The 44129-nt window shown below is 70.1% G+C and carries 32 protein-coding genes and 2 pseudogenes; 20 read left to right on the top strand and 14 right to left on the bottom strand.

Annotation, left to right across the window (positions count from 1 at the left end):
- Positions 1-114: 114 nt before the first annotated feature.
- Positions 115-951 (bottom strand): SDR family oxidoreductase, encoded by an 837-nt coding sequence (locus tag ACFV9O_RS25790; RefSeq protein ID WP_385421615.1) that lies wholly within the window; start codon positions 949-951, stop codon positions 115-117.
- A gap of 243 nt (positions 952-1194) precedes the next feature.
- Between ACFV9O_RS25790 and ACFV9O_RS25795 the strand changes: the two genes are divergently transcribed.
- Positions 1195-1392 (top strand): RICIN domain-containing protein, encoded by a 198-nt coding sequence (locus ACFV9O_RS25795; RefSeq protein ID WP_385421616.1) that lies wholly within the window; start codon positions 1195-1197, stop codon positions 1390-1392.
- A 177-nt stretch (positions 1393-1569) separates the two neighbouring features.
- Here the strand turns inward: ACFV9O_RS25795 and ACFV9O_RS25800 are convergent, their stop codons facing one another.
- Entirely contained in the window at positions 1570-1917 is a 348-nt protein-coding gene (locus ACFV9O_RS25800; protein ID WP_385421617.1) for a DoxX family protein, read from the bottom strand.
- A gap of 96 nt (positions 1918-2013) precedes the next feature.
- Between ACFV9O_RS25800 and ACFV9O_RS25805 the strand changes: the two genes are divergently transcribed.
- A complete protein-coding gene (locus ACFV9O_RS25805; protein ID WP_385421619.1) occupies positions 2014-2484 on the top strand; it encodes a MarR family winged helix-turn-helix transcriptional regulator in 471 nt (156 codons plus the stop codon).
- Between the two features lie 60 nt (positions 2485-2544).
- On the opposite strand, the pseudogene ACFV9O_RS25810 reads toward ACFV9O_RS25805, so the two are convergent.
- The 4 genes and pseudogenes from ACFV9O_RS25810 to ACFV9O_RS25825 form a co-directional block, all read right to left on the bottom strand.
- Positions 2545-3384: pseudogene (locus tag ACFV9O_RS25810) on the bottom strand (arginine deiminase family protein); the annotation flags it as partial.
- A gap of 1 nt (position 3385) precedes the next feature.
- Positions 3386-4393: pseudogene (locus ACFV9O_RS25815) on the bottom strand (amino acid permease); the annotation flags it as partial.
- A gap of 285 nt (positions 4394-4678) precedes the next feature.
- Positions 4679-5458 (bottom strand): crotonase/enoyl-CoA hydratase family protein, encoded by a 780-nt coding sequence (locus ACFV9O_RS25820; protein ID WP_385421620.1) that lies wholly within the window; start codon positions 5456-5458, stop codon positions 4679-4681.
- 132 nt (positions 5459-5590) lie between these two features.
- Positions 5591-6613 carry an alcohol dehydrogenase catalytic domain-containing protein gene (locus tag ACFV9O_RS25825; RefSeq protein WP_385421622.1) on the bottom strand — a complete coding sequence of 341 codons (1023 nt, stop codon included), beginning with the start codon at positions 6611-6613 and terminating at the stop codon, positions 5591-5593.
- Positions 6614-6782: 169 nt separating this feature from the next.
- Between ACFV9O_RS25825 and ACFV9O_RS25830 the strand changes: the two genes are divergently transcribed.
- Entirely contained in the window at positions 6783-7481 is a 699-nt protein-coding gene (locus tag ACFV9O_RS25830; protein ID WP_385421624.1) for an NADPH-dependent F420 reductase, read from the top strand.
- A gap of 138 nt (positions 7482-7619) precedes the next feature.
- On the opposite strand, the gene ACFV9O_RS25835 is transcribed toward ACFV9O_RS25830, so the two are convergent.
- Positions 7620-11486: a GH92 family glycosyl hydrolase gene (locus ACFV9O_RS25835; protein WP_385421625.1), complete on the bottom strand. Its 3867-nt coding sequence runs from the start codon at positions 11484-11486 to the stop codon at positions 7620-7622.
- A 507-nt stretch (positions 11487-11993) separates the two neighbouring features.
- Here ACFV9O_RS25835 and ngcE point away from each other — a divergent pair.
- The 10 genes from ngcE to ACFV9O_RS25885 all read left to right on the top strand — a co-directional run bounded on the left by ngcE (position 11994) and on the right by ACFV9O_RS25885 (position 25607).
- Positions 11994-13427 carry an N-acetylglucosamine/diacetylchitobiose ABC transporter substrate-binding protein gene (gene ngcE / locus ACFV9O_RS25840; protein WP_385421626.1) on the top strand — a complete coding sequence of 478 codons (1434 nt, stop codon included), beginning with the start codon at positions 11994-11996 and terminating at the stop codon, positions 13425-13427.
- Positions 13428-13458: 31 nt separating this feature from the next.
- Positions 13459-14391 (top strand): carbohydrate ABC transporter permease, encoded by a 933-nt coding sequence (locus ACFV9O_RS25845; RefSeq protein WP_385421628.1) that lies wholly within the window; start codon positions 13459-13461, stop codon positions 14389-14391.
- 15 nt (positions 14392-14406) lie between these two features.
- Positions 14407-15345, top strand: a complete 939-nt coding sequence (locus tag ACFV9O_RS25850; RefSeq protein WP_385421629.1) for a carbohydrate ABC transporter permease — start codon at positions 14407-14409, stop codon at positions 15343-15345.
- A gap of 167 nt (positions 15346-15512) precedes the next feature.
- The gene (locus tag ACFV9O_RS25855; protein WP_385421631.1) at positions 15513-16712 is read left to right on the top strand and encodes an ROK family protein; all 1200 of its coding nucleotides are present in this window, start codon (positions 15513-15515) and stop codon (positions 16710-16712) included.
- A 120-nt stretch (positions 16713-16832) separates the two neighbouring features.
- Positions 16833-17945: a substrate-binding domain-containing protein gene (locus ACFV9O_RS25860; protein ID WP_385421633.1), complete on the top strand. Its 1113-nt coding sequence runs from the start codon at positions 16833-16835 to the stop codon at positions 17943-17945.
- A 217-nt stretch (positions 17946-18162) separates the two neighbouring features.
- Positions 18163-18951, top strand: coding sequence for an ATP-binding cassette domain-containing protein (locus ACFV9O_RS25865; protein ID WP_385421634.1), 789 nt, complete (start codon positions 18163-18165; stop codon positions 18949-18951).
- Complete coding sequence (locus ACFV9O_RS25870) at positions 18948-20243, top strand: sugar ABC transporter permease (RefSeq protein WP_385421636.1); 1296 nt, start codon at positions 18948-18950, stop codon at positions 20241-20243. Before ACFV9O_RS25865 ends, ACFV9O_RS25870 begins: the two co-directional genes overlap by 4 nt.
- Before the next feature lie 180 nt (positions 20244-20423).
- Positions 20424-22346, top strand: a complete 1923-nt coding sequence (dxs, locus tag ACFV9O_RS25875; RefSeq protein ID WP_385421638.1) for a 1-deoxy-D-xylulose-5-phosphate synthase — start codon at positions 20424-20426, stop codon at positions 22344-22346.
- 186 nt (positions 22347-22532) lie between these two features.
- Entirely contained in the window at positions 22533-24041 is a 1509-nt protein-coding gene (locus ACFV9O_RS25880) for an amino acid permease (RefSeq protein ID WP_385421640.1), read from the top strand.
- An 81-nt stretch (positions 24042-24122) separates the two neighbouring features.
- A complete protein-coding gene (locus ACFV9O_RS25885) occupies positions 24123-25607 on the top strand; it encodes an ArnT family glycosyltransferase (protein ID WP_385421642.1) in 1485 nt (494 codons plus the stop codon).
- On the opposite strand, the gene ACFV9O_RS25890 is transcribed toward ACFV9O_RS25885, so the two are convergent.
- Entirely contained in the window at positions 25583-25969 is a 387-nt protein-coding gene (locus ACFV9O_RS25890) for an NTP pyrophosphohydrolase (protein ID WP_385421644.1), read from the bottom strand. The genes ACFV9O_RS25885 and ACFV9O_RS25890 overlap by 25 nt on opposite strands.
- Before the next feature lie 114 nt (positions 25970-26083).
- Between ACFV9O_RS25890 and ACFV9O_RS25895 the strand changes: the two genes are divergently transcribed.
- Positions 26084-27241 carry a hypothetical protein gene (locus ACFV9O_RS25895; RefSeq protein WP_385421645.1) on the top strand — a complete coding sequence of 386 codons (1158 nt, stop codon included), beginning with the start codon at positions 26084-26086 and terminating at the stop codon, positions 27239-27241.
- Between the two features lie 53 nt (positions 27242-27294).
- On the opposite strand, the gene ACFV9O_RS25900 is transcribed toward ACFV9O_RS25895, so the two are convergent.
- Positions 27295-28290: a hypothetical protein gene (locus ACFV9O_RS25900; RefSeq protein WP_385421646.1), complete on the bottom strand. Its 996-nt coding sequence runs from the start codon at positions 28288-28290 to the stop codon at positions 27295-27297.
- A gap of 24 nt (positions 28291-28314) precedes the next feature.
- Here ACFV9O_RS25900 and ACFV9O_RS25905 point away from each other — a divergent pair, with 24 nt between their 5' ends.
- The 5 genes from ACFV9O_RS25905 (at position 28315) to ACFV9O_RS25925 (ending at position 35088) form a co-directional block, all read left to right on the top strand.
- Positions 28315-29523: a CapA family protein gene (locus tag ACFV9O_RS25905; RefSeq protein ID WP_385421648.1), complete on the top strand. Its 1209-nt coding sequence runs from the start codon at positions 28315-28317 to the stop codon at positions 29521-29523.
- 189 nt (positions 29524-29712) lie between these two features.
- The gene (locus ACFV9O_RS25910) at positions 29713-31944 is read left to right on the top strand and encodes a HAMP domain-containing protein (protein ID WP_385421650.1); all 2232 of its coding nucleotides are present in this window, start codon (positions 29713-29715) and stop codon (positions 31942-31944) included.
- A 6-nt stretch (positions 31945-31950) separates the two neighbouring features.
- The gene (gene pgsB, locus ACFV9O_RS25915; protein ID WP_385421652.1) at positions 31951-33513 is read left to right on the top strand and encodes a poly-gamma-glutamate synthase PgsB; all 1563 of its coding nucleotides are present in this window, start codon (positions 31951-31953) and stop codon (positions 33511-33513) included.
- The gene (locus ACFV9O_RS25920) at positions 33510-33992 is read left to right on the top strand and encodes a poly-gamma-glutamate biosynthesis protein PgsC/CapC (protein WP_385421654.1); all 483 of its coding nucleotides are present in this window, start codon (positions 33510-33512) and stop codon (positions 33990-33992) included. The genes pgsB and ACFV9O_RS25920 overlap by 4 nt, the downstream gene beginning before the upstream one ends.
- 22 nt (positions 33993-34014) lie before the next feature.
- Positions 34015-35088 (top strand): C40 family peptidase, encoded by a 1074-nt coding sequence (locus ACFV9O_RS25925; protein WP_385421655.1) that lies wholly within the window; start codon positions 34015-34017, stop codon positions 35086-35088.
- A 486-nt stretch (positions 35089-35574) separates the two neighbouring features.
- Here the strand turns inward: ACFV9O_RS25925 and ACFV9O_RS25930 are convergent, their stop codons facing one another.
- The 5 genes from ACFV9O_RS25930 to ACFV9O_RS25950 form a co-directional block, all read right to left on the bottom strand.
- Positions 35575-37704 (bottom strand): 3-hydroxyacyl-CoA dehydrogenase NAD-binding domain-containing protein, encoded by a 2130-nt coding sequence (locus ACFV9O_RS25930; RefSeq protein WP_385421656.1) that lies wholly within the window; start codon positions 37702-37704, stop codon positions 35575-35577.
- Positions 37701-38927, bottom strand: a complete 1227-nt coding sequence (locus tag ACFV9O_RS25935) for a thiolase family protein (RefSeq protein WP_385421658.1) — start codon at positions 38925-38927, stop codon at positions 37701-37703. Before ACFV9O_RS25935 ends, ACFV9O_RS25930 begins: the two co-directional genes overlap by 4 nt.
- A gap of 591 nt (positions 38928-39518) precedes the next feature.
- The gene (locus ACFV9O_RS25940; protein ID WP_385421660.1) at positions 39519-40793 is read right to left on the bottom strand and encodes an HRDC domain-containing protein; all 1275 of its coding nucleotides are present in this window, start codon (positions 40791-40793) and stop codon (positions 39519-39521) included.
- 78 nt (positions 40794-40871) lie between these two features.
- The gene (locus tag ACFV9O_RS25945) at positions 40872-41534 is read right to left on the bottom strand and encodes a LuxR C-terminal-related transcriptional regulator (RefSeq protein WP_385421662.1); all 663 of its coding nucleotides are present in this window, start codon (positions 41532-41534) and stop codon (positions 40872-40874) included.
- A 624-nt stretch (positions 41535-42158) separates the two neighbouring features.
- Positions 42159-42833 (bottom strand): DUF3000 domain-containing protein, encoded by a 675-nt coding sequence (locus ACFV9O_RS25950; RefSeq protein ID WP_385421663.1) that lies wholly within the window; start codon positions 42831-42833, stop codon positions 42159-42161.
- Between the two features lie 91 nt (positions 42834-42924).
- Between ACFV9O_RS25950 and hemE the strand changes: the two genes are divergently transcribed.
- Positions 42925-43998, top strand: a complete 1074-nt coding sequence (hemE, locus tag ACFV9O_RS25955) for a uroporphyrinogen decarboxylase (RefSeq protein WP_385421665.1) — start codon at positions 42925-42927, stop codon at positions 43996-43998.
- The last annotated feature ends 131 nt before the right edge of the window (positions 43999-44129 follow it).

The raw sequence follows: 44129 nt of genomic DNA on the forward strand, positions 1-44129 counted from the left end.
TTCTCTTGTACTTCGTGACTCGACATCTCGAAGCGTGGAGAACGGCCGCCACCGCTGTCTCGGAAAGAACCGCAGATCAGCAGGTCGGGTGACCGACGACGTTAAACGCCAAGCTCAGATGGCGTCAGGTTTGCCGGCGTTCGCCAGGGCGTCGTGCACGGCATACGAGGTGACCCCTGCGTCTGCGCCGCCGGCCGCGCGCACCCTCGTACCGCCGTCCACGACCAGGTCCGCACCGGTGACCCACTCCGCCTCGTCGGAGACCAGCCACAGCACCGCCCGCGCCACGTCCCCCGGCTCGCCGATGCGGGCCAGGGGCAGGCTCTGTGCGATCCGCTCCTCGGCCCGCTCCCAGACGAATCGGGCCATCTCGGTGCGCACCAGCCCCGGTGAGACCGCGTTCACCCGTACTCCGGGCGCCAGTTCACCCGCGAGCTGGCGGGTCAGGTGCAGCAGGGCCGCCTTGCTCGTGCCGTACGCGCCGACGTTGGGGCCAACGCCGTGCGTGCCCTCGGTGCAGATGTTGACGACCGCGCCGCCGTGCTCGTGCATCCAGACTCGCCAGGCGAGCTGGGTCAGGCGCAGGGGCGCCTCCACATTCACCGTGAAGGCGTCCCGCCAGAGGTCGGGGTCGGCACCCATCAGCGGGCCGAACGGGGCGTTGGTCGCGGCGTTGTTGACGAGGATGTCGAGGCGGCCGAACTCCCGCAGCGCACGCTCCGTGCACGCCTGAAGGTGTGCGGGGTCCGCGACCGAGCCGGCGCAGCCGACCGCGCGGACACCGGCGTCGGCGAGCCGGTCCACGGCCGCGGCCACTCCCCCCGGATCACGCGCGGTGACGCAGACCATCGCTCCCGCCTCGCCCAGGGCCTGCGCCGTGGCGAGACCGATCCCCCGGGAGGCTCCGGTGACCAGGGCCGCCCGGCCGTCGAGTGCCGGTGATGACGTCATCCCCGTACGGTCGTAACTTTCTGACACACCGTCAAGTCGGCCCGCAAAGAGTCCATCTGCCCGCGCGGTAAGTCCATGCCTCCCCGGCCGCGCCTGGCCCCACCCTTCCGCTGTGGACATGTCATCCAGGTTCCCTTCGAGGAGGAGGCACACATGCTCCGTGCCAGAGCGCTCTGCGTGGGCGCGATCCTTTCGACGAGACCGGATCACCACCCCCGGCGGCAAGTGCGTCGACATACGGCGGTGAGCGGCAGCGACGTACAGCTGAGGACCTGCAACGGCTCGGCGGCACAGAAGTGGCAACGCACCGGTGAGGCCCTGGTCAACACGCAGACGGGCAAGTGCCTGGACGCCGCGGACGGCGGTACCGCGGACGGTACGAAGCTGATCGTCCGGGACTGGCACGGCGGGGCGAACCAGCGCTGGGCGACTCCGGCCTGACCGGCTCACAGATCCCGGATCCACGATTTCGTTCGTTGCCCAGGTCCCCGATCCCGGCCGTTCTCGTCGGCCCCGTCGTGGGGCATCGCCTCCGGTTCCGGCACGGCCCGCCCCCTGCTGTGCGCGATTCGGGGGCGTGGCCACCAGGCCCGGAGGCACCTGAACGCAGTCGTCCGCTCAGGCCGAGGCGATCCGGAGCACCAGCGCCGCGGCAGCCATGACGGCCAGGACGACCGGCACCGCCAGCGCGTAGTCCTTGGCCCGCACGTGCATGATGGCCGCGCCGATGAAGTAGAGCACCACGCCGATCGCGGCGGCCACCCCGATGAACGGCACCGCGAGCCCGGCCAGCAGGCCCACCGCCCCGGCGGCCTTGAGGGTGGCGAGCCGCGGGAACCAGGAGTCGGGGACGCCCGCCTTGCCCATGCTGGCCACGACGGCCGGGTTCCGCGTGAAGGTGAACGTGGCCGAGGCGACCAGCACCAGGGCGAGGAGGCTGCCGACGACTGCGTACGCGACGAACATGATGTCTCCAGAGACTCAATGATGGATACCTTAGACCATTGGACACTATCAATCATTGAGATCGCTCCGCAATGGAGGGGCTGCTACGGTACGGGCATGGCAGCGCAGGAAGAAGACGCAGCTCAGGCTGGGGGGCCGCCGGTGGACCGGCTTGGGTTTCTCCTCGCCTGGCACGGCGGCATCACCGACACCTTGATACGCAAAGCCCTCGGCGCCACCGGGCTCACGCCACGGCAAGCGATGACGCTGATGCACCTGGCGGACGGGCCGGTGACCCAGAAGGCCCTGATCGAGTGGCTCGCCGTGGATCCGAGCGTCGTCGTCGGGCTGCTCAACGACCTCGAGACCGACGGCCTCGTCCGGCGCCGCCGCGATCCCGGCGACCGCCGCCGCCACATCGTCGAGATCACCCCCGAGGGCACCGAACGCCTCCGCACGACCGACACGGCGCTCGAGACGATGGAACGCGAGCTCGTCGCCGATCTCACCGACCGCGACGTCGCCACGCTCCGCAGGCTTCTGGGCAGACTCCGGACCTCCGCCGAGGACTTCACCTGCGGGGAATGAGGGAGGAGCCGTGCGCGGGCCGGCCGCCATCGCCGGAACGGGTGCCCGGCCGCCCGGGGGTCAGAAGGTCACGGGCTCGCGGATGAGCGGGCAGGTCATGCAGTGTCCGCCGCCGCGCCCCCGGCCGAGTTCCGCGCCGACGATGGTGATGACCTCGACCCCGGCCTTGCGCAGCAGCGTGTGGGTCCGTGTGTTCCGGTCGTACGTGAAGACCACGCCCGGTTCCAGGGCGACGGCGTTGTTGCCGCTGTCCCACTGCTGCCGTTCGGACTCGTAGACGTCGCCGCCGGTCTCGATGACCCGGAGCTCCGGCAGCCCGAGGGCCTTGGCGACCACGTCCACGAACGGGCGGGAGCCCTCGTCGGTGATGTCGACGCCGGGCGCCTTCTCGCCGGGCCGCAGCGTGAACGTGTGAACACCGTCCATGATCTTCGGGTACAGGGTGACGATGTCACGGTCGACGAACGTGAAGACGGTGTCGAGGTGCATCGCGGACCGCAGCTTGGGCATGCCGGCGACGACGACCTGCTCGGCGGCTCCGTTCTCGAAGAGCGCGGCCGCGACCTGGGTGATCGCCTGCCGGGAGGTGCGTTCGCTCATGCCCATGAGGACGACCTTGTTGCCGACCGGCATGATGTCGCCGCCCTCGAACGTCGCCGGCCCCCAGTCCCGTTCCGGGTCGCCCCACCACACGGTGTCCCCGGCGAAGTCGGGATGGAACCGGTAGACGGCCTGCATCAGCAGCGTCTCGTCGTGACGCGCCGGCCAGTACAGCGGGTTGAGCGTCACACCGCCGTACAGCCAGCACGTCGTGTCACCTGTGTAGAGCGTGTTCGGCAGCGGGGGCATGAGGTACTCGCGGATGCCCGTGGACTCCATGGCGAGGGCGACGTAGCCGGTCGGGAACGTCGGCGGAGCTCACGCGGCCCAGGAAGCGGGGCATGTCGTCGTCCTTCGCCGCCACGAACAACACCTCGGCGGCCATGAGCGTCCATGCGAGGTAGGCGCCGAGTACGGAGATGATCAGACCGGCGCTGACGAAGACGTTGCCCCACGGACCGACCGCGGCCTCCAGGACCCCGGCCATCGACGGCTGGCGCAGCTCGGCGATCTCGCTCATCGGCAGGACGCCGTACGACACGATGGTCACCGACGCGAAGACGGCGAAGACGCTCAGGAAGCCCAGCAGGGTCGCCCGTCCGACGTCCTCGCGCCGCTTGGCGTGGCGCGAGTAGACGCTGGCGCCCTCGACGCCGAGGAAGACGAACACCGTGGCCAGCATGGTGCCGCGGACCTGGTTGAACAGCGAGCCCGCGTAATCGGCACCGCCCCAGTTCTCCGCGAAGACCTGCGTGTCCAGACAGAACAGGGCGATGATGATGAAGATCAGGATGGGGACGACCTTGGCGACCGTGACGATCTTGTTGATCGCCGTGGCTTCCTTGACCCCACGCCGGATCAGCAGGAAGAACGCCCACAGTCCTACGGTCGACAGAGCCGCGGCGAGGAGGGTGTCACCATCCCCGAGTGCCGGCCAGACGGCACCGATCGTCGACATGATCAGCACCCAGTAGGTGACGTTGCCGACGCATGCGCTCGCCCAGTACCCGAACGCGGAGAAGAAGCCGAGGTATTCGCCGAAACCGGCCTTGGCATAGGCGTAGACGCCGGCGTCGAGATCGGGCCTGCGCACCGCGAGACTCTGGAAGACGAACGCGAGCATCAGCATGCCGGTGCCGGCGATCGCCCACGCGATCAGCGCACCGGCGACGCCCGTTTCCTGGGCGAACCGCCGCGGCAGCGAGAACACACCCGCGCCCACCATGGAGCCGACGACCATCGCCGTCAGCGTGATCAGGGTCAGCTCTACAGCCGGCGCTGATTCCTTGGTGGTGTCGGCCTGCGTCATGACGTGTCTGCTCCTGTGGATCGGGGCGCGCGGACAGCGGCCCGCAGGCGCTCGGTCCGGCACGGCCGCGGCCGTGCCGGACCCTTCGATCGTGAGGCAGGTGGTGCCGGAGAGCCCGTTCAGAACGGGCCCGCGCCGGCGAACACGATCAGGAACAGCCCGTTCTTCAGCGTCTCCCGCAGGAGCTGGAGACGCTGAAGAACGGATCCGCCGAACAGGTGATCGGGCCGGCGCCCCGGATGAGGCTCAGCTCTCCAGGGTCGCCTTGGGGGCAGCCTTGTGGGTTCAGTCCGTGAACGAACCGTGCCGGCCCGCACCGCCCGCGAACCGGCCGGCGCCCGACAGGGTCTCCCCCGCGGTCAGCGGGACCATGCCGTGCCGGTGCTCGGCGGCCAGGGCCTCCTGCTCGCTCAGCCCGTGCTGCTCGCGTACGGAGAGGCGGTCATGGCGCAGGCACAGCTGTGGGAACGCCGCGATCTCGCGGGCGAGCCGCTCCGCCGCCGTGCGGGCTTCACCGGTCGGGACGAGGCGGTTGGCGAGGCCGATGTCGTACGCCTCCGCGGCCGGTACGGGCCGGCCGGTGAGGATCATGTCCATCGCGCGGCTCTCCCCGATCAGGCGCGGCAGCCGCACCGTACCGCCGTCCACCAGGGGCACGCCCCAGCGGCGGCAGAACACCCCGAAGACCGCGTCCTCCTCGGCGACCCGCAGATCGCACCAGAGGGCCAGTTCCAGGCCCCCGGCGACCGCGTGCCCCGACACCGCGGCGATGACGGGCTTGCTCAGTCGCATCCGGGTGGGTCCCATCGGGCCGTCGCCATCGGGCAGCACCTGGTTGGCGCGCTCGGTGCCGATGCCCTTGAGGTCGGCTCCGGCACAGAAGGTGCCGCCCTCGCCCCACAGGACGGCCACGGCCGCGTCGTCGTCGCCGTCGAACTCCTGGAATGCATCGGCGAGTTGGGCGGCCATAGGGCCGTCGACGGCGTTGCGCACCTCGGGCCGGCCGAGGACGACCGTGAACACGGGGCCGTCGCGCTCGATCCGCACGGCGGGGTTGTCACTCATCGCTCGCCCTCCCAGACAGGGTCTCGCCGGGCCGGGCGAACGATCTTGCCCGCCCGGGGTACGGCATCGTAGCGACGGGTGCACCGTCGATGAAGTACACGACTGCGGGAGGGGCTCGGCGCACGTGCGAGGTCAGCCGGTGGTGAGCACCATGCGGAACCGGGCGGCGCCGGACATCATCTTCTGGTAGGCCTCGTCCACCTGGTCGAGCGGCCGGGTTTCGGTCATCGCGCGGATCCCGTGGTGGGCACTGAAGGCCATGGTGTCCTGGACGTCCTGCGCGGTGCCGGCCTGGTGTCCGCGGACGATGAGGCCGCTGATGATCAGTTGGATGGGGCTGATTCCCAGTGGCTCGGCGTCCAGGCCGACGACGATCAGCTCGCCGCGGTGGGACAGTCCGTCCACGGTCGCGGTGATGGCGTCGGAGCTGGCGGCGGTGGCCATGATGGCCTTGGCGCCGCCGAGTGCCTTCAGGGCATCGGCGACGGAGGTGTCCGCGGTGCTGTCGACGTAGTGGTGCGCGCCGAGCTTCGCGGCGAAGTCCGCCTTGCCGGTGCCGCGGGCGATGGCCACGGTCTCGAAGCCCATGGCGGCCGCGTACTGCACGCCGAGGTGTCCCAGGCCTCCGATGCCGAGCACGGCGACCAGGTCGCCGGGCCGGGCGGAGCTGCGCCGCAGGCCGTTGTACACGGTCACTCCGGCGCAGGCCAGGGGCGCCGCATCGGCCGCCTCCAGCGCCTCGGGGATACGGGCCAGGGCGTCGACGGGTGCGATCACGTTCTCGGCGAAGCCGCCGTCGTAGGCCCAGCCGGGCACCTTCAGGTTCACGCACATCATGAAGTCGCCCTGTCGGCAAGGTGTGCAGTGCAGGCAGCTGCCGCCGAACCAGCCCACTGCCACCCGGTCGCCCACCTGCCACTGGCTCTGCGTTCCCTCGCCGAGCTCCTCGATGCGGCCGGCGATCTCATGGCCGGGGACCAGCGGGAACCGGACTCCGGGGAACGCGGCGGTGACGAGTCCTGCGTCGCTGTGGCAGATCCCGCAGGCGTCCACGGCGATCCGTACGTGCGCGGGGCCCGGCGTGGGCACCTCACGCTCAACGATCTCGAACGGCTCGGACGCGGCGGCCACCTGCGCGACTTTGTGGGTGCTCATCTGAATCTCCCGGATACCGGCCCTACGGTCTGCCTCTACCAGCACACCAGCTCCGGTCCGATCGCGCGCGCGGGAACGGGTCGTCGCTTGCCGCCACGCCCGTCCCGCCCGGTGTGGACCGGCCGGCGGCCGGGGGAATACCGGCGCAGGACCCCCGGTTCTCGCCTCCATGGCAACCCTTGGACTGATAGGCAGCGGAAACATCGGCAGCACGCTGGCGCGACTCGGCGTGGCCGCAGGTCTGAACGTGGTGCTCAGCAACTCCCGTGGGCCAAAGACCCTGTCCGACCTCGTGGCGGAACTCGGACCCCGGGCCCGCGCCGCCACTCCCGAGGTGGCGGCGGCCGCCGGTGACTGGGTGGTGGTCAGCATCCCGCTGAAGAACTACCGCGCGGTCCCGGTCGCCCCACTGACGGGCAAGATCGTCCTGGACACGAACAACTACTACCCCGAACGCGACGGGCGGATCCCCGAACTGGACGCGGAGGAGACCACCACCAGCGCTCTGCTGCAGCGCCATCTCCCGGAGTCGCGGGTCGTCAAGGTGTTCAACAACATCTACTTCCGCCATCTGGCCGCCCTCGCACGCCCCGCCGGCGCCCCCGACCGCTCGGCCCTGCCCATCGCCGGCGACGACCCGGCGGCGAAGGCCTCCGCCGCCGAACTCCTCGACCGGCTGGGCTACGACGCAGTCGACGCCGGCGAACTCGCCGGCAGCTGGCGCTTCCAGCGCGACGCCCCGGCCTACGTCGTCCCGTACGCGAAGAACCCGCAGGGCCTCGGCGTCTCCGTGGACGACCAGGGCCGGCCCGCCGATGTCGCGACGCTCCGCGCGGCCCTGGCGGCGGCGGTCCGCCCCACCGGCTGACACCGGACGCGATCCCCACGCGGGTCCCCGGCCCCCACGCACAGGGGTGGACCCGGGGGGGGGGGGGGGGGGGGCTTTTCCCCTCCCCGCGCGCCCCCCCCCCACGACTCCTGGATAACCACCGACGGTAATCGGCCGCTAACCACCTGCTCCACGCGTGGCCAGCAGCTCGATCTCGGACAGCTGTGCGGGCGCCTGCGCCGCAGCACCGCTCGGCACAAGCCGGTAGTGCCGGTAGGAGCCGGGCTCGGCGATCGTGAAGACCCGCGTCTGCCGGGCCCACGCGAACGACTCGCCCTTCCGCTCGTCCAGCGCCGTCCACTTCTGCCCGTCGTCCGAGCCCTGGAGTACCCAGCCCGTCGGAGCCCGGTCCCGGGCCGACGAGGTCAGCGTGTACTGGACGGCCCGCACCGCACCCGGCACCGGCAGGTCCAGCGCCGCCGACGCCCCCTCGGGCAACTCCCCTTCCGTGGCGGAGGAGTTGTCGAAGAGCGGCCCCGTGCCGGCGATCACGTCCTGGCGGGGCGAGGGCACCTTGTCGTCCTTGGTGACCGAGACGGGCGCGGCGTCCTTGCCCGTGCCCCAGCTCGACGGCTTCGGCCCCATGGCGAACTCCAGCGTGCCGCCGCGAGCGAGCAGTGCGTGCGGCAGCGCGGTGGAGTTCCAGGACGAGCCGTTCACCTTCAGGCCCTGCACATAGATGTTGCGCGAGCTGTTCTTCGGGGCCTCGACCACCAGCTCCCGGCCGTTCTCCAGATGCACGGTGGCCTTCGTGAAGAGCGGCGAGCCGATCGCGTACTCGCCGCTGCCCATCACGAGCGGATAGAAGCCGAGCGCGGAGAAGAGGTACCAGGCGGACTGCTCGCCGTTGTCCTCGTCGCCGTGGTAGCCCTGCCCGATCTCGCTGCCGGTGTAGAGGCGGGAGAGCACCTCGCGCACCTTCTCCTGGGTCTTCCAGGGTTGCGAGGCCGCGTTGTACATGTAGGTGACATGGTGGGCGACCTGGTTGGAGTGCCCGTACATGCCCATCCGTACGTCCCGGGCCTCCGTCATCTCATGGATGACACTGCCGTACGAGCCGACGAACTCGGGCGACGCCGTCTCCGGGGTGGCGAAGTAGGTGTCCAGCTTCTTGCCGAGCGCCGAGCGGCCGCCGTACAGATTGGCCAGGCCGCGCGAGTCCTGGGGCGCGGTGAAGGCGTAGCCCCAGCCGTTCGTCTCGGTGTAGTCGTAGCCCCAGACGCGGGGGTCGAACTGCCCCGACGGCACCCGCCAGTCGCCCTTCAGGTCCCGGCCCTGGAAGAAGCCGGCCTTGGAGTCGAAGAGTGCGACGTAGTTGCGGGCCCGGTTGAGGAAGTACGCCGACTCCTCCTTGTAGCGCGTCTTCTTGGTCTTGGCGTAGAGGGCGTCGGCCATCTTCGACAGGCCGTAGTCGTTGAGATAGCCCTCCAGCGACCAGGACAGGCCCTCGTGCGTCTCGGTGGACGCATAGCCGAGGAAGGGCGAGGTCTCCATGCCCTTGCGGCCCACGCCCCGGGTCGGCGGTGCGACCGTCGCGTTCTTCAGCGCGGCCTCGTACGCCGCCTCCGCGTCGAAGCCGCGCACGCCCTTGACGTACGCGTCGGCGAAGGCCACGTCCGACGAGGTGCCGGTCATCAGGTCGGCGTAGCCGGGGGACGACCAGCGGGAGATCCAGCCGCCGTCCTTGTACTGCTGCACGAAGCCGTCGACGAGCTCGCCCGCCTTCTTCGGGGTGAGGAAGGAGTACGCGGGCCAGGTCGTCCGGTAGGTGTCCCAGAACCCGTTGTTGACGTACACCCTGCCGTCGACGATCTTCGCGCCGGTGTGGGTCGGGGTGTCGGGTCCGGTCTGTGGCGAGAACGGGCTGGCGTACTTGTCCTTGCCGTCGACCTTCTCGAAGCCCGAGTTCGGGTACAGGTACAGCCGGTAGAGCGACGAGTAGAGGGTGACCAGCTGGTCGTGGGTGGCTCCCTCGACCTCGACCCGGCCGAGGATGTCGTCCCAGGCGTTCTGCGCCCGGTCCTTGATCCCGCCGAAGCCGGCCGACGCCGGGATCTCGGCGGAGAGGTTCTTCTTCGCCTGGTCGATGCTGATCAGTGACGTGGCAATGCGCAATGTCACCGTACGGTCCGAACCGGCGTCGAAGCGCAGATGGCCCTTGACACCCTGCGCGGCGGACGAGGTGACGGGCGCGTCGAAGACGCCGTACACGAAGAGCCGGGTGGCGCCCGTGGAGAGGCCGCTCTTGACGTCGGAGTAGCCCGTGAAGGAGCTGGTCTCCGGGTCGAGGGTGAGCCCGGCCTGGTCGGTGACGTTGTCGAAGAGCACCGCCGCGTTCTCACCGGGATAGGTGAACCGCATCATGGCGGCATGGTCCGTGGGGGCGATCTCCGCCTTCAGCCCGTTCTCGAACGTCACGCCGTAGTAGTGCGGGCGGGCGATCTCCTTCTCGTGGCGGAAGGGAAGGGCGCGGGCGGTGCGCGACGGATCCGGGGTGCCCTCCGCGACGGACGGCATCAGCTGGAAGGTCTGTCGGTCGCCCATCCAGGGGCTCGGCTCGTGGCTGGCGCTGAACGCCTGCACGGTGGGCAGATTGTCCGCATTGTTGGCGCGGGAGTACTCGTACAGCCAGCTCAGCGAGGCGGCGTTGGTGACCGGCGTCCAGAAGTTGAAGCCGTGCGGGACCGCGGTCGCCGGGAAGGTGTTGCCGCGCGAGAACGAGCCGCTGGAGTGGGTGCCGCGGACGGTCGACGCATAGTCCGACAGATGCGCGAGCCGCTTCTCGGGCGCCTTGGGGGCGATACGGATGTCGTCGATCCAGCCCTGGAACTTCGCCGGCCCCTTGGGGGAGTCGTACGCCACCAGGATCCGGTCCACCGTCCGCCCGGCCGCGACCGAGCCGATCCGGGACGCCACCTGGTTCCACTGGTTGACGTAGAGCCGCTTGGCGGCGCCCTGGCCCTGCGGCGTCAGCAGCCCGCCGTGCGAGTCGACCGCCCGGAGATCACTCAGATAGGTGCCGTCCGTGAAGGCGAGATCGACCGACACGTTCGTGGCGGGGTAGTTGAGGTCCGTCTCCGGCAGCGACGGGTAGATCCGGTACGACAGCTCAGTGTCCCGCCCCACGACCGTGTCGACGTCGAAGACCTTGTTGTACGAGTAGGCGCGGCCGTCCGGCTTGTGCGAGCCCGCGTACCTCAGGGCGCGCTTCCCGGTGAAGCCGGCGTTGGCCTTCGCCGTGGGGGAGCCGGCCGGGCCCCGGTCGACGTGGCTGCGCATGTCCTCCGGCACGGGGGCGCTCGTGTCGCCGTCGGAGAACTGGACGTCGGCGAGCTGGACGATGTCCGACGCGCCGTTGTTCGCGGTGATCTCCAGCCGGTAGTGGGCGTACGCGTCGGCGTTCGCGGCCTCGATGTCGTACGTCTTCGTCTCGAAGCGCTTCTCGAAGCTCTGGCCCTCGCGGGTGTCCAGGACCTTCCAGTCCTTGCCGTCCGCCGAGCCCTTGAGGGTCCAGTCCCTGGGGTCGCGGGTGTCGAAGTCGTTCGCCGACGTCAGTGCGTAGGTGACGACCTTGACCGGGGCGTCCGTGTCGAACTCGACCCAGGCCGTGGGGGTGAAAGCCAGCCATTTGGTGGACGGCTGGAGATCGACCAGATTCTCCTTGGTCTCACCGGCGCCCGCGTTTTCGCCGCTTGCGCGCAGTTCGACGACCTTGTCCGTCACATTTCCGGGTATGCCGGAGACGAAGCCGCCGTCGACCCCTGATGACCGCTTCTTTCCGTCGGGCCCTGTTTCGACGGTATTGCGCCAATCGGGTTGGGCTTCGTCGGCCTCGAACGACGTCGTGAATTCCGTGGCCGGTGCGGCGGGTTGGGAGGGGAGTGCGACGGCGGCCGATTGCCCCGCCGCCACCAACAGGGAAGCGGCCGCCACCAGGGCGGCCGTGCGGGCTTGTCTGTGTCGAGGGCTTGGTCTGGGCTGCATACCGAGCCTTTCCTCCCACCGAAGCGATGCTGGACAACGTTGTCATGCGCATGGCGCAGGATCCAGTAGGGAGGCAAGTGCTCCGTGGTGTCAAGGGTGTTGGCGGTGTCGTGCGCTCGGTATCAGCCGTTTCGATGAGATTCTGCCGGTGGAATGCACTCGAACGGTGTTCTCCCGTTCGTGAGGTCTCAACTCGGGAAAGCTTGCAGTCGAACCTTGCTTTCGATCTTGCTCCCTTGGCGGGAAGTGGACTATACCTGTCGGCGTCCGACTTGCCGTATCGACACGGCGGGCGGGCCGGGGATGGGGGGCGGCGCGGACGTCGGGATCTTTGACTTTCCCGCGCGGAACTTCCGTTCCGCCACAGCACCTCTGATCCACCTGTGAACCACCTCTGTACAACCCGAGCTTCAGCAAATGACCGCGGTGGCGGGGCCCTTCGCCTAAGGCGAGAAGGACGGGCGACCGGTACACCGCCTGAGTCCTGGAGAAGGCGAGGACTTGAGCATGGGATCCACCTCCGCCCACAACAATGAGGGCCTCAGCCGTCGCGATCTGATCAAGCGTTCCGCCGTACTGGGCCTGATCTCCGTTCCGACGATGAGTTTCCTGTCCGCCTGCGCCAGCAGCAGCGGCGACGATCAGTCCAAGCAGAAGGGTGAGGTGACCAAGGAGAACCCGTTCGGCGTCGCCAAGAACGGTGTCCTCGACGTCGTCATCTTCAAGGGTGGCTTCGGCGACCAGTACGCCATCGAGTGGGAGAAGGAGTACAAGAAGACCTGGGGCGGCAACGTCTCCCACCTGGGCACCCAGGAGATCACCGGCAAGCTCCAGCCCCGCTTCGTCGGTGGCAACCCGCCGGACGTCATCGACAACTCCGGCGCCCAGCAGATCAAGCTCGACACCCTCTACAAGGACGGCCAGCTGGCCAACCTCGAGGAGCTGCTCGACGCCCCGGCGTACGACGACCCGTCGAAGAAGGTCCGGGACATCCTGATCCCGGGCACCGCCGAGAAGGGCAACTTCGACGGCAAGATGTACTCGCTGAACTACATCTACACCGTCTGGGGCGTCTGGTACTCCGGCAAGCTCTTCAAGGACAAGGGCTGGGAGGTGCCGAAGACCTGGGACGACTTCCTCGCCATCATGAAGGAGGCCAAGCAGGCCGGCATCGGCGGTCTCGCCCACCAGGGCAAGCACCCGTACTACATCAACGTCATGATCATGGACCTGATCGCCAAGACCGGCGGTCTGGACGCGATGAAGGCGATCGACAACCTCGACCCGAAGGCCTTCGTCGGCAGCGAGGCCGCTCAGGCGTCCATCGAGGCGGTCTACGAGATCGTCGACAAGGGCCTGCTCATGCCGGGCACCAACTCGCTCGACCACATCGAGTCGCAGACCGCCTGGAACAAGGGCAAGGCAGTCTTCATCCCCTCGGGATCCTGGCTGGAGAACGAGCAGCTGAAGCAGACGCCCGCGGACTTCGACATGAAGTTCCTGCCGATGCCGCTGCTGCCGGGCAGCAAGCTGCCCTTCGAGGCGATCCGGGCCGGCGCCGGCGAGCCGTTCATCGTCCCGGAGAAGGCGAAGAACAAGGCCGGCGGTCTCGAGTTCCTCCGCCGGATGCTGTCCAAGGAGTGGTCGACGATCTTCGCCCAGCAGGCGAACTCGCTGACCATCGTCAAGGACGGCGTGGACACCTCGGTCCAGCTGCGGCCGGGCACCAAGTCCGCGGTCGACGCGGTCGCGGCGGCCGGCGCCAACACGTTCGACTACTACTACATCAACTGGTACAGCGAGATGGACGAGTCCATCCGCACGGCGTCGGCCGAGCTGATGGCCAAGCGCATCCAGCCCAAGGAATGGCTCAAGCGGTGCCAGGCCGCGGTCGACAAGGCCGCCAAGGACCCGGCGAGCAAGAACAACAAGCGTTCGTAGCCGTTCCCGCAGCGACCAGGGGCAGAGTCATATGCACAAGGGCAAGAACCGGTTCGTCGCCGGATTTCTGATCGGACCGCTCGGCCTGTATCTGATCTTCATGATCTGGCCGTACGTCCAGACCTTCGGATATTCCTTCACGAACTGGCGCGGGCAGTCCGCGCAGATGAATTTCGTCGGTCTCGACAACTACGCGGAGCTGTTCTCCGACAGCGTCTTCCTCCAGGCACTGTGGAACAACTTCCTGCTCCTGTTGGCCCTGCCCCTGGCCACCATCCTGCTCGCCCTCTTCTTCGCCTTCATGGTGAACGTGGGCGGGCGGGGTGGTGAGGCCGGTATCCGGGGTGTCCGGGGCTCCGGTCTCTACAAGGTCGTCTTCTTCCTGCCGCACGTCCTGTCGGTGGTCATCCTGGCCATCCTCTGGCGGGCGGTCTACCGCGGCGATGTCGCCGGACTCATCAACGGCACCCTGATCAAGCTCGGCATCTCGGACCCGGAGAGGCCCGTCGAGTGGCTCAACTCCCCCAACCTGGTGCTGTGGTGCGTCGCCTTCGTGCTCCTGTGGTGGGGCGTGGGCTTCTACCTCGTCCTGTTCTCGGCGGCCATGCAGTCGATCCCCAAGGAGATCTACGAGGCGGCACTGCTCGACGGTGCCCGCCGCACCCAGACCTTCTTCAAAGTGACGCTGCCCCTGCTGTGGGACACGGTGCAGACCTCCTGGGTCTATCTCGCGATCAGTGCCATGGACTGCTTCGCACTCATCTCGGTCATGACGCCGGGCAACAGCTTCGGCGGCGGGCCCGACCACAGCAGTGAGGTGATGGCGACCTACCTCATGCGCAACTTCCTGGTGTTCGGCAAGAGCGGCTACGCCTGCGCCATGGGCGTGGTGATCCTTCTCCTCACGCTGATCCTGTCCGTCGTCACGCTGCGGGCCAGCCGCCGCGAGCGCATCGAGTACTGAGCGGGGAAGACGCGAATGTCCACTACACCGACCATCGACGGCGTGACCAAGGACGCCGTGCCGGCCCAGCGCGGCGCCGGCAAGCAGACCGCCGGCGGACGCGGCGGCGACGACGAGGGCAGGGTCCTCAACGTCTTCTCGCACGGCTTCCTCATCCTGTGGGCCGTGATGATCATCCTGCCGCTGATCTGGATCCTGCTCGGCTCCTTCAAGACCGACGCGGAGATCGGCGCCAGCTCCTGGTCCTGGCCCTCCAACTGGAACTTCGACGCCTTCTCGCGGGCCTGGACCAAGGGCCACATCGGCTCGTACTTCCTGAACACCGTCATCGTGCTGGTCTTCTCCGTGCCGCTGACGATGCTGCTGGGATCGATGGGCGCCTATGTGCTGGCCCGGTACAACTTCCGGGGCAACCGAGCCATCTACTACTTCTTCATCGCCGGCGCGATGTTCCCGGTGTACCTCGGGCTCATCCCGCTGTACTTCCTCGTCAAACAGCTCGGCATGCTCAACACGTACCAGGGACTGATCCTGGTCTACGTCGCCTACTCCATGCCGTTCACCGTCTTCTTCATGCACGCGTTCTTCCGGACGCTGCCGACCGCGATCCACGAGGCGGCGGTGATCGACGGAGCCTCGCACACCCGGATCTTCTTCCAGGTGATGGTGCCGATGGCCAAGCCGGGCCTGATCAGCGTGGGCATCTTCAATCTGCTCGGCCAGTGGAACCAGTACATCCTGCCGCTGGTGCTCATGCAGCAGCAGAGCGGCTTCGATCCCGACCGCTCGATGCTGACGCAGGGCCTGGTGCTGCTCAACCAGCAGCAGGGGTACGCGGGCGACCTGCCCGTGATCTTCGCGGGTATGACGGTGGCGATCCTTCCCGTGGTCGTCGTCTACCTCTCCTTCCAGCGGCAGGTCCAGGCCGGCCTCACGGCGGGCACGCTGAAGTAGCCGCTCCTGCCGCACCCGCCCGAGGCGCGCCTCGCCGTCTCACGCCCACCGCCCGCCGGAATCGCCGGCGGGCGGTTCCGCGCTTGCTCAGGTCTTGACGGGGAGGCGCCCGAAAGGCTCCCCTTAGAGTTCACATGTTGGAGTAAAGAGCGGGAGTGTGTGAGTCGATGGAGACTCCTGGGTCGCAGACATCTCTGCATCGGGCCAATCTCGAGCGGGTCGTACGTGCTGTACGCATGGCCGGTTCGCTCACCCAGGCAGAGATCGCGAGGAGCACGGGCCTCTCCGCCGCCACGGTGTCCAACATCGTTCGTGAACTGAAGGACGGCGGCACGGTCGACGTCACCCCGACGTCGTCCGGCGGCCGCCGCGCCCGCAGCGTCTCCCTCAGCGGCGACGCCGGCATCGTCATCGGCGTCGATTTCGGCCACACCCATCTGCGGGTCGCCCTCGGCAACCTCGCGCACCAGGTGCTCGCCGAGGAGTCCGAGCCGCTGGATGTCGACGCCTCGTCCGCAGAGGGCTTCGGCCGGGCGGAACAGCTGGTCAAGCGGCTGATCGAGACGACCGGGATCGGCCGGGACAAGGTGATCGGCGTCGGTCTCGGCGTACCGGGACCGATCGACGTCGAGTCGGGGACGCTCGGCTCCACCTCGATCCTCCCGGGCTGGTCCGGGATCAACCCCGGTGACGAGCTCTCCCGCCGGCTCGGTGTGCCCGTGTACGTGGACAACGACGCCAACCTCGGCGCGCTCGGCGAGCTGGTCTGGGGGAGCGGGCGCGGGGTCAGGGACCTCGCGTACATCAAGGTCGGCAGCGGCGTCGGCGCCGGACTGGTCATAGGGGGCCAGATCTACCGGGGGCCGGGCGGCACGGCCGGGGAGATCGGGCACATCACGCTGGACGAGTCGGGGCCCGTCTGCCGCTGCGGGAACCGCGGCTGCCTGGAGACCTTCGCGGCCGCCCGGTACGTCCTGCCGCTGCTGCAGCCCAGCCACGGCCCGGATCTGACCATGGAGCGCGTCGTGCAGCTGGCGCGCGAGGGGGACCCGGGCTGCCGCCGCGTGATCGCCGACGTGGGGCGGCACATCGGCAGCGGTGTGGCGAACCTGTGCAACCTGCTCAATCCGAGCCGGGTGGTCCTGGGCGGAAATCTGGCCGAAGCGGGAGAATTGGTACTTGCACCGATCCGTGAGTCGGTGTCCCGGTACGCGATTCCCAGTGCGGCCCGTCAGCTTTCCGTCCTCCCGGGGGCGCTGGGCGGACGGGCCGAGGTGCTGGGTGCGCTGGCATTGGTACTCAGTGAGATGGGCGATTCGACACTTTTGGACAGCTCGGTCCCCGCCGGGGCGCCTGCCTTCACTTAGATAACGAATGGCACCGTTGTCATCTCGTTAAGGATTTACTCCTTGACGTCGGCCTGGCGGCCGAGTTGACTTCCAGCCACCTCGGCCGCAAGGACGCGGCCTCGTCAGGGAGGTTTCTGAATGAACACGCAGATGCGTCGTGCCGCCGTGGCCGTGGCCGCCACCGCGATGGCTGTGTCCCTCGCCGCCTGTGGAAGCGCCAAGGAGTCCGAGGACAACGGGTCCGGGACCGCCGCCCCGAAGGGCGACGACATCAAGATCGGTCTCCTTCTCCCCGAGAACCAGACCGCGCGTTACGAGAAGTTCGACAAGCCGCTCATCGAGAAGAAGATCAGCGAGCTCACGAACGGCAAGGCCGAGGTCGTCTACGCCAACGCCAAGCAGGACGCGACGCTGCAGACCCAGCAGGTCGACACCATGATCACCAACAAGGTGGACGCCCTGATCGTCGACGCGGTGGACTCCAAGGCCATCGCGGGCAGCGTGAAGAAGGCCAAGGACGCCGGCATCCCGGTCGTCGCCTTCGACCGCCTCGCCGAGGGCCCGATCGACGCGTACACCTCGTTCGACAACGAAGAGGTCGGCCACGTCCAGGGCAAGGCGCTCCTCGAGGCGCTCGGCGACAAGGCCAAGAGCGGCCAGATCGTGATGATGAACGGCGCGATCACCGACCCGAACGCCGCCCTCTTCAAGAAGGGCGCGAAGGCCGAGCTCGACGGCAAGGTGAACGTCGGCAAGGAGTACGACACCAAGGAGTGGAAGCCGGAGAACGCCAACGCCAACATGGAGGCGGCGATCACGGCGCTCGGCAAGGACAAGATCATCGGTGTCTACTCCGCCAACGACGGCATGGCCGGCGGCATCATCACTGCCCTCAAGGCCGCCGGCTTCGCCAAGCTCCCGCCGGTCACCGGCCAGGACGCCGAGCTCGCGGGCGTGCAGCGCATCGTCGCGGGTGAGCAGTTCATGAGCGTGTACAAGCCGTACGCGCCGGAGGCCGCCGCCGCCGCCGAGATGGCCGTGGCGCTCGCCAAGGGTGAGAAGCTCGACTCGATCGCCAAGTCCAAGGTCGACAGCCCGACCGCCCAGGGCGTCCCGTCGGTGCTCGTCCCGGTCGTCTCGCTGACCAAGGACAACATCAACGACACCGTGATCAAGGACGGTGTCTACACCGTCGCCGAGATCTGCACCCCGAAGTACAAGGCCGCCTGCGACGCGCTCGGCCTCAAGTAGGCCGTACGACCTCACCGAGGTCACCCGAAGCCTCACCGAGGTCACCCGAAGCCTCACCGAGGTCACCCGAAGCCTGTTCGGTGCCCTGCCCCACTCCAGCCCCCGCTATCGGGGCAGGGCACCGGACAGAAACGCTTCCGCCGAGTTTTTCGCAACTGCTCAAACCATCGCGCCACCCCTCCGGCGCGGTATCCCCGCCGGTCAGGCGGCGAAGGAGATGGTTCACGTGTCCGCTACGCCCGTGCTGGCGTTGCGCGGGGTCTCCAAGCGGTTCGGTGCCGTTCAGGCGCTCACCGACGTAGAGCTTGAGGTCCACGGCGGCGAGGTGGTCGCCCTCGTAGGCGACAACGGCGCCGGAAAGTCCACGCTGGTCAAGACGATCGCCGGTGTCCACCCCATCGATGAGGGCGTCATCGAATGGGAGGGCAAGGGCGTGTCGATCAACAAGCCGCACGACGCCCAGAACCTGGGCATCGCGACCGTCTACCAGGACCTCGCGCTGTGCGACAACATCGACGTCGTCGGCAACCTCTACCTCGGCCGGGAGCTCCGCAAGCGCGGCGTCCTCGACGAGGTGGAGATGGAGCGCCGCTCCCGCGAGCTGCTCAACACGCTCTCGATCCGCATTCCGAGCGTCCGCATCCCGATCGCCTCGCTCTCCGGCGGTCAGCGCCAGACCGTGGCCATCGCGCGTTCGATGCTCGGCGAGCCCAAGCTCGTCATCCTGGACGAGCCCACCGCCGCCCTCGGCGTCGAGCAGACCGCACAGGTGCTCGACCTTGTGGAGCGGCTGCGCGAGCGCGGCCACGCGGTCATCCTCATCAGCCACAACATGGCCGATGTGAAGGCCGTCGCCGACAAGGTGGCCGTGCTCCGGCTGGGCCGGAACAACGGCGTCTTCGACGTCAAGTCCACCTCTCAGGAAGAGATCATCTCCGCCATCACCGGCGCCACCGACAACGCGGTGACCCGTCGTGCGGCGCGCACCTCGGAGGCGAAGAAGTGAGCACCGAAAAGACCTCCGCGCCGATCGGCAGCGAGCACGAAGTGGTGAACCCCGAGGCTGCCCATGACGCGGTCACCGCGGTCGACCCCCGGCTGCTGGTGCGCGAGCAGGGCTTCGCCGGCTACGTGTCGGAGTTCAAGCGCAAGCTGCACGCCGGTGACCTGGGCTCCATCCCGGTCGTCATCGGTCTGATCCTCATCTGCGTGATCTTCCAGAGCCTGAACTCGCAGTTCCTCTCCGCGAAGAACCTCAGTGACATTGCCGTCACGATGGTCGCGACCGGCATGATGGCCGTCGGCATCATCTTCGTGCTGCTGCTCGGCGAGATCGACCTGTCGGTCGGCTCCGTCAGCGGCGTGTCCGGCGCGATCGTCGCCGTCATGACAGTCACGCACGGAATGAACGAGTGGCTCGCCATTCTCGTCGCGATCGCGAGCGGCGCAGCCATCGGAGCCCTCCACGGCTTCTTCTTCGCCAGGATCGGTGCACCCGCGTTCGCCGTCACGCTGGCAGGACTGCTCTTCTGGCTGGGCTTCATGCTCCAGCTCCTCGGCGACCAGGGCACCATCAACCTGGACGACGAAGGGGCGGTCGCCCAGCTGACCACGTACTTCTTCTCGGACGTGGCGGCCGCCTACGGTCTCGCCGCGGTCGCGGTGGCGGGCTTCTTCCTCTCGGCGTTCTTCGACAGCCGCCGCCGTGAGGCCGCCGGGATCCCGTCCCGGCCGCTCGGGGACATCGCGTTCCGTACGGGCCTGCTGGCCGTCGTCGCCTTCGCCGCAGCGTTCATGTTCAACCAGTACAAGGGCCTGCCGCTCGCGCTGGTGCTGTTCCTGGCGGTACTGGTGATCACGGACTTCGTGCTCCGGCGCACCGCGTACGGCCGGAAGATCTTCGCGCTCGGCGGCAGTGTCGAGGCGGCCCGGCGTGCCGGTATCAATGTCGCGGCGGTCCGGATCTCGGTCTTCGCCATCGCGGGCATGTTCGCCGCCATCGGCGGTCTGTTCTGGGCCTCCAAGATCGCGGCGGCCAACCAGAGCGCCGGCGGTGGTGACCTCCTGATGAACGTCATCGCGGCGGCCGTCATCGGCGGCACCAGCCTGTTCGGCGGCCGCGGCCGCACCTGGAACGCTCTTCTCGGCGTCATGGTGATCGTCTCGATCCAGTACGGGCTGGCGCTGGAAGGCATCCGGACGCCGGTCGTGTACATGATCACCGGTGGTGTGCTGCTCGCCACCGTCGTGATCGACTCGGTCACGCGCAAGACGCAGAAGACCGCGGGCCGCGCATAGCGACATCCGCCACAGTGCCCGGCGCCGGGAACCGGCGCCGGGCACTGCTGTGTGTCCGATGTCATGTCCCCCGATGGCGTGACGCTCAAGGCACCGCCCGATGTCGGCGGCCGTGGGCGGAACATTAGACTCGACCGATCGTTGCCAAAGCTCGACCAGCTCACACGCAAGGAGGCACGGGTGGCGCTGCTGACCCGCATCAAGGGACCGCGCGATCTGGACCGGCTCAGCCCGGAGCAGCTCGACCAGCTGGCCGCAGAGATCCGGACCTTCCTCGTGGACGCCGTGTCCAAGACCGGCGGACACCTCGGCCCCAACCTCGGTGTGGTCGAGCTGACCATCGCCCTGCACCGTGTCTTCGACTCCCCGAAGGACAAGGTCCTCTGGGACACGGGCCACCAGAGCTATGTGCACAAGCTCCTGACCGGCCGCCAGGACTTCTCCCGGCTCAAGATGAAGGGCGGCCTCTCCGGCTACCCCGCACGCGCCGAGTCCGAGCACGACGTCATCGAGAACTCGCACGCCTCCACGGTTCTCGGCTGGGCTGACGGGCTCGCCAAGGCCAACGAGGTGCTGAGGAAGGACGACCACGTCGTCGCCGTCATCGGTGACGGCGCCCTCACCGGCGGCATGGCCTGGGAGGCGCTCAACAACATCGCCGAGGCCAAGGACCGCCCGCTCGTCATCGTCGTCAATGACAACGAGCGCTCCTACGCACCGACGATCGGCGGCCTTGCCAACCACCTCGCCACGCTGCGGACCACCGACGGCTACGAGCGCTTCCTGGCCCGTACGAAGGAGATCCTCGACCGCACGCCGGTCGTCGGAAAGCCGCTGTACGAGACCCTCCACGGCGCCAAGAAGGGCCTGAAGGACTTCATCGCCCCGCAGGGCATGTTCGAGGACCTCGGCCTGAAGTACGTCGGCCCCATCGACGGCCACGACATCGCGGCCCTGGAGTCCGCCCTGACCCGCGCCAAGCGGTTCGGCGGCCCCGTCATCGTCCACTGCCTCACCGAGAAGGGCCGCGGCTACCAGCCCGCGCTCCAGGACGAGGCCGACCGCTTCCACGCCGTCGGCAAGATCCACCCCGACACGGGCCTGCCCATCGCCTCCTCCGGCGCCGACTGGACCTCCGTCTTCGGCGAGGAGATGGTCGAGCTCGGCAAGGAGCGCGAGGACATCGTCGCGATCACCGCCGCGATGCTGCAGCCGGTCGGCCTCGACAGGTTCGCCAAGGCCTTCCCCGAGCGGGTGTACGACGTCGGAATCGCCGAGCAGCACGGCGCGGTTTCCGCGGCCGGCCTGGCGACCGGCGGCCTGCACCCGGTCTTCGCGGTCTACGCGACCTTCCTCAACCGCGCCTTCGACCAGGTGTTGATGGATGTGGCACTGCACAAGTGCGGTGTCACATTCGTGCTCGACCGGGCCGGCGTCACCGGTACGGACGGCGCGTCCCACAACGGCATGTGGGACATGTCGATCCTCCAGGTCGTCCCCGGGCTCAGGCTCGCCGCCCCGCGCGACGCCGACCAGGTCCGCGCCCAGCTGCGCGAGGCCGTCGAGGTCAAGGACGCCCCGACCGTCGTCCGCTTCTCCAAGGGCGCCGTCGGCCCGGCCGTCCCGGCCGTCGGACGGATCGGCGGCATGGACGTCCTGCGCGAGCCGGGCACGGACCGGCCCGACGTCCTCCTGGTCTCCGTCGGAGCGCTCGCCCCGATGTGCCTGGAGATCGCGGACCTCCTCGACAAGCAGGGCATCTCCACGACGGTCGTCGACCCCCGCTGGGTCAAGCCGGTCGACGAGCAGCTCGCGCCGCTCGCCGAGCAGCACCGCGTCGTCGTTACCGCCGAGGACAACAGCCGCGTCGGCGGTGTCGGCTCCGCCGTCTCCCAGGCGCTGCGCGACGCCGGCGTCGACGTACCGCTGCGCGACTTCGGCATCCCGCCGCGCTTCCTCGACCACGCCTCCCGCAAGGAGGTCCTGGCCGAGATCGGACTGACCGCTCCGGACATCGCGCGGCAGGTCACCGGGCTGGTCTCCAGGCTCGACGGCCGCCTCGACGACGACCCGGCGCAGGCCCCCGAGCCCGCGCGCGACTGATCCGCACGCCGTCGGCGGGCAGCCCGGACCGCTTACGGGAACGCGCCCGGCGGACGCATTGGGCCGGTCGGAGCACCCCCAGGGGTCTCCGGCCGGTCCTTTCGTGTGAATCGCACCGGCAGCGCGGGCGAGGTCCCGCGCGCCTCTCGATCATGGGCTTACGGCCATGGGTACGGAGGTACGCCGGTGAGTACGGACCAGCAGTCAAGCGATTCCGGAATGTTCCGGACCAAGACGGTCGAACAATCGATCCGGGACACGGAGGAGCCGGAGCACGCGCTCAAGAAATCCCTCTCCGCCTGGGACCTGACCGTCTTCGGCGTCGGCGTCATCATCGGAACGGGCATCTTCGTCCTCACCGGCATCGCGGCCAGGGACAACGCCGGACCCGCCACCGCCCTCGCCTTCGTCGCCGCGGGCGTCGCCTGCGGCCTCGCGGCGCTCTGCTACGCCGAGTTCGCGTCCACCGTGCCGGTGGCCGGTTCGGCGTACACCTTCTCGTACGCCTCCATCGGCGAGCTGCCCGCCTGGATCATCGGCTGGGACCTGGTCCTGGAATTCGCCCTCGGCACCGCCGTGGTGGCGGTCGGCTGGTCCGGGTACGCACGCAGCCTCATGAGCACCAATCTCGGCTGGGACATGCCTGCCGCGCTCTCCGGGCGCGACGCGGGAGGCTCTTTCGACCTGCTGGCCTTTCTGCTGATCCTGCTGCTGACCGTCATCCTGGTCCTCGGCATGAAGCTGTCCGCGCGGATCACCGCGATCGTGGTCGCCGTCAAGGTCACCGTCGTGCTGATGGTCATCATCGCGGGCCTGTTCTTCGTCAAGTCGGCCAACTACTCGCCCTTCATCCCGCCGGCCCAGCCGCAGCCCGCAGGTACCAGCCTCGCGTCACCGCTGGTCCAGGTGCTGTTCGGCTACGCGCCCACGAACTTCGGCATCATGGGCATCTTCACCGCCACCTCCATCGTCTTCTTCGCCTTCATCGGTTTCGACGTCGTGGCCACCGCCGCGGAGGAGACCAAAAACCCCCAGCGGGACATGCCGCGCGGCATCCTGGGCTCCCTCTTCATCTGTACAGCGCTCTACGTGGCCGTGACGCTGGTGGTCACCGGCATGCAGCACTACACGGAGATGTCGGCCACCGCCCCGCTCGCCGACGCGTTCAAATCCGTCGGCCAGCCCTTCTTCGCCGGCGCCATCAGCCTCGGTGCGATCGTCGGCCTCATCACCGTCTGCATGATCCTGCTGCTGGGCCAGACCCGGGTGTTCTTCGCGATGAGCCGTGACGGACTGCTGCCGCGCTTCTTCTCCATCACCCACCCGCGGTACCGCACCCCCTACCGCGCCACCATCCTGCTCGGTGTCGTCATCGCCTTCATCGCGGGCTTCACCAGTCTCGAGGCCCTCGCGGCGCTGGTGAACATCGGCACCCTCTTCGCGTTCGTCGTCGTGGCCCTCGGCGTCATCGTCCTCCGCCGCACCAGGCCCGACCTGCACCGCACCTTCCGCACCCCGTGGGTGCCGGTGGTCCCCGTCCTGTCCATCGCGGCCTCGTTCTGGCTCATGCTCAACCTTCCGGCCGAGACATGGGTGCGGTTCGCCATCTGGATGGCGATCGGCATCGTCGTCTACTTCCTGTACGGGCGCGGCCACAGCCGCCTCGGCAAGGCGGGCAAGGACGCCCTGTACTAGAGGGCCCGTCCCGCGCACCCGATTCCCTCCGGCCCCGTATGTCCCCCCGGAACGGGACATACGGGGCCCTAATGTGAGCGCATGCTCGCCGAGCCGCCGCCATCGCTACGGTACGTATCCGCATGCGCTGCCACGGCCGCCGCCCGAGAGACCCGGCCGGCCGGCTACTGGCGGCGGTTGCTCCCCGCCCTCGCCGTGCTCGCCGCCGTCACCCGGCTGCCCTCCTTCCGGCACCCGCTGTGGAACCCGGACGAGGGCTACCTCGCCGTCCAGGCCCGCATACTCGCCGACGGCGGAGCGCTGTACGAGACCGTCGTCGACCGCAAGCCGCCGCTGCTGCCCTGGCTGTACGAGGCATGCTTCGCGCTCTTCGGCGACGACTCGCTGCACCCGCTCAAGGTCCTCGCGATCCTCGCCCAGCTGCTCACCGCCGCGGCCCTCGCCGCCACCGCGCGCGACCGCTGGGGCGACCGGGCCGGACGGACCGCCGGCGTGCTCCATCTGCTGGTGTCGGTCGGGCTCAACCCGGAGGACGCGCAGGCGGCGACCTTCGAGATCTTCATGCTGCCGTTCACGGCCGCGGCGGTGTGCTGCGCGGGCCGGGGCCGCTGGACCGGGGCCGGGCTCGCCGTCGCCGGGGCGTTCCTGGTGAAACAGACCGGCGGGGCCGTCCTCGTCCCCGTGCTGTGGCTCCTGTGGCGCAGCTCCCCGCAGCGGGCGGACCTGGTGCGGCTGGCCGTGGCTCTCGCCCTTCCCGTGCTCGGCGCGGCCCTGCTCACCGATCCGTCGGGCTTTCTCTTCTGGACGGTGACGGGCTCCGGCGCGTACGCCACCTTCACCGGCTCCGAGCTCCACGTCCTCTCCCGGGCCCTGGCGAACACCGCACTGCTCTGCGCCGCCTGCGCCGGACTGATCGCACCCGTCGTGCGCGTCGTACGGATCGCCGGGGCAGGGGCCGCCGACCTCTGGCTCTGGCTGGCCGCGTCGTCGGCGGCCGTTCTCGCCGGCTTCCACTTCTTCGGCCACTACTACCTGCAGCTCCTCCCGCCGCTGACCCTGCTGGCGGTGGCCGCCCTGCAGGTCCTGCCCCGCGACCGGCTCGCGAGCGCGCTGCGCACCTCGGCCGCCGCGTGCGCGCTCTTCCTCGTCTGGGGCCTGCTGGCACCCCGGCCCGAGCTCGCGCACGCGCACCGGCTCGCCGCCCAGGTGCGCCACCGCACGGCCCCGACGGAGCGGGTGCTGCTGTGGGGCATGCACCCGGAGACGTACTGGCTCGCCGATCGCGCACCCGCCAGCCGCTATCTCACCGCTGGGCTGCTCACCAACTACAGCGGCGGGCGCGACGGCCCGCACGTGGGCGAGAAGTACGGGGTTGCGGGCGCCTGGCCGGTCCTCGTGGCCGAGCTCCGGGATCGGCCGCCGACGCTGATCGTCGACGACTCCCGCGGCAAGCCGTACGCCCCGGAGCGCCTGCCCACGCTGCGCCGGCTGCTGGCCGGGCGCTACGAGCCCCTCCCGGACCAGGTCGACGGTGCCGTCCTCTACGTACGCTCGCCGGGAGGCTGACGCACGGTCCTGGGCCCGGCGCACGCGGCCCCGAGGGCCTCGACCCGCTCGCGCAGCCCCCGGTCGGCCGTCACCACGACCCGGGTCCGGTCCGGGGCCGCCCGGACCAGCTCCACGATGTGGTCGTCGCCGCTCCCGGACGCCGACTCGACCCGTACCTCGGGGAGGCTCTCCACCCCCCTGGCCCGGCCCTCGACGACCAGCACCACCTCGGCCGGACCCGGATGTCCGGGAATGCCCTCCCGGGCGAACGGAACGAGTCCGTCCCGCAACCGCTCGGTGGCGCCGAAGCGGTCCCGCCACCAGCCGTCCGGGACCGAGCCGACCACGTTCGCGGCATCAACAATCAAGAGAATCCGCATGTCAGGAGGGTGGCACAGACCACTCTCCCGCCGCCGGATCCGGGTCGTCCGGCAAGTGTTATCGTCACGTGAATCAAGCGCTCGCACAGCGCTCAGGGAAGGTGGCAACGGGCGATGGCACTGCGGTCTGCGCGGAGATCGAAGCGGCGGACGGAAGAGGCCCAGGGGCCCGGGAAGCAGTCGCGTCCCACGGTCCGGGCGACGCCGTCACTGCCGGCCGACCCTTCCCTGCCGCCGACCGCCGGCTGGCTGCTGCGCGGCAAGGACGGCCGGCTCTCCGCGTACGCGCCGAGCGCCGAGGGCGTCCTGCGCTGGACCGAGACCCGGCCGGGCGGACCCGAGTGGGAGGGCCCGAAGGTCTTCCCCGCACCCGGAGTGCTGCCGTCCTTCGGCGTGGCCCAGGGCAGCGACGGCTATGCGCAGCTCGTCGGGCTGCGGCGCACGCACGCGGCGGACGGTGAGCTGGTCACGGATCTCGCGCAGACGATCCAGTACCAGTCCGGCCGCCCCATGCGCGAATGGAGCGCGTTCGGGACCCCGTACCCGAAGAGCAGGGAGCTCTCGGACAAGATCGGCCTCCCCTCGGCCGCCGTGGACACCAACGGCCTGCTCCATGTCTTCATACGTAACGCCGGTGGCGGAGTGTGCGGCCGCACCCAGCACGCCAACGGCCGCTGGGGCAGCTGGGCCGACCTCAAGGGCAGCGATGTGCGCGGTGTTCCGGCCGTGACGCTGACCGACGCGGGCGTCATGGAGGTCCTGGCCGTGTCCAAGGACCGGGTGCTGCGCTGGCTGCAGGAGACTCCGGGAGCCCTCTTCACGCGCGTCGACGACATCGAGGCGGCCGCGGCCCCCGGCTCGCTGAGCGCCGAGCGCACCGGCCGCGGACGGCTGACCCACTTCTGGCGCGACGACGCCACCGGCACCGTCCAGGCCTGGCGCGAGGGCATGGACCAGCCCGCCCCGCTCGGCGGCACCGGCGGTACGGGACCGGTCGCGCTGCTGCGCACGCCGGTCGACGGCCACGACTGCACGATCATGGCCCAGCTCGGCCCGGACGGCCGCCCCGCACTGGCCGCGTACCCGACCGAGGACGAGTCCGCGGGCGCGGTGTGGACCACGACGGGTGAGCCGAGCGTGGGCGTACCGGCCCTCGCGATCGACGGCAACGGGCGTGTGGTGCTGGCCGCGTTCGGTGCGGACGGCACGCTGCGGGTGACGCGGCAGAAGGCCGAGTCGGGGCTGGCGATGGAGGCGTGGACGGTCCTCTGAGCCGTCTGCTGTCCGAGCCGTCCGCCGTCCGGTCGGACCTGTGCGGTGGCCCGTCAACCGGTGCGGGGGCCCGCCGGTTCCGTGGACCAGGCCGCGGTGACCGCACCGACCGCCTCCGCCGCGCGGGCCGCCTGCGCGCGGGAGGTGCGGACCGCGTTGCTGAACTCGATGTGCAGGAACGGGACGCCTTCCTCCGCCGCCTTGCGGCCCTGCACATTGGTTTTGCCCTCGAGCGGGCACGAGCGCGCCCAGGCGCGGCAAACGTCGAAGTCGCGTGTGCGAAGGGCGTCGGCGAGGGCGCGTCCCTCGGGGCGTGCCAGTTCACCGTTGCCGGTGGAGGCGATGACGTCGTGGTCGGGCGCCGATTCGTCCGCGAATCCGTGCAGCTGGACGCCCGGCAGCCCTCGCTCGGCGAGCTCGTCGCAGACGGCGTCGAAGACGCTGTCGGTGCGGTGCGCCACATCGGCCACGTCCTCGCGGCCCGCCCTGCGATGTGCACCCGCGATCACCATGACACCGCCGCGCGAGCCCCGCAGCACGCTCACGCCGAGCCGTTCGGTGTGCTGGTCGGCGACGGGGTGGGGCACCTGCACGGACCACCGGGCAGGTGTGTCCAGGTCGACATAGACCCGGCCCCAGCCCCGGGGCGACGGGGCGTCCTCGGTGCGGTCGGCGATCTCCGCGTACCGCCGGCCCGTGGCGCTGTCGGTGACGGTGCGGATCTCGAAATCCACGTCGGACAGCTGCTCCTGGGCCTGGTCACGCCGGCCGTCGAGAAGCAGCCCGACCCCCTGCGCGACCGCCCGCCGGGCGTCGCGGGGCGGCCGGCGGTAGCCGCTGTCCTCGCCGAAGCGTGATGTGTACTCCGCGATCCGGCGCTCCAGGTCCACCGCCTCCGTGGCCCCGTGCGCCTGCCCGTCGTCCGACCCCGTACTCTCTGGGGAGCCGGTGGACCGGGTGACGATCATCAGGAGCCCGGTGAGCAAAACGGCCGCGACGATGATCGTGGTTGTCGCTGTTGCTATCGTCTTGGCTCGGTTCGTGGTCATAGTCATACAAAGATATCCAGGGTGATGAGACGCTCTTCGCGCCGGTCGCTGACGACCTGCATTGCCACGCTCGCGCTGCTCACGGGCACTGCCGCCTGCGGTCCCTTCGGCTCGGACGACGAGAAGGCGGCCGCGGGCAGCGGCGGCCCCACGTTCACGGTCGCGGCCGCCGGTGACATCCTCATCCATCCACAGCTCACCGAGCAGGCACGCAAGGACGCCAAGGCCACCGGCAACGGCGTGCAGGGGATCGACTTCGACCCGCTGATGGCCGGTATCAAGCCCGTCATCAGCAAGGCGGATCTCGGCATCTGCCACTTCGAGCCGGTCGTGGGCAAGCCCGAGGGGCCGTTCCAGACCTATCCGACCTTCCTCGTCCCGCCGCAGATCACCACCGCCATCAAGAACGTCGGCTACGACATCTGCTCCACGGCGTCCAACCACACCCTCGACCACGGCTACCCCGGTGTGGTCCGCACCCTGGACGCCATGGACGCCGCGGGCCTGAAGCACACCGGGTCGTTCCGCAACGCGGCGGAGGCCGCGAAGACGGCCATCGTGGACGTGAAGGGCGTCAAGGTCGCCCAGATCTCGTACGCCTTCGGCTTCAACGGCTTCGAGATCCCCAAGGACAAGCCCTGGCTGGTCAACCAGAACTCGTTCAAGGCGATCGCCGCGGCCGAGAAGAAGGCGCGCAAGGCCGGTGCCGACGTGGTGATCCTGAGCATCCACTGGGGTCGTGAGCACTGGCCGAACCCGAGCCGCTCGCAGCTCCAGCTCGGCCGCAAGCTCGCCAGGGAGACGGGCATCGACCTGATCATCGGCCATCACGCCCATGTCGTGCAGCCGATGGAGAAGGTCGACGGCACCTGGATCGCGTACGGCCTCGGCAATCAGGTCGCCCGGCACGATGTGCCGAGCGGGCTGACCGAGGAAGGCGTCATCGGCTGGTTCGAGTTCACCAAGCGCGGCGGCGACTGGGACGTGCAGGCCAAGTATGTGCCGACGTTCGTGGACATCCCGCCGGATCCGGATGAATCGGGCAAGCTGCCTGAAGGGGCGGTCAAGGATCACCGATTGATCGATGTCGCCGCCACTCTGCGGGACGCCGAGGGGCTCAGCAAGGAGCAGATCGCCCGCTACCGGCTCGCCTTCGAGCGCACCGAGGGCACGATGCTCAACCGCGGCGCGGCCAAGGACGGCCTGCAGCCGCTGGAGCAGCTCCCCGACTGAGCCGCTGTCGGCAGGATCACACTTTTTCGAATCCCTGCAACCGTTAGCCCCACGCATCGGTCAGACGTTCCCGGCGCGCACTTGTGACCGTGGCGGTGCGCGCCCCGCACGCTGTGATCTCCAGGAGAGGAGCCCCCGTTGGCCGCTTCGCCCCCGAAGCGGCGGCATAAGGTCCGCCGAAGAGCCGACATGTCCCTGTTGGGTGGCATACGCCCACCCATCGCCGTGCTGTCGGTTCTGCTTCTCGCCCTGGCGGGCATCACCGCCCTCTCCCTCGGCCGCGTCGGTGACGACCGCATCCCGAAGGCCGTCCTGACCTCCCAACAGCACTTCGCCGAGGACGGCGCCATCGGCATGCGCGCCTCCATCGACGAGAGCGTCACCGACCTGACGCGCACCGCCGAGCTGTTCAACGCCGCGGAACCCGTGCCCGCCGACGCCGTGCTGGACAAGATCAGCAACGTCTACCAGAAGTGGCTGGGCACGGCCGTCGTCGAGATCAAGTCGGGCAAACTGCTCGCCGCCCGTGGTGAGAACGTGCCGCTGACCGCGATCGACCGCTCCAAGCTCGGCGATGAGAACGGCCTCGTACCCCGCATGGTCCGGCTCCCCAACGGCGAGACCCGGCTGCTCTCCTTCGCCCTGCTCAACTGGCCGGGCGAACCGCAGAAGCTGCTGATCGCCTCCAGCGGGCTGAAGTTCCCCGGCATCAGCCTCGGCGGCTTCCGCGCCATCGCGGTCATCGACCAGGAGGGCCACGTCCTCAGCCAGGACGGCATCCCCGAACCCGAACAGGTTCTGACCGACCTCCAGCGGGAGGAGGTCGCGGAGTCCAACAAGCAGCTGAAGAAGTTCGCCGCGACCGCCGCCGAGAAGGCGAAGCAGCACCCCGTCAAGGCGAAGGAGCCCGGCTCCGGCGGCTTCCGCGGGGTGAGCGGCAGCCTCACCGGCGGCATCTATCTCGGCGACCGCTCGCTCGCCGGATACGCCACCCTCGCCGCGCCCCAGGCCGGCGAGGCGACCGTCGCCACCGGACTCGGCCTCACCGTCGTCGCGATGGTCAAGGTCGCCGAGACCCCCACGGGCACGAGCAGCATGCTCTTCGGACTCCTTGCCGCGGGCGCCCTGCTGCTCATCGGCGGTATCACCGTCGCCCTGCTGCTCGGCACCGTGCAGCGCCCGCTGATCCGGCTCTTCCTGGAGAGCCGCCGCCTCACCCGCGGCGACCTCACGCGTCCCGTCGGCGAACCCAAGTACGGCGAGGCCGCACGGATCGGTGCGGCCCTGGAGCGGCTGCGCCGCCAGCTCCTCGGCGAGCCCGCCGACGCCCACGCACCGGCCACGCCCGCGCGGCGCCGCTTCGGCGCCACCACCCTGCTGGCCGTCTGCGGTGTGATCCTGCTCGTCTGGTCCGCCCCGCTCCTGCTGCTGCTCAACCGGGCCGGTGACTCCGTCGTCGTACCGCAGCAGATCGTCAACGACCAGCGCGAGCGCACCGACACCCTCACCGACCGGGTGCGTCGCGCACTCAACGAGGGCCACGCCGACCTCGCGTCGGTCGCGTCCCTCATCGGCGACCGCACGAAGCCGTCCGAGATGACCGAGGTCCTGGAGCACACGGCGAACCAGCACCTCCGGTACCAGTCGCTGTACGTCCTCGACGCCGACGGCCGCGTCCTCGCCCGGGCGGGCGACGACCCGCGCAGTCCCTCGGGCAAGGGCCCCGCCACCGAGCCGATCCGCGTTTTCGACGCCGGCACGGAGCCGGTGATCATCGGCACCGCCGAGGTCCCCGGCCGGCACGGCGCCGCCGTGGTCGGCGAGTTCCGGATCGACTTCCTCAACTCCCTCCTCAAGCGGCCGGGGCTCGGCGCCGTGCGCGTCGTCGACGCGCAGCGCCGCGTCATCGCGGGCAACACCGGCTACCTCGCCTTCCAGAAGTTGCCGAACGGTCGTCTCGACGCCCTGGTCGCCGGCACCAATCAGAAGGTCGGCATGAGCCCGCGCCCCAGCGGCGTGCTCTACCGGGACGGCGACGACATCCAGATCGCCGCAGCCGCGCCCTTCGTGGGAGGCGGCGCCGCCAAGTCCCTCGGCTGGACCGTGGTCAGCTGGCAGCCCGCATCCGGACTCGCCATCGCCGAGTACAACCTGCAGAACCGCACGGTCCTCGCCGGCCTGCTCGGCGTCACCGCGGCCGCCGCCTGCCTCGGCTGGATGTACATCGTCGTCGTACGCCCGCTGCGCACCCTCGCCGACCAGGCGGAGGCGCTCGCGGACGGCGACCGCCGCACCGTTCTCTATCCGCGCCACCACGACGAGGTCGGCGCCGTCGTCCGCAGCCTTGAGCTCATCCGGCAGCAGTTGCCGGGCCAGCAGCGCAAGCGCGACGGGGCGACGTCCCTCGCCGGAAGGAACTGACCCAGCGTGCTCTTCCTCTACACCGTGCTGGTGGTGTGCAGCGCCATCCTGCTGATCGCGGGGATCGTCGAACAGCGGCGCCACTTCGCCAACCTGGAGCACATACCGACCCGCGTCCTGGTCAACGGCATCCGCGGCAAGTCCTCCATCACCCGGCTGTGCGCGGGCGCACTGCGCGGCGGCGGGCTGACCACGGTCGCCAAGACGACCGGCACGGCCGCCCGGTTCATCCACCCGGACGCCACCGAGGAGCCGGTCTACCGCAAGTTCGGCATCGCCAACGTCGTCGAGCAGATCGGCATCGTCCGCCGGGCCGCCGCGTACCATCCGGACGCCCTGGTGATGGAGTGCATGGCCGTCATGCCGGCCCTCCAGGAGATCAACCAGTCGAAGCTGATCCGCTCGACCATCGGCGTCCTGTGCAACGTCCGCGAGGACCACGTGGCCGAGATGGGCCCGACCCTGGACGACATCGGCCGCTCGCTGTCCCGCTCGATGCCGCACGGCGGTATCTGCGTCACCGCCGAGAAGGAGCGCTTCCACGTCCTTCAGGAGGAGGCCGACGCCCGCGACTGCAAGCTGATCTACGCCGACCCCGAGATGGTCACCGACGAGGAGCTGCGCGGCTTCAGCTGGTTCACCTTCAAGGAGAACGTGGCCATCGCGCTGGTCGTCGCCGAGCTGCTGGGCGTGGACCGCAAGACCGCACTGCAGGGCATGTACGACGCCCCGCCGGACCCGGGCGTCCTCTCCGTCGAGCGGTACGTCGCGCCGGGCGGCAAGCGGCTGCGCTTCGCCAACGTCTTCGCGGCCAACGACCCCGAGTCGACGCTGATGAACATCAACCAGCTGCTCGACCTCGGGGCGATCAGCCGCCCGCTGAACGTGGTCATCAACTGCCGCCCCGACCGCGTCGAGCGCAACGGCCAGATGGGCCAGATCGTCCCGGACCTGCAGCCGGACAAGGTGTTCGTCATCGGCCACCCGGCCAAGAGCGCCATCGACGCGATCCCCGCCGAGTGGCGCGACCGCGCCGTCGACCTCGGCGGCGACGGGCGTGACGGCGAGGAGTTCATGCACGAGCTGCTCGGCCATCTCGGCCCCGACTCGTCCCTCGTCGCCATCGGCAACATCCACGGCCAGGGCGAGTTGCTGCTGGAACACCTCGCGGAGCTCCCGGCCGACGACAGCGCCGCCGAACCGGCCCCCGAGGCGGCACCGGCCGCCGCCGCGACGGCCCCGCACGTGGAGCACGCCGACACCATGCAGCTGTACGCGCCGCGGCTCGACCCGTACCAGCAGTACTCGGAGGCGTACGAGAACCGGTACGCCCCCCGGCCCCAGGCGCCGCAGGCGCACCGGGGGCAGGCCCCCGAACCTGCCCAGGCACCCCAGATGCCCCAGGCCCCCCGGGCGGCCCAGGTGGACCGGATGCCCCAGGCGCCGCACGTGCCCGTACAGCGCGGAACCGAACAGGACCGGCCCCGTGGCCCGTTCGAGCCCCGCGTCACCCCCACGTCCCCCGCCGAAGACCCGCAGCAGTGGTACAGCCCAGGAGACCAGCGTTGATCCCCTCCGTCCTCACCCCCGAGATCGCCGCGGTCGGCATCGCCCTCGGGCTCCTCTTCTCCCTGGTCTGCTATCTGACGACCAACCTGTCGCCCGGCGGCATGATCACCCCGGGCTGGCTCGCGCTCACCCTCGTCGAGGATCTGCAGCGCGCCGCGATGGTCGTGGGCGTCACCGTTCTCACGTACGTCTGCACGCTCCTGCTGCAGCGCTACGTGATCCTCTACGGCAAGCGGCTGTTCGCCGCGGTCGTCCTCACCGGCGTGATCCTGCAGGCCACGGTGATGATCGTGCTCTCGCTCGAGTTCCCGCTGATGTACAGCAACCAGACGCTCGGATTCATCGTTCCCGGCCTGATCGCCTACCAGCTCGTGCGCCAGCCCAAGGGCCCGACGCTGCTCGCCACCGGTTCGGTGACGCTCATGGCCTATGTCGTCCTCACCGCCGGGATCCTCCTCGGCGTCATGCCGTCCGCCTGACCGCCCCACCGGAGCCGACCTCATGAGTGCCAAGAAGAAGACCAGCCCCGCCGTGCACGCGGCCGTCGTGATCGGGCTGCTCGCGAGCAGCGCGTACCTGACCGTCGAACTGCGCAAGGAGGAGCAGGCCAAGGCCCCGGCCATCCAGGCCGTCACCGACACCCCGCTGCTCGAGTCCAGCACCGGGCAGATGAGCGGCAAGCAGACCTGGGAGCGCCTGAAGAACCCGGAGCGCTCGGTCCTGCGCGGCGAGGGCGGCCAGGTCCTCGCCACCTTCACGGACAACGCCCGTACCGCGACCCTCAAGGGCCCCAGCCGCACCTTCACCGAGGCCGCCAACACCAAGTCGCGTGTGGTGACCGAGGACTGGGTGCGGCTCATGCCGGAGCCCTGGCGCAAGGGCGCCGAGAAGGAGAAGTGGTTCAAGGACTGGTTCAAGGAGTACTACGGCAGCGAGGAGGACGACGTCTTCGCGACCGCCTTCCAGTACGTCGAGGGCGCGCCGGTCAAGAAGGACGACGAGGGCATCGCGTACGCGGGCGACGCCGCGTTCGGCCCGATCAACCCGAACGGCAGCGAGGGCAACGACCTGCGCGAGGAGCAGTCGGACTTCTACGACTACCTCGGCATCCCGTACACCTTCCGCGACGGCACGGGCATGCAGCCCGAGGCCAAGCGCGCCCGCGCCGTCGACTGCTCGGGCTACATGCGCCTGGTGTGGGGCTACCGCGCCCGCTACCCACTGGCCTCGTCGGACACCACGGGCGACGGCCTGCCCCGCACCGCGAACGGCATGGCCCGCTCCGACGCCGGCACCGATATCATCCCGCTGAAGGGCGTGGGCGCGGCGGACCGGCCCAAGTCGATCGACGTGCTCCAGCCCGGCGACCTCGTCTTCTTCAAGCTGGACGCCCGCACGAAGGAGCGGCTCGACCACGTCGGGATCTACGTCGGCCACGACAGCGACGGCCACAAGATCTTCATCTCCAGCCGGGAGGAAGTGAACGGCCCGACGATCGGCGACAAGGGCGGCACCTCACGCCTCGACGGCAACGGCTACTACGCCACCACCCTGCGCAGCGCCAAGCGCCTGTAGCGGCCGGGCGGGGACGGTCCCCCGGCGCCGGCCGGTGCGCCGGACGCCGCCGGCCCGGCACGCCCGCAACGCGTGCGCGGAGGCCGCCGAAACCGGCGGGCCGTCACCGCTGACGCCTGCCCGGCGTGCGGCGCCGGTCGGTGCGCGGCATCCGGCGGCCGGAACGCACCTGCGTGCACGTCGGTATCCGGTCGTTGCAGTGGGCCGCCGGCCCAGGCGGCGTGCAACCCCGGCCGGCACGCCGCCACGCCTGCGCCGCCACGCCTGCGCCGCCACGCCTGCGCCGCCACGCCTGCGCCGCCACGCCTGCGCCGCCACGCCTGCGCGGCTGCCGCCGCCGGGCGGGCCGTCGTGGAGGCCACCGCCTGCCGTGGTGGCCACAGGAGTTGCTTGCGCACCTCAGCCATCGGGCCGGGGGCAGCCGCATACGGCGAAGGGCCGTACGGGACGAATCCCGTACGGCCCTTCGCCGTGCAGCCGGCGGCGTTACGCGGGCACGCTCGCGACGCCCTGCGTCAGGAACCTCTTGCCGTTCACCCGCTCGCTGACGCCCTCACGGTCCAGGTACGGCGTGATGCCGCCCAGGTGGAAGGGCCAGCCGGCGCCGGTGATCAGGCACAGGTCGATGTCCTGCGCCTCGGCGACGACACCCTCCTCCAGCATCAGGCCGATCTCCTGCGCGACCGCGTCCAGGACGCGGGCCCGGACCTGCTCCTCCGTCAGGACCGTGTCGCCCTGCTTCAGCAGCGCGGCGACATCGGGGTCGAGCTCCGGCTTACCGGAGTCGTACACGTAGAAGCCGCGCTTGCCGGCCTCGACGACGGCCTTGAGGTTCGGGGACACCGTGAAGCGCTCCGGGAAGGCGCGGTTCAGGGTCTCCGACACATGCAGACCGATGGCCGGGCCGACCAGCTCCAGCAGGACCAGCGGCGACATCGGCAGACCGAGCGGCTCGACGGCCTTCTCGGCGGTGGCGACCGGCGTGCCCTCGTCGATGACGTTCTGGATCTCGCCCATGAAGCGGGTCAGGATGCGGTTCACGACGAACGCCGGGGCGTCCTTCACCAGGACCGCGGTCTTCTTCAGCTTCTTCGCGACACCGAAGGCCGTGGCCAGCGACGCGTCGTCCGTCTTCTCACCGCGGACGATCTCCAGCAGCGGAAGCACCGCGACCGGGTTGAAGAAGTGGAAGCCGACCACGCGCTCCGGGTGCTGGAGCTTCGACGCCATCTCGCTGACGGAGAGCGAGGAGGTGTTGGTGGCGAGGATCGCGTACGCCGGGGCGACCGCCTCGACCTCCGCGAACACCTTCTGCTTGACGGACATCTCCTCGAACACGGCCTCGATGATGAAGTCCGCGTCCGCGAAGCCCTCGGCCTTGTCCAGGACACCGGTCACCAGGGCCTTGAGGCGGTTGGCCTTGTCCTGGTTGATCCGGCCCTTGCCCAGCAGCTTCTCGATCTCGGCGTGGACGTAGCCCACACCCTTGTCGACGCGCTCCTGGTCGATGTCCGTGAGGACGACCGGGACCTCCAGGCGGCGCAGGAACAGCAGCGCCAGCTGAGAGGCCATCAGACCGGCGCCCACGACACCGACCTTGGTGACGGGACGGGCCAGGCTCTTGTCCGGGGCACCGGCGGGACGCTTGCCGCGCTTCTGCACCAGGTTGAAGGCGTAGATGCCGGAACGCAGTTCGCCACCCATGATCAGGTCGGCGAGAGCGGCGTCCTCGGCGTCGAAGCCCTTCTGCAGGTCCCCGTCCTTGGCCGCCTCGATGATGTCGAGGGCGCGGTACGCGGCCGGGGCCGCGCCGTGCACCTTGGAGTCGGCGATGAACCGGCCGCGGGCGACGGCCTGGTCCCAGGCCTCGCCGCGGTCGATCTCGGCGCGCTCGACCACGGTCTCGCCCTTGAGGACGGACGCGGTCCAGATCAGCGACTGCTCCAGGAAGTCGGCACCCTCGAAGATCGCGTCGGCGATGCCGAGCTCGAAGACCTGCGCGCCCTTGAGCTGCTTGTTCTGGTTGAGCGAGTTCTCGATGACGACCGAGACCGCGCGGTCGGCGCCGATCAGGTTCGGCAGGATCGTGCAGCCGCCCCAGCCGGGGACGAGACCGAGGAAGACCTCGGGCAGCGAGAAGGCCGGGAGAGCCTTCGACACGGTCCGGTACGAGCAGTGCAGACCGACCTCGACGCCGCCGCCCATCGCCGCGCCGTTGTAGTACGCGAACGTCGGGACGGCGAGGGACGCCAGCCGCTTGAAGACGTCGTGGCCGCCCTTGCCGATGGCGAGCGCGTCCGAGTGCTGCTTCAGCAGCTCGACGCCCTTGAGGTCGGCGCCGACGGCGAAGATGAACGGCTTGCCGGTGACGCCGACACCGACGATGGCGCCCTCGGACGCCTCCTTCTCCACCTGGTCGATCGCGGCGTTCAGGTTCGCGAGGGACTGCGGTCCGAAGGTGGTCGGCTTCGTGTGGTCGAAGCCGTTGTCCAGCGTGATGAGGGCGAACCTGCCCGCGCCGCCCGGCAGGTCGAGGTGGCGCACGTGCGCCTGCGTGACGACCTCGTCCGGGAACAGCTCGGCCGCGCCCTTCAGGAGCTCAGCGGTGGTGCTCACTTGTTGCCTCCGGCGTCCTTGTGGTGCGGGTTCTCCCAGATCACCGTGGCGCCCATGCCGAAGCCGACGCACATGGTGGTGAGGCCGTAACGGACCTCCGGCTGCTCCTCGAACTGCCGCGCCAGCTGCGTCATCAGACGCACGCCGGAGGAGGCGAGGGGGTGGCCGAACGCGATGGCGCCGCCGTACTGGTTGACACGGGCGTCGTCGTCGGCGATGCCGTAGTGCTCAAGGAACGCCAGCACCTGGACGGCGAAGGCCTCGTTGATCTCGAACAGGCCGATGTCCTCGATGGACAGGCCGGCCTGGGCGAGGGCCTTCTCGGTCGCCGGGATCGGGCCGTAGCCCATGACCTCGGGCTCCACACCCGTGAAGGCGTACGAGACCAGGCGCATCTTCACCGGGAGGTTGTTCTCGCGGGCGAAGTCCTCGGAGGCGATGAGCGAGGCGGTGGCGCCGTCGTTCAGACCCGCGGCGTTTCCGGCGGTGACACGGCCGTGGACGCGGAAGGGGGTCTTCAGGCCGGAGAGGTTCTCCAGCGTGGTGCCCGGGCGCATCGGCTCGTCGGCGGTGACCAGGCCCCAGCCGGTCTCGCCGGCCTCGGGGTTGGTGCGGCGGACCGAGATCGGCACGAGGTCCTGCTGGATCTTGCCGTTGGCGTACGCCTTGGCGGCCTTCTCCTGCGAGCGCACGGCGTACTCGTCGGCGCGCTGCTTGGTGATCGAGGGGTAGCGGTCGTGCAGGTTCTCCGCGGTCATGCCCATGAACAGGGCCGACTCGTCGACGAGCTTCTCCGACACGAAGCGCGGGTTCGGGTCGACGCCCTCACCCATCGGGTGGCGGCCCATGTGCTCGACGCCGCCGGCGATGGCGATGTCGTACGCGCCGAAGGCCACGCTGCCCGCGACCGAGGTCACGGCGGTCAGGGCGCCGGCGCACATGCGGTCGATGGAGTAGCCGGGCACGGACTGCGGCAGACCCGCGAGGATCCCCGCGGTACGGCCGATGGTCAGACCCTGGTCACCGATCTGCGTGGTCGCGGCGATGGCGACCTCGTCGATCTTCGCGGGGTCCAGGTCCGGGTTGCGGCGCAGCAGCTCCCGGATGGCCTTCACGACGAGATCGTCGGCGCGGGTCTCGTGGTAGATGCCCTTCGGGCCCGCCTTGCCGAACGGGGTGCGGACGCCGTCGACGAAGACGACGTCCCTGACGGTACGAGGCACGATGGCTCTCCTCCAGGGTGCGGGGTGGCACTGCTGCGGGCACGCGACTAAGCGCGCGCTTGCTTCCCTCATGCTACTTGTGGGTAACCATGTTGCCCACCCCTCACGGCGGTAGCGGCGAACGTCACACGGACGGGGGTGTCCGGGGTGTGCGGTGCCGTGGTTGCCCGGTGCCGTGGGGGCGGCGCGGGGCCTGTCGAGGTGCCCGGTGCCGTGTCGGCGGCGTGGGGCGTGAAGCGTGCGCGGTGCCGTGCGGGCGGCCCGCGTGTCCGTCCTCGAACGCCGGACGGGCTGGGTCTGGTCGGGGTGCGCGTGCCGTGGCGACGGCGCTGTGAGTGCGCTCCGGGGCTCGTGTCCTGGACTGCGCTGCGTCCGGTATGCGGCTCCGCCGCGTGGTCACCGCGCTTCGCGCGAGCTGCGGGCGTTGCGTCCGGAACACGACCCCTGCGCGTTCCCCTCGGGGTCACCGACTCTGGGCTCGCCCGGGTGGGCATGGTCCGTCCGGCGCTTGAGGACGGACACACCGGCCCACCGGGCGGTACCGGGCACACCGCACCCCCGCGGCGCCGGAGCGCCCGACACCGGGAGGGGTCAGGCCGTCGCCGAGAGGGCCCGGGTCAGCAGGGGGGTCACCTGCTCGATCTGCCAGGGCCGCGCACCGTACGCCGCCAGCGTCGCCTCGACCGCCTCCGGCGTCGCCTCCCGGGGCGGCTCCCAGCACACGCGTCGCACCGTGTCCGGGGTGATCAGGTTCTCCTGCGGCAGGTTCAGCTGCTCCGCCAGCGTGGTCACCGCCGTCCGCGCCGCAGACAGCCGCGCCGCCGCGGCCGGGTCCTTGTCCGCCCAGGAGCGCGGCGGCGGGGGACCCGCGACCTGCTGTCCGGGCTGCGGCAGCTCCGCGTCCGGGAGCGCCCGGGCGCGGTCCACAGCCGCCTGCCACTGCTCCAGCTGCCGCCGTCCCATCCGGTGCCCGAAGCCGGGCAGCGCCGTGAGCGCGTGCACGTTCAGCGGCAGCGCCAGCGCCGCCTCCACGATCGCCGCGTCGCTCAGGACCTTCCCGGGGGACACGTCCCGCCGCTGCGCCACGTTGTCGCGCGCGGTCCACAGTTCCCGTACGACCGCCATCTGCCGCCGTCGCCGTACCTTGTGCATCCCCGACGTACGCCGCCACGGATCCTTCCGCGGCGGTGCCGGGGGTGCCGAGGCGATCGCGTCGAACTCCTGCTGCGCCCAGTCGAGCTTGCCCTGCCGGTCCAGCTCCTTCTCCAGGGCGTCCCGCAGGTCGACGAGCAGTTCCACGTCCAGCGCCGCGTACCGCAGCCACGGCTCGGGCAGCGGCCGCGTCGACCAGTCCACCGCCGAGTGGCCCTTCTCCAGCGCGTAGCCGAGGACCGACTCGACCATCGCGCCGAGCCCCACCCGCGGGAAGCCCGCGAGCCGCCCGGCCAGCTCGGTGTCGAAGAGCCGGGTCGGCGCCATGCCTATTTCGCGCAGACAGGGCAGGTCCTGCGTGGCGGCGTGCAGGATCCACTCCGTACCGGCGAGCGCCTCGCCGAGTGCGGACAGATCGGGGCAGCCGACGGGGTCGATCAGCGCGGTGCCCGCGCCCTCGCGGCGCAGTTGTACGAGATACGCCCGCTGGCCGTACCGGTAGCCGGACGCCCGCTCGGCGTCAACGGCCACGGGCCCGCTGCCGCCGGCGAACGCGGCGACGACGGAATCGAGGGCCTCGGGCGTGGAGACCACCGGAGGGATACCTTCACGCGGCTCCAGCAGGGGGATCGGCGCCGGCTCGACGTCGTCCGGGGGGCCGCCCCCGGTGGTTCGCAGGTCTGGCTCTGCTGCGGTCTCTTGGGCGTCGGTCACCTGTCAAGGGTATCTGTGAACGGAAGCCGCCCGTCGACGGAACGTTCCGTCGACGGGCGTGGGTCCTCTGTAAAGGAATCAGTGGATGATGCCGGTGCGCAGGGCCACGGCCACCATTCCGGCCCGGTCGCCGGTGCCGAGCTTGCGCGCGATGCGGGCGAGGTGGCTCTTCACCGTCAGTGCGGACAGGCCCATCGAGACGCCGATCGCCTTGTTCGACTGGCCCTCGGCGACGAGCCTGAGCACCTCGACCTCACGGCCGGAGAGCTCGCGGTAGCCGCCCGGGTGGCTCGGGGCGCCCGGGGGGCGGCGGTGCATGCGGGCGGCGGCGGAGCCGATGGGGGCGGTGCCGGGGCGGGCGGGGTGGCCGAGGTTCGTGCGCGTACCGGTGACGACGTAGCCCTTGACCCCGCCTGCCAGCGCGTTGCGGACCGCGCCGATGTCGTCGGCCGCGGAGAGGGCGAGGCCGTTGGGCCAGCCCGCCGCTCGGGTCTCGGACAGCAGGGTCAGCCCGGAACCGTCGGGCAGGTGGACGTCGGCCACGCAGATGTCGCGCGGGTTGCCGACGCGGGGACGGGCCTCCGCGATGGACGACGCTTCGATGACGTCACGTACTCCTAGGGCCCACAGGTGGCGGGTGACGGTGGAGCGGACGCGCGGGTCGGCCACGACGACCATGGCCGTCGGCTTGTTTGGGCGGTAGGCGACCAGGCTTGCGGGCTGCTCGAGGAGAACGGACACCAGGCCTCCTGGAAAGGTGCGGGACGGAGCCGGCTCGGGGATGAAGCCGGGGCGAACCGTGCTTGAAGGGTCACCACCTCTTCGGCAGCAAACCCACCCGCCTTTAGAGAAAGATCACGATTTGGTGAGTAACAATTCCGGCAATTCGGACGCGTGATCGATCATCCTATGAGTCCGCGGTTCTCGAGGCCCACGTGGGTGGGCGGCGCGTGGTCGCCGGGGCATGCGCGCCTGCGGCCGGCGCTCTCCCTACCCCGCTCGTCCCGAACCGGGCGCAAGCCCCGGGCCTCGCCGAGGCTCCGCCCCCGAACCCCCACGCCTCGATCGCCGGCGCGGCTCCAGTGGAGCCCGCCCGGCGTCCGGCGACGAACCCCGAGCCCATCCCGGCTCGCGTACCGGCTCCCTGCCGAGCCCCTCCGGCGCGGTACCGGGCGCCGACAAGCCCGTACGGCGTTTGACGGCGGGCACTCCGGCCGCCAACCCCGCGCCGGGCGCGTTTCAAGCCCGTCCGGCGCTTTGAGGACGGACACGCGGGCTCACCGGACGGTACCGACCAAGGCCGCCCGGCGCAGCCGGGAAGGAGGCGGCGCCCCCTCGGCGCCCCCCCACGGCGCCTGCGCTCCCCTACGGCGCCTGCGGCCCCCGGCGCTGGGGCAGGGTGACGACGCCGGCGCCCGCGTCCGGGGCGTCGCCCGGGCCCGAGGGCGGCAGGCCCGCGACCTGGCAGAGCAGGTCGCACCAGGCCGCGAGATGCGCGGCCGTGTCGGGCACCCCGTCCCGCCCCTCCCGTGGCGTCCAGGAGGCCCGGATCTCGATCTGCGTCGCCGGGGGGCGGTCCGCGAGTCCTCCGAAGTAGTGGGACCCCGCCCTGGTGACGGTGCCGCCGGCCTCCCCGTACGAGAGGCCCCGCGCCTCCAGCGCCCCGGTGAGCCAGGACCAGCAGACCTCGGGCAGCAGCGGGTCCGCCGCCATCTCCGGCTCCAGCTCCGCCCGTACGAGCGTCACCAGCCGGAACGTGCCCTGCCAGGCCTCGTGCCCCGACGGGTCGTGGAGCAGGACGAGCCGGCCGTCCGCGAGGTCCTCGTCGCCGTCGACGACCGCCGCCTCCAGTGCGTAAGCGTGCGGCGCGAGGCGCTGCGGCGGGCGGGTCGGGTCCACCTCGAGCTCCGGCCGCAGCCGCGCCGCCCCCAGCGCCTCCACCGCCAGCCGGAACGCACGTGGGACGGGGTTCCGCTCCGCGCTGCCCGTGCCGTCAGCGCCGTCGGATTGTTCGGAAAACTGTCCCTGAGCCGCAGCCATGCGGGGAAGAGTAAGCGGAACGCGCGTCGCGTGCAGGGAGGGACACCCGGCCCGGTCGAGCTCCTTACGCGCACATGCGAAGATTCTGGGCGTGAGTGCCAACGATCGCCCCTCGGGCCAGCAGACGACGAACCCCGCCACGCACGACTCCGCCTTCCTGAAGGCGTGCCGGCGCGAGCCCGTGCCGCACACGCCGGTGTGGTTCATGCGGCAGGCGGGGCGCTCGCTGCCCGAGTACCTGAAGGTGCGCGAAGGCATCCCGATGCTGGAGTCGTGCATGCGGCCGGAGCTGGTCACCGAGATCACGCTGCAGCCGGTGCGCCGCCACAAGGTCGACGCCGCGATCTACTTCAGCGACATCGTCGTGCCGCTCAAGGCCATCGGCATCGACCTCGACATCAAGCCGGGCGTCGGCCCGGTCGTCGCCGAGCCGATCCGCCGTCGCGAGGACCTCGCGCGGCTGCGAGATCTCACCCCCGACGACGTCTCGTACGTGACCGAGGCGATCGGCATGCTCACCGGCGAGCTGGGCCCGACACCGCTGATCGGCTTCGCGGGCGCGCCCTTCACTCTCGCCAGCTATCTCGTCGAGGGCGGGCCGTCCCGCAACCACGAGCACACCAAGGCCCTCATGTACGGCGACCCGCAGCTCTGGGCCGACCTGCTGGACCGGCTCGCCGACATCACCGCGGCCTTCCTGAAGGTGCAGATCGAGGCCGGCGCGTCCGCCGTGCAGCTCTTCGACTCCTGGGTCGGCGCGCTCGCCCCCGCGGACTACCGGCGCTCGGTGATGCCCGCCTCCGCGAAGGTGTTCCGGGCGGTCGAGGGGTACGGCGTCCCGCGCATCCACTTCGGTGTCGGCACGGGCGAGCTCCTCGGCCTCATGGGCGAGGCGGGCGCGGACGTCGTCGGCGTGGACTGGCGCGTGCCGCTGGACGAGGCCGCCCGCCGCGTCGGCCCCGGCAAGGCGCTCCAGGGCAACCTGGACCCGGCGGTCCTCTTCTCGTCGCGGGAGGCGGTCGAGGCCAAGACCCGCGAGGTCCTCGACGCCGCCGCCGGCCTGGAGGGCCATGTGTTCAACCTGGGCCACGGCGTGCTGCCCACCACCGACCCGGACGCGCTGACCCGGCTCGTGGAGCACGTGCACACCTCGACCGCGCGCTGAGCCGGACGGCCCGTCACCCGGGTGTGGGGGGGGGGGGAGAGGGGGGGGGGGGGGGGAAGACGAAAAGAAGGGGGGGGGGAGGGGGGAGGGGAAAGGAACGAGAAAAGCATCCCCACAGAGAGATTTCTGAC

The sequence above is a fragment of the Streptomyces sp. NPDC059909 genome, from assembly GCF_042730885.1.
In the GTDB taxonomy this organism is placed as follows: domain Bacteria; phylum Actinomycetota; class Actinomycetes; order Streptomycetales; family Streptomycetaceae; genus Streptomyces.

Bases quoted from the DNA above. Each gene is read 5' to 3' on its own strand.
- ACFV9O_RS25925 (WP_385421655.1), top strand. From the start codon at position 34,015: ATGAGTGCCAAGAAGAAGACCAGCCCCGCCGTGCACGCGGCCGTCGTG.
- ACFV9O_RS25890 (WP_385421644.1), bottom strand. From the start codon at position 25,969: ATGCGGATTCTCTTGATTGTTGATGCCGCGAACGTGGTCGGCTCGGTC.
- ACFV9O_RS25850 (WP_385421629.1), top strand. From the start codon at position 14,407: ATGTCCACTACACCGACCATCGACGGCGTGACCAAGGACGCCGTGCCG.
- ACFV9O_RS25820 (WP_385421620.1), bottom strand. From the start codon at position 5,458: ATGAGTGACAACCCCGCCGTGCGGATCGAGCGCGACGGCCCCGTGTTC.
- ACFV9O_RS25885 (WP_385421642.1), top strand. From the start codon at position 24,123: ATGCTCGCCGAGCCGCCGCCATCGCTACGGTACGTATCCGCATGCGCT.
- ACFV9O_RS25825 (WP_385421622.1), bottom strand. From the start codon at position 6,613: ATGAGCACCCACAAAGTCGCGCAGGTGGCCGCCGCGTCCGAGCCGTTC.
- ACFV9O_RS25910 (WP_385421650.1), top strand. From the start codon at position 29,713: ATGTCCCTGTTGGGTGGCATACGCCCACCCATCGCCGTGCTGTCGGTT.
- ACFV9O_RS25790 (WP_385421615.1), bottom strand. From the start codon at position 951: ATGACGTCATCACCGGCACTCGACGGCCGGGCGGCCCTGGTCACCGGA.
- ACFV9O_RS25895 (WP_385421645.1), top strand. From the start codon at position 26,084: ATGGCACTGCGGTCTGCGCGGAGATCGAAGCGGCGGACGGAAGAGGCC.
- ACFV9O_RS25800 (WP_385421617.1), bottom strand. From the start codon at position 1,917: ATGTTCGTCGCGTACGCAGTCGTCGGCAGCCTCCTCGCCCTGGTGCTG.
- ngcE (WP_385421626.1), top strand. From the start codon at position 11,994: ATGGGATCCACCTCCGCCCACAACAATGAGGGCCTCAGCCGTCGCGAT.
- ACFV9O_RS25845 (WP_385421628.1), top strand. From the start codon at position 13,459: ATGCACAAGGGCAAGAACCGGTTCGTCGCCGGATTTCTGATCGGACCG.
- ACFV9O_RS25905 (WP_385421648.1), top strand. From the start codon at position 28,315: ATGAGACGCTCTTCGCGCCGGTCGCTGACGACCTGCATTGCCACGCTC.
- ACFV9O_RS25855 (WP_385421631.1), top strand. From the start codon at position 15,513: ATGGAGACTCCTGGGTCGCAGACATCTCTGCATCGGGCCAATCTCGAG.
- ACFV9O_RS25830 (WP_385421624.1), top strand. From the start codon at position 6,783: ATGGCAACCCTTGGACTGATAGGCAGCGGAAACATCGGCAGCACGCTG.
- ACFV9O_RS25865 (WP_385421634.1), top strand. From the start codon at position 18,163: ATGGTTCACGTGTCCGCTACGCCCGTGCTGGCGTTGCGCGGGGTCTCC.
- ACFV9O_RS25805 (WP_385421619.1), top strand. From the start codon at position 2,014: ATGGCAGCGCAGGAAGAAGACGCAGCTCAGGCTGGGGGGCCGCCGGTG.
- ACFV9O_RS25950 (WP_385421663.1), bottom strand. From the start codon at position 42,833: ATGGCTGCGGCTCAGGGACAGTTTTCCGAACAATCCGACGGCGCTGAC.
- ACFV9O_RS25835 (WP_385421625.1), bottom strand. From the start codon at position 11,486: ATGCAGCCCAGACCAAGCCCTCGACACAGACAAGCCCGCACGGCCGCC.
- ACFV9O_RS25860 (WP_385421633.1), top strand. From the start codon at position 16,833: ATGAACACGCAGATGCGTCGTGCCGCCGTGGCCGTGGCCGCCACCGCG.
- ACFV9O_RS25900 (WP_385421646.1), bottom strand. From the start codon at position 28,290: ATGACCACGAACCGAGCCAAGACGATAGCAACAGCGACAACCACGATC.